Origin of the sequence: Pseudomonas sp. VE 267-6A, assembly GCF_024126555.1 — a bacterium.
Classification (GTDB): Bacteria; Pseudomonadota; Gammaproteobacteria; order Pseudomonadales; family Pseudomonadaceae; genus Aquipseudomonas; species Aquipseudomonas palmensis.
This window is the reverse complement of sequence record NZ_JAMYBY010000007.1, coordinates 110,985-165,995: the sequence shown is the minus strand read 5'-3', so window position 1 is coordinate 165,995 and position 55,011 is coordinate 110,985. Positions and strand designations below refer to the sequence as shown.

The following is a 55,011-nucleotide window of genomic DNA, read 5'->3' as shown; positions in this document are numbered from 1 at the left end:
CCGTGGGGCGGTGCGACAGGTCGGTGTAGCCCACCAGGCGCTGAGCCACGCGCTTGCTGTCGATGTCGGCCAGTTGCGCCAGGGCGCGGGTGACCAGCAGCTTCGACACGCCGACGCGAAAGCTGCCGGTGACCAGCTTCAGGCACACCAGCAGGCTCTGCCGGTCAAGCTGTGCCCACAGGGGCGGCAGGCGCTGCGCCAGGGTTTCGGGCGGCAGTCCGCGCAGCGGCAGCAGGCAATCCTCGACCCAGTAGGCCAGGCCCGCGTCGCTGCTGTGGGCGGCTTCGGGCAGCAGCAGCGAAAAGGTCTCGGCCAGGTCGCCCACGGCCTGGTAGCTCTCCTCGAACAACCAGTCGGGCAAACCCGACAGGCTGATTGCCAGTTCGCGCAGCAGCCGTGTGGGCACCAGCTGGCGCGGCCGCCCGCCGGCCAGGAAGTACACCGCCCAGGCGGCGTCTGCGGGGCTGGCGCTGGCGAAGTAGCGCACCAGTGCATCGCGCTTGGCGTTGCTCGAGGTGGTGGCGTCGAGCTGGCCGTAGAGTTCGGCGAAGGCCTTCATGCGCTGGCCTCGGTCGGGGCGCCTTCATCCTCGTCACCGTATTCGGTGACGAACGCCTGGGCATCCAGCCCGCGCTCGCACAGGTAGCGCACCAGCACGGCCACCGAGCCGTGGGTCACCATCACCCGCTGCGCCCCGGTCTGTTCGATGGCCCACAGCAGGCCGGGCCAGTCGGCGTGGTCGGAGAGCACGAAGCCGCGGTCCACCCCGCGCCGGCGCCGGGTGCCGCGCAGGCGCATCCAGCCGCTGGCGAAGGCGTCGCTGTAGTCGCCGAAGCGGCGCATCCAGCTGCTGCCGGCCGCCGAGGGCGGGGCCAGGATCAGCGCCTGGCGCATGCGTGGGTCGTGCTTGTCCATCTCGCTGGCATGCAGCGTGGCGGGCAGGGCGACACCCGCTTCGCGGTATACCCGGTTCAGCGGCTCGACCGCGCCATGCACCAGGATCGGCCCCAGGCTCGGGTCCAGGCCATGCAGGATGCGCTGCGCCTTGCCGAACGAATAGCAGAACAGCACGCTGGCCTTGCCCAGTGTGATGTTCTCGCGCCACCACGCATTGATCTGGTCGAAGATCTGCTGCTGGGGCTCCCAGCGGTAGATCGGCAGGCCGAAGGTCGACTCGGTGATGAAGGTGTGGCAGCGCACCGGTTCGAACGGTGCGCAGGTGCCATCGGGTTCGACCTTGTAGTCGCCGGACGCCACCCACACCTCGCCGCGATACTCCAGGCGCACCTGGGCCGAGCCCAGCACATGGCCGGCCGGGTGCAAGCTCAGGGCCACCCCGCCGTGGTCCAGGCGCTGGCCGTAGTCGAGGGTCTGCAGGTTGATGTCGGCGCCCAGGCGGCTGCGCAGGATGCCCGCGCCGGGGCTGGCGGTGAGGTAGTGGCGGTTGCCGTTGCGGGCGTGGTCGCCATGGCCGTGGGTGATCACCGCACGTTCAACGGGGCGCCACGGGTCGATGTAGAAATCCCCGGGTGGGCAATACAATCCTTCGGGTCGTGCAATCACCAGGTCCATGCCAAGGCCGCTGCGCTGGGGGTTTAACCTAGGAGCGCGGCCGGGCCGGTGAAGTTCGATCCGAAAGCGTCGCCGGCGTGCTGCCGGCTACGCTGCAGGGGGGCTGCTTCAGTAGCGCGCGTCTACCGGGCGCCCGCCGTTGGGCCAGTCCTTGACCTTGTCGGGGAAGTCCGGGCGTGGCTGGCTGGAGAACCAGGCCGCCACGTCCACCGCGTCCTGGTCGGACAGGCCGCCCTGGCCGAGCGGGAACTTCTCGTGCATGCCGATCGGCATGTTGCGTTTGACGAAGGCGGCCGCAGTGTAGGTGCGCGCCATGCCGGCACCGATGTTGAACGACTGCTCGCCCCACAGCGGCGGGAAGATCCAGGTGCCGTCGGCACGGGTCAGGCCTTCGCCGTCGTTGCCATGGCACACCGCGCACTGCTGGGCATACACCTGCTTGCCGTTGTCCAGGTCGGGCTTGATCGACGGGTCGACCTTGCCTACACCGCGCCCTGGCACCTTGTCCTCGGGCTTGGTGTTGTTCTTCATCCACTCGAAGTACGCCACCATCGCCTGCATGTCGGCCCCTTGCGGTGGCAGCGGCGAGCCGCTCATCGAGCGGCGGAAGCAGCCGTTGATCCGCTCCTCCAGGGTGATCACCTTGCCCGCCCGTGGCGCATAGCCGGGGAAGAAGGCCGATACCCCGACGAACGGCGAACCGTCGGCCACGGTGCCGGCGTTCAGGTGGCAACTGGTGCAGTTGAGCGCGTTGCCGACGTTGTCGGGCAGCAGGTCACGGGTCTGCAGGTGCAGGCGCATGCCGCGCACCACCTCATCGGCATTGCTGGCCGCCAGCAGGTCGGCCAGGCGCGGGGTCTCGAAGGTCGAGGCGTCGCGATCCTGGGGCTTGAGCTGCTGGCGCAACTTGGCCACCTGCGCTGCGCTGATCGCCGAGCCGTCGTTGCCCCAGCTGCTGCGCACGAACGTGAGGATCTCGGCGATCTCGGTGTCGGTCAGGCGCGAGAACCCGGGCATGGTGTACACCCGCGGGTGGGCGACGGTTTCGGCGGTCTGCCAGCCGGTCAGCGTGATGTGCAGCAGCGAGGTCGGGTTGGCCGAGGCCACGCTGGGGTTGTGCGCCAGTGGCGGGAACATGCCCGCCACGCCGGCGCCGTCCGGGCGGTGGCAGTCGCTGCAGAACTGCGTGTAGCCCAGCCCGCCGCGGGTGGTGAACAGGTTGTCCGGCGCTGGGGCAGGGGTTCGTTCCACCATCGGCATCGGCAGGTCGTCCTTGCCCGGCGGCAACGACTTGAGGTAGCGCGCGATGGCGGTGAGGTCGGCGTCGGTGAAGTGCTGGGTACTGTGGGAGATCACCTCGGCCATGTTGCCCGACACCGTGGCAAAGCGGTTCTGCCCGGTCTTGAGCAACTGCACGGTGTCGTCCACCGTCCACAGGTTGCGCAGGCTCAGGGCGCGCCAGTGCTCCACGGTCTCGCCTGCCAGGAAGTGCTGGCCGGCGCTGCCGGCGTCGTCCATGGCCTTTTCCTGGAAGGCCACGCCGCGCGGGGTATGGCAGGCGCCGCAGTGGCCCAGGCCCTGTACCAGGTAGGCGCCGCGGTTGAGCTCGTCGCTGCGGGCCGGGTCGGCCACGAAGGGCTGCTTGTCGAGAAACACCAGGTTCCACAGCGACAGGCCCCAGCGCTGGCTGAACGGAAACTTCATGTCCGCTTCCAGGTTGGGCTGGTTGACCGGCTTCACGTCCTCCATCAGGTAGGCGTACAGGTCGCGCATGTCGCCTTCGGTCATTTTCGCGTAGGAGGGGTAGGGCATGGCCGGGTACAGGTTGGTGCCGGCCGCGTTCACCCCTTCGCGCATGGCGCGGTCGAACTGCTCGAAGGTGTAGCGGCCGATGCCGGTGACCTTGTCGGGGGTGATGTTGCTGGAGTAGATGGTGCCCATCGGCGTGGTCAGTTCGAGGCCGCCGGCCATCAACTCGCCGCCCTTGGCGGTGTGGCAGGCCACGCAGTCGCCCAGGCGGGCAATGTAGGCGCCGCGTTCGACTGCCGTTGCCGGGGGCGGCTCACTGGCAGAGGCGGGGTACGCAAACAGCAGCGTCGAGCCAAGCATGGCCAGACGCGATACAAGAGAAGCCATCGCAATCGTCCTTTGGATGCGGCCGCAGGTGGTCCTGTAGGCACGTATCCGCAATCGTTTTTATAGGGTCATCAGACAAACCCGGTTATAGCCGATGGACGAGGGTGGCACTTTGATATGGATCAGCGCGGGGCGAGAAGGGGGCTCGCCGCCAGGGCGACGGCGAGCCGAAGGGGTTACTTGCCGGGCACCAGGGTCAGGCGCTTGCTGCCGTAGGCGCGTTCGAAGTTCTGCGGCTGCATCGGGAAGGTCACGTAGCTGCCCTTGAACCAGGCATCCAGGCCGTCGGCGAAATGCGCGCTGGCCGGGTTGCCCGACTGCCCGCTGCTGCTCACCCCCTGCAGCGGCTCGGCCAGGCCGAAGTCGACCACCATGCGCATCGACGGCATCAGGCGGGCGTTGAAGTCCTGGCCCCAGGCATAGGCCGAGGCGTTGAGTGTGGTGTGGTCGCCGCCGGTGGCCAGCGGGCCGCGCTTGAGCGTGTCGCCCAGGCCATAGGGTGCGCTGACGGGCCAGTGGTACTGGTGCAGCTTGCCCCATTGCCAGGCCCGGCGGTCGGTGCCCATCTGCGCTTCGCCGGCGCTGATGGCCGCGGCCAGGCTGCGGGCCAGGATCGTCGGCTTGTCCTGCTTGCCCGGGCTGTTGCGGTCGTCCCAGAACGGGCTGTCGTCGCGGCCCAGCAGGTGATCGGCCTGGGCCGAGTACGACAGCCGCGCATTGGCGACGAAGGCTTGCCAGCTCGGGCTGGTTTCAGGCCCCAGTTCATCGAGGAAGATCTGCCGGGCGCTTTGCTGCAGGAACAGCTCGTACACCGCGGCATCCGCCGATTGCGGGCTCAGGCGCCCGTCGAACGCCATCAGCCGGGTGTAGGCCTCGCGGGCGCGGGCCTTCTGCTCGGCGGGCAGGGCGTCGATGGCCTGCTTGAGCGGCTGGGCCATGCCGGGTGCTTCGAACATGGCCTTGAGCTTGGCGGCGAACAGGGTGGTCTGGTCGTACTGCATGGCGATCAGGCTGCGGCTGTCGTGCTTGCCGTTGCCGGCCAGCTGCGCCAGGCGTTCGGCACGCTCGGGGTAGTACCAGCTGTTGGACAGTTGCAGGCCATAGCCCTTGGGAATGCTGCGCTGGTTGGCATTGCCCAGCCAGCCTTGCGGCGGGTCCTGGTCGTAGGGGTGGAGCATGGCGTCGGCGTAGCCATCCCAGTCATAGCGCCCGTCGGCACCTGGGGAGGGCAGCAGGCCCTGGCCTTCGCGGCGGTTGGGGTAGCGGCCGGTAACCTGCCAGCCCACGTTGGCGGCGTCGGCGAACACCAGGTTCAGCGCGGCGGCGCCGATTTCGCGGCTGGCGTCGAAGGCACGTTCGACGCTCTGTGCCCGCGACAGGTCGAAGAACGCATCAAGGCTCTTGTCGCCCTTGAGTTCGGGCATCTTCAGGGCCAGGCCGAGGCTGCCCTGGGTGCCGGTCAGCAGGGCGCCGTGGCGGGTTTCGTACAGGGTTTCGCGTTGCGGGCGCTGGCCCTTGACGAAGTAGGTCTCGTTGCGCGCCTGCACCGGCTGCCAGCGGCCGTCGACTTCATAGAGCACGCGGTTGCCTTCGCGCTTGAGTTTTTCCAGGTACAGGTCCTGGTTGTCGCCCATTGCCGCGCTGCTGCTCCAGGCCAGCTTGCCGTTGAAGCCGGACAGCACGAACGGCAGGCCGGCCAGGCTGAAGCCGGCGGCCTGGTATTTGGTGGTACGTACCTGCACCGGGCTCAAGGCCCAGGCGCCCTGGCTGTCGCTGGCCAGCAGGCTGCGGCCGCTGCGGCTGCGCTGCGGGGCGATGGCCCAGTTGCTCGACGCCGGGGTGCCCAGCAGGTTGAGCGCGGCCAGTTGCTCGCTGACCTTGTTCAGTGTGGCCAGGCCCGGCAGCTGGCTGCCCGGGTTCAAACCCTTGAGCTTGTCGGCTTCGGCCATGGCCAGCGGTTCGTCCGGGTAGCTGGGCAGCAGCCACGGCAGTGTGTCGGCACCGACTTTCTGCGCCAGGGTCAGTGCGGCGATTTCTTCCTGCAGGTTCACCGACTGGCTGAAGCTGTACAGGCTGAAGATCAGCGCCGAATCTTCAGGCTTCCAGTACTCGGGGCGGTAGCCGCTCTGGGCCAGCGGGGCCGGCAGGCGGTCGCGGTAGCGGAACAGGTAGGCGTTGACCCCGCGTGCGTACACCTCGAAGAAGCGCTTGAGGCGCGGCGAGGCGTCGGCGTAGAGGTCGCTGGCGTTCTTTTTCAGGTTGACCGCGCGCATGAAGCGGTCGACCTCCAGCGCATCCGGGCCGGCCATCTCGGCCAGGCGCCCCTGGGCCAGCAGACGCATGCCGACCATCTGCCCGATGCGATCGCCCGCGTGCACATAGCCCAGGGTGAACAGCGCATCGTGGAAGCTGCTGCTCTCGATCAGCGGCATGCCCAGGGCGTTGCGCCGCACCGAGACGTTCTGTGCCAGCCCCTTGAGCGGTTGCACGCCGCTGGTGGGGATGACGCTGTCCTGATGGTTGCCCAGTTGGCAACCGCCCAGGCTGAGCAGCCCGAGCAGGGTCGCGGCGACGCCGAACCGGGGTAGAACGGGGGAAAGGGCTGGCGAGGCCATGGGCAAGGCTCCTGCAGGGGATGGCGCTAAAAGGCGCTACGTTAGTGAGCGCGATCACGCCATGCAAGCGGGGGCGCGGGCTTTATTTTCAAAGTACCGCGCGGCCTTGTCGTGGTTCAGGCTGGCGGCGGGTTGATCTGCTCGACCAGGGCGTAGGCGCGCTGTGTGGCGGGGCGTGCCTGGATGCGCTGGAACCAGCCTTTGAGGGCCGGGAAGTCGTCCAGGTTCTGCTGCTGCCAGGTGTGCGAAACGATCCACGGGTAGATCGCCATGTCGGCGATGCTGTAGTCGTTGCCGGCGACGAATGGTCGGTCGGCCAGGCGCTTGTTCAGTACCCCGTACAGGCGCGCGGTTTCGTCCACGTAGCGCTTGATGGCGTAGGGGATCTTCTCGGGGGCGAAGCGGTTGAAGTGGTGGTTCTGCCCGGCCATCGGGCCCAGGCCGCCCATTTGCCAGAACAGCCATTGCAGGGCCTCCTGGCGGCCGCGCAGGTCCTTGGGAATGAACTGCCCGGTTTTTTCGGCGAGGTAGAGCAGGATGGCCCCGGACTCGAACAGCGACAGCGGCTGGCCGTCGGCGGTGTCGTGGTCGACGATGGCCGGGATGCGGTTGTTGGGGGCGATTTTCAGAAAGTCTTCGGCAAATTGCTCGCCCTTGCCGATGTTGATCGGGTGAAGGGTGTAGGGCAGGCCGGTCTCTTCGAGAAACAGGGTGATCTTGTGGCCGTTGGGGGTGGTCCAGTAATACAGGTCGATCATGGTCACGCTCCGTTTGATGGTCGTCTGCTGGAACTGTGCTTGATGTCGAGGCGCAACGTGTGTGGGAGCGGGTCAGGCCCGCTCCCACAGGGGAGGCATCAGGCCCCGTGGCACTTCTTGAACTTCTTGCCGTTGCCGCATGGGCAAGGGTCGTTGCGGCCAACGTCCTTCAGGGCATTGCGCGCAGGTTCCTGAGGGGCATGGTTGCAGTGCGGGCCATGCACATGGCCGTGGTCATGATCATGCGCGTGATGGTCATGATCGTGATTGCAGTCGGGGCCATGAACGTGGGGTTGCTGGGTCATCGAGGGTTACTCCGGAATGAGATCGGCGGGAATTATCTCACCCTTGCGCAACAAGTGCAGGTCGTGGGCAAAGAATAATCCGGTGCTCAGCTCACCCTCCAGGCGATAGGGGATGGCCTGATCGGGACGCTTGAGCAGCTTGGCGATGGGCTTGAGCTGGCGCCACAGGTTGGTACGCACCGGTACCTGGATGGTGCGCCGACTGTGCGCGTCCACCCGAAACCACTGGCCGTGGTCGCCTTCGACCAGCAACAGGTCGGCCAGGTACACCGCGTAATGCAGGTTGCGCACCTGCAGGGTGCTGTCGTTGGGATTGTCGATGCGAAAGTGCAGGATGAACTCCTGCTGCATCAGCCGCGCCTTTACTGTCTCGACCCGCACCAGGTGCACGCCGGGGTCCTGGTAGCTGCCGCCCCACCAGCTGGCGCAGCCCGCCAGATTCATCAGCAGCAGGCCGATGAGCAGCCGACGGGCGCAGGTGGTCATGACTAATGGCTCATGTAGCTGGCGCAGCACTTCTTGAACTTCTGCCCGCTGGCGCATGGGCAGGCGTCGTTGCGCCCGGCCTTGAGGCCCACCGTGGGGTCGATGAAGTACCAGTGCCCGCCGTTGTGCACGAAGGCCGAGCGCTCGCGGTGGCTGTGCTCGCCGTCGTTGTCGTGCCAGCGCGCCGTGAAGGTGACGAACGCGTGATCGGGCTGGCCGCCGAACACCTCGGCGCTCTCGACCTCCAGGCCCAGCCAGGTGCTTTGCGCGCTCCAGGCGGCAATGCCGGCGCGATCCAGCCCGGCCTGCTGCACCGGCAGGGTGGTCTTGATCAGGTAATCCACCAGCCCCAGCACATAGGCGCTGTAGCGCGAGCGCATCAGCGTCTGTGCATCGGGCGCCGGGTGGCCGGCATGATAATGCCCGCAGCAGGCATCGAGCAGGTTACCGCTGCCGCACGGGCAAACCGAGACACTCATTGCATCACCACCAGTACTTTCCAAAATTTTGCGGGTTGGCCCAGAACTTGGCGTTGAGCCAGTCGGGTACCTGTTTGTAGTCACGTAGATCATAGGTGAACAGGTTCAATACCTGCTCGTCACGTTGAAAACGCTCGCTGTCCTGCAGCGCCAGTGCGTAGAAGTCGGTGTTGCGCCAGCCGCTGGCCGCAAGGTCGACCAGCACCGCCACGCGGCTGGCGTTGAGGTTGCGAATGCCGCCGAGCAGTTGCAGGCCCTGCTGGTTGCTCAGGTGTTCCAGGCAGTCCACCAGCACCGCCAGGTCGAAACGCTGCGCGGCAAGCTCGGCCGGCAGCGCGCCGGGGCGGGCCACGGCGATCTGCGCCTGCGGGTGCGCGGCGGCGAAGGCCTCCAGTGCCGGAAACGACGTGCCCACCAGCAACAGGCGTTGCGGGGCATGGTGCTCCAGCAGGGCGGCGAGGGCCTGCTGGGGCGTGCGCGAAGAAAAACGGTCAGTCATCGAAGCTCCTCGTTAATGCGTCAAGACTAGCCGGCCCGCGACGCAAGGCATAGAGGCACGCGCAAAGCGCCATGGCTTATTGCTGGCGCAGATGGAATCACCGGTCTTTACTCCCAGAGCATCGGTTTTGCACCGATTCCCCCTAGGAGACGCGACAAAATGAGCATAGTTCGCACAGCATTGCCTCTGGTTCTGCTAACCAGCGTATTGACTGGTTGTGCAGGTTTGCAAAAAACCGACTGGCCGAAGTGTGCCGCCGTCGGGGGCGTTGGCGGTGCCGCCCTGGGCGCCATCGAAAGCTCCAGCTGGGCCGGCTGGGGCGCGCTGCTCGGCGGCGGTCTGGCGGCCGGTTACTGCTGGGCCCATGGCGACGGCGACGAAGACGGTGATGGCGTACCGGACAGCCGCGACAAGTGCCCGGGCACCCCGCGTGGCGTTCAGGTCGATGCCAACGGCTGCCCGCCGGAGCCGGTCGCGGTGGTCGAGGAAGTCGTGGTGGTCAAGGAAGAGGTCATCGTTATCCGCGATGTGCTGTTCGAGTTCGACTCGGCCAGGCTCACCACGGCTGACAAACTGCGCCTGGACAAGATCGCCACGCGCCTCAAGGCCGAAGCCCCGAGCGCACGCCTGAGCGTCACCGGGCACACCGACAGCCGCGGTAGCGATGCCTACAACCAGAAACTCTCGGAGCGCCGCGCCCATTCGGTGACCGACTACCTGGTCGAGAGCGGCATTGCGCGCAGCAGTTTCGTTTCGGTGCAGGGCGCCGGTGAAACCCAGCCGGTGGCAGACAACAACACCGCCGACGGACGCGCGATGAACCGCCGCGTGGAAATTCGCATCGATCGCTGAAGCCCTTGCGCCCCGCGGCTTGTGAAGTGTCGCGGGCGCGTCTTTACTCCTGTGTGACCGGTACTGGCCGGTGACACAGGAGCATTCCCCATGAATGTAATCACCAAGGCTGCGCTGCCCGTGCTCGTGGTCGCCAGCCTGCTGTCCGGTTGCGCCACCCACAGCGATGGCAGCGCCCCGTTGAACCAAAGAACCTGGCCTCTATGCAGCCTGCTGGGCGGCGCCGTGGGTGGCGGCCTGGGCGCCATCGAAAGCTCTGCCTGGGCCGGTGGCGGCGCGGCGCTGGGTGCCATCGCCGGTGGCCTGATCTGCTTTGCCCAGGACGGTGACGAAGACGGCGATGGCGTGTTCGACCGCCGCGACCGGTGCCCCGATACCCCGCCCAACACCCCGGTGAGCCACAACGGTTGCCCGTTGCCCCAATACCCGCCGAGCGAGAAGGCCCCGGCGCCGGAGCCCGAGGTGATCACCCTCAACGACCAGGGCAGCGTGATGTTCGCCTACGACTCGGCCGAACTCACCCCGGCCGCCCAGCAGCAGTTGCGTACCCTGACCGGCAAGCTCAATGACCCGAGCGTGGCCAGCATCAAGGTGATCGGACACACCGACAGCCGTGGCAGCGATGCCTACAACCAGGCGTTGTCCGAGCGGCGCGCCAGCAGCGTGGCCGAGTACCTGATCAGCCAGGGCCTGGCACCGCAGAAAATCACCAGCCAGGGGCGTGGCGAGCGCGAGCCGATTGCCGACAACGAAACCGATGCGGGCCGCGCGCAGAATCGCCGGGTCGAATTGCACCTCAATTGATCGACAGCTGGGCTGGCATCCGGAGGGTGCCAGCCGGTAATGTGGCGTGCAGTGCCTGTTTCGCGTAAGCGGGCCGCCAAACAAGAAAACGCAACAACAAGGGGCGCGGGTATGAAGGCGTTGTGGGGGCTGGGCAAGGCCCTGACGGTAGTGTTCTGGTGGGTGGTACTGGTGAATCTGCTGATGCCGGCAGACAAGCCGTTCCACCAGCTGATCAACCTCGCGGGGGCCGTGCTGCTGGTGCTGCACGTGCTCGAGGTGCTGATGTTCAACGGACGGTTGCGTGAGCGCAGCCATCGCTGGTTCGACCGTTTGCAGATTCTGCTGGTCGGCATCTTTCATATCCAATCGATACCGGCCCCGCGCCAGGAGGCTGGTCATGCGTAAGGTCGTGTTGTTGGCAGCACTGTTCAGCCCGTTGGCCCTGGCCGATGCGATCAGCGTGGCGGCGCACTCGGTGCTGCGCCTGCCGAACAAGGCCAGCGTGGTGCACCTGCAGCGCCTGGAGGTGGCGGATTCGGCCACCCTGGTGCTGCCGGCGAGCCTGGTGGAATTGAAGGTGGATGAGCTGCACCTGGGCAACCAGGCGCGCATTGCCATCGTGCCGGCCGAGCATGCGCTGAGCATGGAAGTGGCCCAGGCGCAGTTGGGCCAGGGCAGTGAGATTGCTGCTCACGGTGCGCCGGGTACCTATGAGCGGGTCGCCAGGCCCGGACGTGACCTGAGCTTGCGCATTCAGGCGCTGGAGGCTTCAGAACTGGCCATCGACGCCCGTGGCGGCGCGGGGGCACCGGGGTATGTGGGGCTCGATGGTGGCAACGGCAAGGCGGGTGGTTGCACCTGGGGCCAGGCCAGCCGTGGCGCCAATGGCGACAACGGTGGCGATGGCCATGACGGGGCGCCCGGAGGCCGGGTGCGCCTGGCACTGCCGGCCAGCTTCCCGGCCGAGCAGATCAAGGTCAGGCTCGACGGCGGTGCGCCGGGGCTGGCAGGTGCGCCGGGCAAGCCGGGCGCAGGCGGGGCCAGCAAGGGTTGCCTGGTGTACCGCACCGATGCAGGGGCGACGGGAAGACCCGGGCAGCCCGGGCAACCGGGGGCGGCCGGGGCTGACGGGGAGCTGATTCTTCAGCGCCTCTGATCTTCAGGGCCGCTTCGCCGGCCAGGTCGGCTCCTGCAGGCAAACGTGGCCTTTGCAGGAGCCCGCCTTGCTGGCGAAGCGGTCACCTCACACCAGCAGCCGGCTCGATGCCACCAGCACCACCGCAATACCCAGCAGCAGATTGATCCCCACCAGGCGCCGAATGCGCCCGAGCACTGCGGCCCCGGCGGGCCAGTCCTGCGCCTTCACCGCCTTGCGCAACTCTGGCAGCAGCAGCGCCTGGATTCTCAGAAACAGCGCAAACATCGCAATCCCTGCGCCAATCATCACCTGCACATAACGTGGCGCAGTCTCGAACCCCGAGAAGCGCATGTGCATCATGCCAACGCCGGTGATCGCCAGCACCGCGACCGCCACCCAGACCCACACGAAAAAACGTTGAAACACTTCTACCCACAGCGTCAGCCGTGAAGGGCCGTCAAGCGCGGCCACCATGGCCGGGCGCAGGATCAGCCAGGCGAAGAACATGCCGCCCACCCAGATCAGGGCGGCCAGCAAATGCAGGCTGTAGGGGATGGCAAAGGCGGTCATCGGGAACTCCATTCGGCGCAAGGGGCAATAGCGGGGTATGATAGCGACCCATTCGAAACACTGAAAATTTATCCAGCCCTCCGGGCGCCCCGACACCATGATCAGCAACGAACTCAAATCCCAGATTCAGGGCGCCTATTCGCGTTTTCTCGAAGCCAAGAGCCTCAAGCCCCGCTACGGCCAGCGTCTGATGATCGCCGAAGTGGCCAAGGTGCTGGGCGACATCGCCGTGGACGACGAAGGCCGCCGCAGCGGCGAGCCCGCCGTGGTCGCGGTCGAGGCCGGCACCGGTACCGGCAAGACGGTGGCCTACAGCCTGGCCTCGATTCCCGCGGCCAAGGCTGCTGGCAAGCGCCTGGTGATCGCCACCGCCACCGTGGCCCTGCAGGAACAGATCGTGTTCAAGGACCTGCCGGACCTGATGCGCAACAGCGGCCTGAACTTCAGCTTCGCCCTGGCCAAGGGGCGTGGTCGCTACCTGTGCCTGTCCAAGCTCGACCTGCTGCTGCAGGAAGGCCACGCCCAGACCGCCACCGCGCAGCTGTTCGAGGAGGAGGGCTTTCGCATCGAGGTGGACGAGGCCAGTCAGAAGCTGTTCACCAGCATGATCGAGAAGCTGGCCGGCAACAAATGGGACGGCGACCGCGACAGCTGGCCACAGGCCCTGGAAGACCAGGACTGGTCGCGCCTGACCACCGACCACAGCCAGTGCACCGGCCGCCACTGCCCCAACTTCGGGCAGTGCACCTTCTACAAGGCCCGGGAGGGCATGGGCAAGGTCGACGTGATCGTCACCAACCACGACATGGTGCTGGCCGACCTGGCCCTGGGCGGTGGCGCCGTGCTGCCCGACCCGCGCGACACCATCTACGTGTTCGACGAAGGCCATCACCTGCCCGACAAGGCCATCGGCCATTTTGCCCATTACACCCGCCTGCGCTCGACCGCCGACTGGCTCGAGCAGACCGCCAAGAACCTGGCCAAGCTGCTGGCGCAGAACCCGCTGCCGGGCGACCTGGGCAAGTACATCGAGCAGGTGCCGGAACTGGCCCGCGAGATCAAGGCCCAGCAGCAGTTCATGTTCAGCGCCTGCGAGCAGGTGGCGGAGTTTCGCCCGGGCGAAGACATGGAAGGCCGCGAACGCCCGCGCTATCGCTTCGTCGGCGGCGTGGTGCCCGAGCACATGCGCGAGATGGGCATCGAACTGAAAAAGGGCTTTTCGCGCCTGACCGACCTGTTCACCCGACTCACCGACCTGCTCAAGGAAGGCATGGACGCCGAAGTCAGCATCGGCATCCCCAGCCACCAGGCCGAGGAGTGGTACCCGTTGTTCGGCAGCCTGCAGACCCGTGCCCAGGGCAACTGGGAGCTGTGGACCGCCTTTACCGCCGAAGACCCGGAAGACAGCCCGCCGATGGCGCGCTGGCTGACCCTGGCCGAAAGCGGTGCGCTGTTCGATATCGAGGTCAACGCCAGCCCGATCCTGGCGGCCGAGATGCTGCGCCGCAACCTGTGGAACGTCGCCCATGGCGCCCTGGTGACCTCGGCCACCCTGACCGCGCTGGGCAAGTTCGATCGCTTTCGCATGCGCGCCGGGCTGCCCAAGCTGGCCGTCACGGCGGTGGTGCCCAGCCCGTTCCACCACGTGGATGCGGGCGTGCTGCGCGTGCCGGACCTGCGCGCCGACCCGCGCGATGCTCCGGCGCATACCGCCGCGATCATCCGCGACCTGCCCGAGCTGGTGGAAGGCTCGCGTGGCTCGCTGGTGCTGTTCTCGTCGCGCAAGCAGATGCAGGACGTGTTCGACGGCCTGGACCGCGACTGGCGCAAGCAGGTGTTCATCCAGGGCAACCTGTCCAAGCAGGAAACCCTCAACAAGCACAAGGCGCGCGTCGACGGCGGTGACTCCAGCGTGCTGTTCGGCCTGGCCAGCTTTGCCGAAGGGGTCGACCTGCCGGGTGCGTATTGCGAGCACGTGGTCATCGCCAAGATTCCCTTCGCGGTGCCGGACGACCCGGTCGAGGCGGCCCTGGCCGAGTGGATCGAGGCCCGTGGCGGCAACCCGTTCATGGAGATCGCCGTGCCGGATGCCTCGCTGCGCCTGATCCAGGCCTGCGGGCGCCTGCTGCGTACCGAACAGGACCGCGGCACCATCACCCTGCTTGACCGGCGCGTGGTCACCCAGCGCTACGGCAAGGCTATCCTCAATGCGCTGCCGCCGTTTCGCCGGGAAATTTCCTGAGCGGCACAGCGCTTTGCAGTGCCCCGTTGTCTATTGCACAGATCAAGGCCCGCAAGGGCCATCAAGGAGAACTCCAGCCCTATGTTGCGCCGTACCCTGCCTGCCGTGATTGCACTGTTGTTCAGCTCGCCGCTGCTGGCCGGGCAACAGACGCTGTTCAACTTCGTTCGCCCGGCCGCGGTGGTCAATGTGGTGACCGAAGATGCCAGCCTGCCGCAGTACAACGCGGAGCAGACAGCCGAGGGCGAGGTACTGCGGCGCGTGGTGTTCAACCCCGTGGAGCGCCCGAGCCTGCGCCTTAGCCCGCAGACCGGGGTGTGGGACTGGACGGGCGCTACCGCGCTGACCTTGCGCATGCAGAGCGCCATGGACTGGGCGCTGAGCGTCGACGTGACGGTGCTCAGCAGCGACGGCAGCACCCTCACCAGCCGCATCGACCTGCCGGCCGGCCCGGCACAGACCGTGATGGTACCGCTGACCGCCAGCTCGCCGCTCACCCAGGGCATGCGCGTCGGCCCGCCGATGCCGTTCCGTCATCAGGGCCAGCGGGTGCTGCTGACCAGCAGCGAGGGCAAGGCCGACCTCAAGCAGGTGGTATCGGTCACGCTGTCGATGCCCAGGCCCAAGGTGGCGCAGAGCCTGCTGATCGAGCGCTTTGGCGTGCAGGACGACGACGTGCTGCAAAAGGCCGCCTATGCCGGCCTCATCGACGGTTATGGGCAGTCCACCCGTGGTCGCTGGCCCGAAAAGATCAGCAGTGACGACCAGCTCAAGGCGGCTGCCCAGCGCGAGCAGCAGCAGCTCAAGGGCTGGCTGGACGAGCGCAGCAAGCTCAAGCTGGACACGTTCGGCGGCCTGCTTGGCGCTGAGGCATTCGAGGCCAAGGGGTTCTTTCGCACCGAAAAGCGTGAGGGTCGCTGGTTTCTGGTCACGCCGCTGGGGCATCCGTTCTACTCGCTGGGGGTCAATGCCGTGGCGGCCGATGGCGGGCGCACCTACGTGGAAGGGCGCGAGTCGATGTTCACCGCCTTGCCCGAGGCGCAGACCCCGCTGGCGCAGTACTACGGCCAGGGCGACAACCTGGACGGCAACGGTTCTTCCCAGGGGCGCGGTTTCGGCAAGGGGCGCTGGTTCGACTTCTACGCCGCCAACCTGGGCCGTGGTCACGCCACGCCGACGTTCGACCAGGCGCGCTGGCAGGGCCAGAGCCTGGATCGCCTGCAGGCCTGGGGTTTCAACACCCTGGGCAACTGGAGCGACAACGGCCTGCAGAGCGAACGCCTGCCCTACACCCTGCCGTTGTCCATCGGCGGCGACTACACCAGCATCAGCACGGGGGTGGACTGGTGGGGTGCGATGCCCGACCCGTTCGACCCGCGCTTTGCCATGGCCACCGAACGTGCTGTGGCGATTGCCGCGCGCGACCATCGCGACGATCCGTGGCTGATTGGCTATTTCGCCGACAACGAGCTGGCCTGGGCGGTGCCGGGTAATGAACCGAAGCAGCGTTATGCGCTGGCCTACGGCACCTTGCGCCTGACCACCGACTCGCCGGCCAAGCGTGCCTTTCTCAAGCAGCTGCGCGACAAGTACCGCAACCAGGAAGGCCTGTCCAAGGCGTGGGGCATCGAACTGACGGCGTGGGAACTGATGGAGGACCCGGGTTTCGAGCCGCCGCTGCCCGACCCCGCGCACCCGGAAATCGAGGCCGACTTCAAGTATTTCCAGCGGGTGTTTGCCGAGACCTACTTCAAGACCATCTCCGACTCGCTGAAATGGCATGCGCCCAATCACCTGCTGCTGGGTGGGCGGTTTGCGGTCAGTACGCCTGAAGCGGTGGCGGCGTGTGCCAAGTACTGTGATGTGGTGAGCTTCAATGTGTATGCACCCACGCCGCAGGATGGCTACGACTTTGCCCAGCTCAATGCGCTGGACAAGCCGGTGCTGGTGTCGGAGTTCCAGTTTGGCTCGCGTGATCGTGGGCCGTTCGGGCCGGGGCCGATGGAAGTGGCGCGTGAGGAGGACCGTGGGCCGGCCTATGCGAACTTCGTCAAGGCGGCCTTGAAGGAGCCTTCGATTGTGGGAGTGCACTGGTTCCAGTACCTGGATCAGCCGGCCAGCGGGCGTTTGCTCGATGGCGAGAATGGGCATTTCGGCTTGGTGGGGATTACCGACGTGCCGTTTCAGGGGTTTGTGGAGAGTGTGCGCAAGAGCAATCTTGGGGTGGTGGAGCAACTGAACAAGCCGCTGGTGATGCCGGCACGGTAGGCGCCTGAGAGCGCAAGGGGACCGCCTGGCTTTGCGGTGTTCCCAAAAACCTCCAGTGCTGGAACAATGCCAGCCATTTTGTGGTGCAGTACGGCGGGGTAATTACGGGTGCAGATTCAAGGTCATTACGAACTCCAGTTCGAGGCGGTACGCGAAGCCTTCGCAGCACTTTTCGATGATCCCCAGGAACGCGGCGCCGCACTGTGCATCCAGGTCGGTGGCGAAACGGTCCTCGACCTGTGGGCCGGCACCGCCGACAAGGACGGCCAGCAAGCCTGGCACAGCGATACCATCGCCAACCTGTTCTCCTGCACGAAAACCTTCACCGCCGTCACCGCCCTGCAACTGGTGGCCGAAGGCAAGCTGGCGCTGGATGCACCGGTCGCTCGCTACTGGCCAGAATTTGCCCAGGCCGGCAAGAGCTCGGTAACCCTGCGCCAACTGCTGTGCCACCAGGCCGGCCTGCCGGCGATCCGCCAGTTGCTGCCCGCCGAAGCCCTGTACGACTGGCAGACCATGGTCGACACCCTGGCCGCCGAAGCCCCCTGGTGGACCCCCGGCACCGCCCACGGCTACGCCGCGATCACCTACGGCTGGCTGCTGGGCGAGCTGATTCGCCGCGCCGACGGCCGCGGCCCGGGCGAGTCGATCGTGGCGCGCACCGCCAGGCCCCTGGGGCTGGATTTCCATGTGGGACTGGACGATGAAGAGTTCTACCGTGTCGCGCACATCGCCCGGGGCAAAGGCAACCCGGGTGACGAGGCAGCCAAGCGGCTGCTGCAGGTGACGATGCGTGAGCCCGAGGCGTTGTCCACCCGCGCCTTCACCAACCCGCCAGCCATCCTGACCAGTACCAACAAGCCTGAGTGGCGACGCATGCAGCAACCGGCGGCCAACGGCCACGGCAACGCACGCAGCCTGGCCGGGTTCTATGCCGGGCTGCTGGACGGCAGCCTGCTGGAATCGGAACTGCTCGACGAACTGACCCGCGAACACAGCCTGGGCCAGGACATGACCCTGCTGACCCAGACCCGCTTCGGCCTGGGCTGCATGCTTGATCAGCCACAGGTGCCCAACGCCACTTTCGGGCTGGGCGCCAAGGCTTTCGGACACCCGGGGGCCGGCGGCTCGGTCGGTTTTGCCGATCCGGAACACGACGTGGCCTTTGGCTTTGTCACCAATACCCTGGGCCCGTATGTCCTGATGGACCCGCGGGCACAGAAACTGGTTCGGGTGCTGGCCGGCTGCCTTTGATCGGGTAAGTCCCTGCAACCGGAACCCATTGTCTATTCTGGATTCCAACAGCCTGCGCTGTCGGGTCAAATTTCTTTCATTTTCATGGTGTATCGCTGATGTCTTCACATAAAACCTTAGCTCTCGCCCTGTGCCTGGCCGTGACCGGTTGCGCACAGCACCCTCAGAACGGCTCGGCCGATGGCGGCCATGGCTGGTGGCCCTTCGGCTCCGACAAGGTGGCCGAAAAGGACGTGAAGGATGTGGTCACCGAGAAGGTCGCCCAGGCTGACGCCAAGTCCGAAAGCAGCAGCCGCTGGTGGTGGCCGTTCGGAAACAGCGACAAGGCCCAGAGCCAGGCCCAGGCGGTACCCAAGATCGACGTCAAGGCCACCCAGGCCTGGCTCGACGACTACGAGCCCAAGCTGCGCGAAGCGATCAAGGACAGCAAGTTCGAGCTCGAGCGCCGCGAAGACGTGCTGGTGGTGACCGTACCGGTCGACTCTTCGTACAACCCTGACCGCCCCGCCATGCTGTTGCCGGCCACCCTCGGCCCGATCACGCGCGTGGCCAAGGTGATCGAGACCGACTCCAAGACCGCCGTGCTGGTACTCGGCCATGCCGACAGCAGCGGCGCAGCTGCTGCCAACCAGAAGCTGAGCCAGGAGCGCGCCCAGTCGGTATCGGCGATTTTCCGCCTCAGCGGCCTGCAGCGTGATCGCCTGATGCTGCGTGGCATGGGGTCGGTGGCGCCGCGCGCCGCCAACGACAGTGTGCAGGGCCGCGCCCTGAACCGCCGCGTCGAGCTGCTGTTGACGCCACAGAACACCATGCTGGCGCTGGTGGCCAAGTACCAGCAGCCGACCCCTAGCCCGGCCGAACTGGTTGCCGTGCAGGACGTCAAGGCACCGGTCAAGGCCGCTGCCAAGCCCGCCACCAAACCAGCGGCGAAAGCCACTGCGAAAAAAGCCCCGGCCGCCAAGCCGGTGGTCAAGAAGAAGCCGGCTGCAGCCGCTGCCAAGCCGGCCGCCAAGAAAGCTGCCCCGGCCGCGAAGAAAGTCGTTGCCAGCAGCACCAGCCCTGCGAAGACCAACTGATCGTCAAGGAAACGCAGCATGACCCAGACCCTGGCCGATATGCGCCGCGACTACACTCGCGACGGCCTGACCGAAACCCAGGCGCCGGCAGAGCCGTTCGCGTTGTTTCACCAATGGTTCGAGGATGCCGTCAAGACCGAGCAGCCGCCCGTCGAAGCCAACGCCATGACGTTGGCAACGGTGGACGGCGAGGGGCGTCCGCATTGCCGTATCCTGCTGCTCAAGGGGCTGGATGAGCAGGGCTTCACCTTCTTCACCAACTACGAAAGTGCCAAGGGCCATCACCTGCGCGCCAACCCGTTCGCCGCCATGACCTTCTTCTGGCCCACCCTGGAACGCCAGGTGCGCATCGAAGGCAAGGTGGTGAAGGTCACGGCGCAGGAATCCGATGCGTATTACCAGGTACGCCCGCTGGGTAGCCGCCTGGGCGCCTGGGCATCGCCGCAGAGCCGGGTGATCGCCAACCGTGAAGAGTTGCAGGATCTGGTCAAGGCCACCGAGCAGCGCTTCAGCGATACCCAGCCGCACTGCCCCGAGCACTGGGGTGGCTACCGCCTGCTGCCGGAACGCATCGAGTTCTGGCAGGGCCGCCCGAGCCGCCTGCATGATCGTCTCAACTACCGGCTCAAACAGGGCCTGTGGCTGCGCGAGCGCCTGGCCCCTTAACCGGCGCGGTATTCGGCGGCCGCGCGTTCCAGCCAGGCCGCCAATTCCTTGCGTTTGACCTTTTGCGCCCTGGCGCTGTCCAGACGTTGTAGCATGAAGACGCGTTTGTGCTCGTCGTCCCCGGCCAGCGACAGGGCCAGGTCGCGGTCCATCCAGCGCTTGATGCGTACATACAGCCACCCGTGAAAATACAGACCCGCCAGGGTGGTTACGGCGATGATGAAGTAATCCATGTCTATCCTTGCCTGTTGAGTGTTGGGGTCATGGCGGGGATCAAGTGCCTGTACCGACGCTGAATGGAAGCAATTTTATACACCGTGTGTCGTGACAGTGGTCAACGCGCGGAGTCTAATGACTACCTGTCTTCTGGAGATGATCCTATGCGTAAATCAGTTTTGTTGGTGGCGTCGTTCACCACGATGTCGCTGCTGCTTGGCGGCTGTACCTCCAACCTGACCGGCGATTCCTATTCCCGCGATGAAGCCCGTCGCGTGCAGCAAGTGCGCATGGGTACCATCGAGTCGCTGCGTCCGGTCAAGATCGAAGGCACCAAGACCCCGATCGGCGGCGGCGCCGGTGCCATCGTGGGTGGCGTGGCCGGCAGCGCGGTAGGCGGCGGTCGTGGCAGTATCGTCGCGGCAGTCATCGGTGCGGTAGCCGGCGGCCTGGCAGGTTCTGCAGCCGAGGAAGGCCTGACCCGCACCCAGGGTGTGGAAATCACCGTGCGTGAAGACGATGGCAGCATGCGCGCCTATGTCCAGCAGGTTCAGCAGAACGAAATCTTCCGGGTGGGCGAGCGCGTTCGCATCATGACCGTGGATGGCACCAGCCGGGTTTCTCACTGAACCTTGTCCTGCAGCCCTCTGGCTATGCGGGCGTGCAAACAAAACCCCGACTCGGCACCGCCGGTCGGGGTTTTTCATTGCCGGTTCGGCATCAACTGCCGACGGCCTTGCGGCTGGCCATGGCGGTTACCGCGTAGCCGATCACCGCTGCCAGGATGGAACCGGTGAGAATGCCCATGCGGTCCATGCCGGCGTACTCGCTGCTGCCCGGCACGAAGGCCAGCGAGCCGACGAACAGGCTCATGGTGAAGCCGATGCCGCACAGGATCGCCACCCCCAGCACCTGGCCCCAGTTGGCGCCACTGGGCAGGGCGGCCAGGCCCAGCTTGATCGCCAGCCACGTCAGACCGAACACCCCGACGGTCTTGCCCAGCAGCAGGCCGACCGCGATGCCCATCGGCACATGGTGGGTAAAGCTCTCGGCGGTGACGCCGGCCAGCGACACGCCGGCATTGGCGAAGGCGAACAGAGGCAGGATACCGAACGCCACCCAGGGGTGAAGGGCGTGCTCCAGCGCCAGCAGGGGCGACGGCTCGGCGTTGCGAGTGCGCAGCGGGATGGTCAGCGCCAGGGTGACACCGGCCAGCGTGGCATGCACGCCGCTCTTGAGTACGCACACCCACAGGATCAACCCGATCACCATGTACGGCCCCAGCTTGACCACCCCCATCCGGTTCATCGCCACCAGCGCTACCAGGCAGGCGGCGGCCAGCATCAGCGACAGGCTGGACAGGGCGCCGGAGTAGAACAGGGCGATGACGATGATCGCGCCCAGGTCGTCGATGATCGCCAGGGTCATCAGGAACAGCTTGAGCGACACCGGTACACGCTTGCCGAGCAGGGCCAGCACGCCGAGGGCGAAGGCGATGTCGGTGGCGGTGGGGATCGCCCAGCCGGCCACGGCGGCGGGGTTGTCCTTGTTGAGGAAGTAGTAGATCAGTGCCGGAACCACCATGCCGCCGATGGCGGCTGCGCCGGGCAGCACGATCTGCGAGGGCCTGGACAGGTGGCCGTCGATGATCTCGCGCTTGACCTCCAGGCCGATGAGCAGAAAGAACAGTGCCATCAGGCCGTCGTTGATCCACAGCAGCAGGGGCTTGGCGATTTGCAGCGCCCCCACCTGGGCCACCACGGGCACGTCGAGCAGGCCGTTGTAGAGGTAGGAGAGGGGGGAGTTGTTGATGATCAGCGCAAGGGCAGCCGCGGCAATCAGCAGCAGGCCGCTGGCTGATTCGAGCTGGAAGAAACGCGTGAATGTGCTGCGTAGAGGCAAGGGTGCTCCTCCATCCTGAAATTCGAAGAGGAACACCCTACCCTGTGGGGATATGCTTTAGAACAAAAACTATATTCTTTTTTGTTATATGCTATTGCGGCTTTTCCGCCAGCAAGGCCAACCCCTGCAGGGGCCGATCTTGCCGGCGAAACGGCCCGCAAGCCCTACCTCACGCTTCCAGGTCCAGCCCCAGCATGCTGCGCGCCACCGCTTCGGCCACGCGAATTCCGTCCACGCCCGCCGACAGAATCCCGCCTGCATACCCAGCCCCCTCACCGGCGGGGAACAACCCCTTCAGGTTCAGGCTCTGCAGGCTGGCATCACGGGTGATGCGCAGCGGCGAGGAGGTACGCGTCTCGATGCCGGTCAACACCGCATCGGGCAGGTTGTAACCCTTGATCTGGCGGTCGAACGCCGGCAGTGCCTCACGGATCGCCTCGATGGCGAAGGCCGGCAGGCTCAGCGCCAGGTCGCCCAGGCTCACGCCCGGCTTGTACGAGGGTTCCACGCTGCCCAGGGCGGTGGATGGCTTGCCGGCGACAAAGTCGCCCACCAGTTGCGCCGGTGCCTGGTAGTTGCTGCCACCCAGCTCATAGGCCAGGCTCTCCAGACGTTCCTGCAGTTCGATGCCGGCCAGCGGGCCGCCCGGGTAGTCCTGCTCGGGGGTGATGCCGACCACGATGCCAGAGTTGGCATTGCGCTCGTTGCGCGAGTACTGGCTCATGCCGTTGGTCACCACGCGGCCCGGTTCGCTGGTGGCAGCTACCACCGTGCCGCCCGGGCACATGCAGAAGCTGTATACCGAACGTCCGTTCTTGGCGTGGTACACCAGCTTGTAGTCGGCCGCGCCGAGTTTCGGGTGTCCGGCATACTTGCCCAGGCGGGCCTTGTCGATCAGGGTCTGCGGGTGCTCGATGCGAAAGCCGATGGAGAACGGCTTGGCTTCCATGAACACGCCCCGCGCATGCAGCATGCGGAAAGTGTCGCGGGCGCTGTGCCCCAGGGCCAGGATCACGTGGCGCGAATGCAGCTGTTCGCCACTTTCGAGTACCACGCCGGTCAGTTGCTCGCCCTCGCTGATCAGGTCGGTGACCTTCTGCTCGAAACGCACCTCGCCGCCCATGGCTTCGATCTGCTGGCGCATGTTCTCGACCATGCCGGTCAGGCGGAAGGTACCGATGTGCGGCTTGTTGACGTACAGGATCTCGTCCGGCGCACCGGCCTTGACGAACTCGTGCAGCACCTTGCGGCCGTGATGCTTCGGGTCCTTGATCTGGCTGTACAGCTTGCCGTCGGAGAAGGTGCCGGCACCGCCTTCGCCAAACTGCACGTTGGACTCGGGGTTGAGCACGCTCTTGCGCCACAGGCCCCAGGTGTCCTTGGTGCGTTGGCGCACCTCCTTGCCGCGTTCGAGGATGATCGGCTTGAAGCCCATCTGTGCCAGCAGCAGGCCGGCGAAGATCCCGCACGGGCCGAAGCCGACCACTATCGGGCGTTCGGCAAGCTCGGCCGGTGCCTGGCCAACCGGCTTGTAGCTGACGTCCGGGGCCGGGGTGATGTTGTGATCGTCGGCGAACTTCTGCAGCAGCTCAGCTTCGTTGCTGGCTGTCAGGTCGATGGTGTAGATGAACAGCAGTTCGGTGTTCTTCTTGCGCGCATCGTAGCTGCGCTTGAACAGCGTGAAGTCCAGCAGCTGGTCGTCGCTGATCCCCAGGCGCTGCACGATGGCTTCGCGCAGGGCTTCGTCCGGGTGATCCAGCGGCAACTTCAGTTCAGTGATTCGTAGCATGACAGGGTCCAGTATCCCGGCCATCAAAGGGCCGGCGGCTTTGCACAAACCGCCAAGTATAAGCTGTTCGCAGGCGCTTAAGGCAGCTTAAACGCGTGCGGCCGGTCAGTCGTTGCGCGAGCCGCCGTAGTAGCCGCAGCCACGCAGGGTCTGGCCGTCGATGCGCAGCTCGGCGCTCAGGTGGCTGACCGCGCCGGTGGCGATGTCCACGCAGCGCTGCGGGGCGACCCACAGGTCGATGCGCTGGCCATTGGCTTCGGTGCTCAGTGACAGGCGCCCGTCGGGCATCTGTTCTTCCAGGTACGGCACCGCCAACGAGGGCTGGCCAGGGCGGTCGAGCACCATGCCCTGGCCGCTGGCCTTGATGTTCCAGTCCGGCTCATGGCCGCTGGCGCGCAGGATCAGGCGCTTGAAGTTCGGGTCGCTGCAGGCGCTGGAGGAGTGCTCGACGCGGTACAGCTGCTGCACGTCGAGCTGGCCATCGTTGCCGGCCTGCTGGCTGCCGGCCAGCTTGCCGCGCACGTCGGCGAACAGGGTGCCGGGGGTTGCCGCCAGTGCCGAAGCTTCCTGCAGCAGGCCGGTGTTGCCGGTGTCGCGGACCACGAAGCGGCGGCTCTCCTCGCACGGCTTGAACAGCAACTGGCCGCCAGCGGCGGACAGCTCGCCCTGCAGGCGAGTCATGCCGACGGTGGACACCGTCTCGGGTTTGTCTGCCAGCATCTGGCAACCGGCGAACAGGGGCAGCAGGGCGGCTAACAGTAGCGAAGGGGCGGCACGCATCGGGGGGCTCCAGCATCGGGTCCAGAAAAGTGCCGTCACGTTACGCAGCCTGGGGCGCAATCACAAGGCCCTAGCCCACGTGATAGGTCTGCCCGGTCTGCAGCCCCTCCACGCTCTTGGCGTAGGCCAGCGCCACGTCGGCCGCCGGTACCGGCTTGAAGCCGCGAAAGTAGGGGGCATAGTCGGGCATGGCCTCGAGCAGCACGGTCGGACTGATGGCGTTGACCCGCAGCCCGCGTGGCAGCTCGATGGCGGCGGCGCGCACGAAGGCGTCGATGGCACCGTTGACCAGGCTGGCCGAGGTGCCGGTACGGATCGGGTCGTGGCTGGTGACGCCGGTGGTGAAGGTGAACGAGCCGCCGTCATTGATGAACTCGCGACCGATCAGCAGCAGGTTGACCTGGCCCATCAGCTTGTCGTTCAGGCCCAGGGCAAACCCCTGTTCGTCCAGTTCGTCCAGGGGCGCGAACACCACGTTGCCGGCGGCGCACACCAGGGCATCGAAGCGCCCGGTCTGCTCGAACAGGCGGCGAATCGAGGCACTGTCGCTGATATCGGCCTGCAGGTCGCCGCTGTTGCGACCGACCCGGATCACCTCGTGGCGCTGTTCCAGTTCACGGGCCACGGCCGAACCGATGGTACCGCCGGCGCCGATCAGAATGATTTTCATGGGGCTGTTCCTCGTGTGTGGGGTGAGGTTTCAGTCTAGGGTGGATTTTTGCGTGAATAAGCCTGCTAATAGGCAACCTTTGGTTTTCATGCGGAAACAATCCATGAGCGAGCTGGACGATCTGGCGGCCTTTGCGGTGTTGATGGATGCGGGCAGTTTTACCCTGGCCGCGGAGCAGCTGGGCTGGAGCAAGGGGCAGTTGTCCAAGCGCATCAGCCAGCTGGAGAGCAGCCATTCGGTCAAGCTGCTGCACCGCACCACGCGGCGCCTGAGCCTGACCGCCGCGGGCGCAGCGCTGCTGCCCCAGGCCCAGGCGCTGGTGCGCCAGGTGACCCAGGCGCGCCAGGCGCTGTCGCGGCTCAAGGATGACCTGTCGGGCCCGGTGCGGGTGACGGTGCCGGTGTCGCTGGGTGAAACCTTCTTCGAAGGCCTGCTGCTGGAGCTGGGCAACCAGTACCCGCAGTTGCAGATCGAACTGGAACTGGACAATGCCTACCGCGACCTTCTGCGCGACGGCTTCGACCTGGCCATCCGACAGATCCCGGGCAATGACGAGCGCCTGGTGGCGCGGCCGCTGCTGGCCATGCAGGAGCTGACCTGCGCCAGCCCGGCGTACCTGGAGCGCCACGGCACGCCGACCACGCCGCAGGCGCTGGCCGAGCATCGCTGCCTGCTCAACAGTCATTACAGCGGACGCGAGGAATGGCTGTACCACCAGCAGCATGAATTGCTGCGGGTGCAGGTGGCGGGGAATTTTGCCAGCAATCACTACAGCCTGTTGAAGAAGGCGGTGCTGGTGGGGGCGGGGGTGGCGCGGCTGCCGTCCTACATGTTGCATGCCGAGCTGGCGGACGGGCGCTTGTGCTGGTTGCTGCGCGATTACCAGACACGCAGTACGCCGTTGTTCCTGGTGCACCCGTATCAGGGCGGGATGCCCAAACGCGTGCAGGTGGTGGCCGATTACCTGGTGCGCTGGTTCAAGCGTGGCAGCCAGGCGCTGGGTGCGTTGCCGGTACCGGCCCCTTCACCGACAACGCCGGCTCCTGCACTGTAGGAGCCGGCGTTGCCGGCGAAGGGGCCGTCTGGTTCAGCCCCCCAGGTACGCGTCGCGTACTTTCGGGTCGGTCAGCAGCGCTTCACCGGTGCCCTGCATCACCACCTGGCCGTTCTCCAGCACATAGGCACGGTCGGCGATCTTCAGGGCCTGGTTGGCGTTCTGCTCCACCAGGAACACCGTTACACCATCCTTGCGCAGCTGTTCGATGATGTCGAAGATCTGCTGGATGATGATCGGCGCCAGCCCCAGTGAGGGTTCGTCGAGCAGCAACAGCTTGGGCTTGCTCATCAGCGCACGGCCGATGGCGAGCATCTGCTGCTCGCCCCCGGACATGGTGCCGCCACGCTGGCTGAAGCGCTCCTTGAGCCGCGGGAACAGGTGCAGCACCTTGTCCATCTGCTCTTGGTAGTCGCCCTTGTCGGTGAAGAACCCGCCCATGGCCAGGTTCTCCTCCACGGTCAGGCGTGCGAACACGCGCCGACCCTCGGGCACCACGGCAATGCTCTTGCGCATGATCTGCGCCGAACTTTGCCCCACCAGCTCCTCGCCCATGTAGCGGATGCTGCCGCTGTGGGCCTGGGGCGACCCGCACAGGGTCATCAGCAGGGTCGACTTGCCCGCGCCGTTGGCGCCGATCAGGGTGACGATCTCGCCCTGGCGAATCTCCACGTTGACGCTGTGCAGCGCCTGGATCTTGCCGTAGAAGGTGGAAACGTTTTCGAACTGCAGCATTTACGCTTCCCCCAGGTAGGCTTTGATCACTTCAGGGTTGTCCCGGATCTGTTGCGGGGTGCCATCGGCCAGCGGCGTGCCCTGGTTGATCACCACGATATGGTCGGAAATGCTCATGACCAGCTTCATGTCGTGCTCGATCAGCAGCACGGTCACCCCGTGTTCCTCACGCAAGGTGCCGATCAGCGCCTTGAGGTCTTCGGTCTCTTTCGGGTTCAGGCCTGCCGCCGGCTCGTCGAGCATGAGGATCCGCGGGCGGGTCATCATGCAGCGGGCGATTTCCAGCCGGCGTTGCTGACCATAGGCCAGGGTGCCGGCGTTACGGTTGGCGAACTCGACCAGGTCGACCTTTTCCAGCCAGTACTGCGCGTACTCCATCGCCTCGTGCTCGCTGCGACGAAAGCCCGGGGTCTTGAACAGGCCGGCGAAGAAGTTGGTGTTCAGGTGACGGTGCTGGGCGATCAGCAGGTTTTCCAGCGCGGTCATTTCCTTGAACAGTCGCACGTTCTGGAAGGTACGCACCACGCCCTTGCGGGCGATCTCGTGGCCGGCCAGGCCCTGGATGGGCTGGCCGTCGAGCAGGATGCTGCCACCACTGGGCTTGTAGAAGCCGGTCAGGCAGTTGAACACGGTGGTCTTGCCGGCGCCGTTGGGGCCGATCAGTGCCACCACTTGTTTTTCCTTGACGGACAGGGCCACGCCGTTGACCGCCAACAGGCCGCCGAAGCGCATGCTCAGGCCGCTCACTTGCAGAATTTCGCGGCTCATCGACGCAGCTCCATGTGTGGACGTTGCATAGGCAGCAGGCCCTGCGGACGCCAGATCATCATCAATACCATCAGGGCACCGAACATCAGCATCCGGTATTCACTGAAGTCGCGCATCAGTTCGGGCAGCAGGATCATCACGATGGCCGCGAGGATCACGCCCAGCTGAGAGCCCATGCCGCCGAGCACGACAATGGCGAGGATGATCGCCGACTCGATGAAGGTGAACGACTCCGGCGTCACCAGGCCCTGGCGCGCGGCGAAGAAGCTGCCGGCAAAACCGGCGAAGCAGGCACCGAGGGTGAAGGCCGAGAGCTTGATGATAGTCGGGTTCAGGCCCAGCGCACGGCAGGCGATCTCGTCTTCGCGCAGCGCTTCCCAGGCGCGCCCGATCGGCATGCGCAGCAGGCGGTTGATCACGAACAGCGCCAGCAGGGCCAGCAGCAGTGCCACCAGGTACAGGAAGATCACCTTGTTGATCGAGTTGTATTCCACCCCGAAGAACTCGTGGAAGGTCTGCATGCCTTCAGCCGCCCTGCGCTCGAAGCTCAGGCCGAAGAACGACGGCTTGGGAATGTTGCTGATGCCGTTCGGGCCGCCGGTGAGGTCGGTCAGGTTACGCAGGAACAGCCGGATGATCTCGCCGAAACCCAGGGTCACGATGGCCAGGTAGTCACCGCGCAGGCGCAGCACCGGGAAGCCCAGCAGGAAGCCGAACGTGGCCGCCATCATCCCCGCGATGGGCAGGCACACCCAGAAGCTCAGGCCGAAGTAGTGCGACAGCAGCGCATAGCTGTAGGCGCCCACGGCGTAGAAGCCCACGTAGCCCAGGTCGAGCAGGCCCGCCAGGCCGACCACGATGTTCAGGCCAAGGCCCAGCATCACGTAGATCAGGATGAGCGTGGCGATGTCGACCGCACCGCGCGAACCGAAGAACGGCCACACCAGGGCAACCGCGATCAGGCCCAGGATGATGTAGCGCTGGGTGCGCGGCAGGGTCAGGAAGTTGCTGACCTTGGGCGATATCAGTGCACCCCGGGGGGCGGACCGCATCATCGCGCTCCATTGCTTGTCGAACAGCACGCGCAGGAACATCAGCACCGAGCACACCACAATCACGCTAAGGGCCAGGGGCCCCTGGCCATGCACCTGCAGGCTGATACCGACGATGCTGAGTTTCAGGCCCAGTACCGGGAATGCCACGGCCCAGACCAGCAAGGCGCTGAAAAACGCCGATTTGAGATTTCTGCTCATACTTTCTCGACCTCCGGACGGCCCAGGATGCCGGTCGGACGGAACAACAACACCAGAACCAGAAGACCGAATGCCACCACGTCCTTGTACTGGTCACCGAAGATATCGGCGCCAAAGGCCTCGGCCACGCCCAGCACCAGCCCGCCGAGCATGGCGCCCGGAATGCTGCCGATGCCACCCAGTACCGCCGCGGTAAAGGCCTTCAGGCCCACCAGGAAGCCGGCGTTGGGGTTGATCACGCCGTACTGCATGCTCAGCAGTACCGCTGCCACGGCCGCCAGGGCCGCACCGATCACGAAGGTCAGGGCGATGATGTTGTTGGTGTTGATACCCAGCAGGTTGGCCATCTTGATGTCTTCGGCACAGGCGCGACAGGCGCGGCCCAGGCGTGAACGCGAGATGAACAGGGTCAGCCCGGTCATGGCCACCAGGGTGACGACGAAAACCAGGATCTGCATGTAGGAAATCAGGACTTCCTCGGCGCCGCCCGGCCCGAAGGAGATGCTCCCCGGAATCAGGTTGGGGATCGACTTGTCCTTGGAATCCTGGGCAAGCAAGACAGTGTTCTGCAGGAAAATCGACATGCCGATGGCAGAGATCAGCGGGATCAGCCGGTTGCTGTTGCGCAAGGGGCGGTAGGCGACCCGTTCGATGCTGTAGCCATAGGCGCTGGTGACCACGATGGTCGCGATGAACGCGGCGGTCATCAGTATCGGCAGTGAGTCGATGCCCATCATGGCCAGCCCGGCAAGGGCGATGAAGGCCACGTAGGAACCGATCATGTACACCTCGCCGTGGGCGAAGTTGATCATTCCAATGATGCCGTAAACCATTGTGTAGCCAATGGCTATCAAGGCATAGGTGCTGCCAATGGTCAGGCCATTAACCAGCTGTTGGAAGAAGTGATAGATCTCAGGCATTACAGCGCTCCTAAAAACCCGATACGCATTTCACTGGTGGGCTTGCGCCCGTCCCGGCTTGTGGTCTGAGGCCACTTCGCACGGGCACTGCCAGCGAACCGCTGGTGACGGTTTTAAGATTTTCAGGTGAACCTGCTCCCGGATCGCGGGAATCAGGCCCATGAACCTCGTAAAACAAAGCCCACTGCTCGCACAGTGGGCTTGTAGTCATGGAGTGACGGGATTACTGAGGGGAAACTTCGGTTTTAGGTTTGCCGAAATGCCATTCGTAGACGACGAACTTGAAGTCCTTCAGGTCGCCGTTCTTGTCATAGGACAAGTCGCCGGTAGGGGTCTTGAAGGTGCCGGTGTGCAGGGCCTGTGCGACCTTGTCGGTGTCTTCGCTCTTGGCCGCCTTGATGCCTTCGGCGATCAGCTCCACCGCCGAGTAGGCCGGGAACACGAACGGACCGCTCGGGTCCTTGCCGTCAGCCTTGATGGCGTCGACGATGGCCTTGTTCGCAGGGTCGGCGTCGAACGACTTGGGCAGGGTTACCAGCAGGCCTTCGGAAGCGCCCTGGGCGATCTGCGAGATCGAGTCGTTGCCCACGCCCTCTGGGCCCATGAACTTGGCCTTCAGGCCTTTTTCCTGAGCCTGGCGCAGGATCAGGCCCAGCTCTGGGTGGTAGCCGCCGTAGTACACGAAGTCGACGTTGGCTTGCTTGAGCTTCTGGATGATCGAGGAGAAGTCCTTGTCGCCGGCGTTCAGGCCTTCGAACACGGCAACCTTGGTGCCTTTGCCTTCCAGGGTCTGCTTGACCGCGGTGGCGATGCCTTCACCGTACTGCTGCTTGTCGTGCAGTACCGCAACCACCTTGGGCTTGACGTGGTCGGCGATGTAGTTGCCGGCGGCCGGGCCCTGGGCGCTGTCCAGGCCGATGGTACGGAAGATCAGCTTGTAGCCGCGGGAGGTGATTTCCGGGCTGGTGGCAGCCGGGGTGATCATGATCACGCCTTCATCTTCATAGATGTCGGACGCTGGTTGAGTGGAGCTGGAGCACAGGTGGCCGACCACGAACTTGACGCCATCGTTGACCACTTTGTTGGCGACTGCCACGGCCTGTTTAGGGTCGCAGGCGTCGTCGTATTCCTTGGCTTCGAGCATCTTGCCGTCAACGCCGCCCTTGGCGTTGATGTCCTTGATGGCCTGTTTTGCACCGATGAACTGCATGTCACCGTATTGAGTAACCGGACCGGTCTTCGGGCCGGCGATGCCGATCTTGATGGTATCGGCGGCAACTGCATGGCTGGCAACCCCGGCCAGAACCATTGCGGCGAACAGCTTGGAAATCTGCTTACTCATAGTGCTCCACTCATTCTGTTGTAATTTTTATAGTCCTGGTGCCCAGGGCTACGGACCGGGATACCGTGACGGCCACGCCGTCCCGCCTTTCCCGTGTTCCCCCGCAAAATGCCCTGGCAACTGTACCGGTACAGTGTAGAGCGCCGCTTGATCGATTGAAAAGCGGGCTTTTCGGGGCAAAATCCGGGGGTGTCGCCTAATCGACAGAAAGTTACATAAAGGCGCCGCCAATTTGCCAGCATGCTGCGGCGGGGCGTGATCTTCATGGCCTTGTCGATCAATTACTTATTTGAAACTGGGTTTTTCTGCAAAAATAGCGACCTTTCAGTGGTCGAATTATTTCTGGTAGGAACCCATGACAGATCAACCAAGCACCCTCTATGCCAAATTGCTCGGCGAGACTGCAATCATCGAGTGGAAAGCGCTGGAGCGTTTTTGGGCCAAGGGTGACCTGATTTGGGTCGACCCGTCGCTGGACCTGATCGAGGTGGCGTCGGCAATGGCCGAAAACCGCAGTGAAACCGTGGAAAAATGGCGAAATGATGGCACGGTCGTGCCGGTGACTGCCGAGCAGGCGCTAGACCTTTCGCACACGATTGCGCCGATCTGGGCAGTGGTGGTTTCGCCGTTTATCGTGATTCAGAAAAGGTCCGCGCCCTGATCTGGTGCGCAAAAACGAACAGCCGGAAGATTTTGGTGCGCGAGGGCGTTCAGGCGGGGTGGTTGTTGGTAACAGTGGGGCAGGGGTTCAAAAAACGCGGTAACAGTTCTTGCCTCATCGCGGGTCAAGCCCGCTCCCACAGGTTGGTGGAGACCTTGGTGGGAGCGGGCTTGACCCGCGATGGCCGCAAAGCCGCCGCGCAGATTACTCGTAGTCTGTCTTGCCCGTATGGCTGTTGAGCGAAATCACCCGCGTCTTGCCGATGCGGTGACGGTAGATCTCGCGCAGGTACTTCACCGCCTTCTTCACGCACTCGCGTGACAGGCGGATATCGTTGATCGACACGAACTTGCTCTTGTCGTTGATCAGCTCGCGGTACTTCTTCTCGTACATCGGCTTGATCGCGTACCAGTTGGTATCGAGGATCTTGGCCGGGTTCTCGAACTCGTTGAGCAGGTCGTCGATACGGTCCTCGTCGAATTCCTCACGGGTGATGAAGTCGAGGATGGCGTTGTCCAGCGTGTCGTCGAAACGGTACGGGGTGCGCGCGAAACAGCGCTTGATGAACGCCACGATCAGGGTCAGGAAGTCGTCCGACAGGCACGGGCTCTTGGCGATCAGGGTGGTCAGCGACAGGTTGGCCGAGGCGCCGATCACCAGCGCGTAGCGCTTGAGCGTGGTGTTGGGGAACAGGCTGTTGAGGTGGGTCTTGAGCCGGTTCAGGTCCATGTACGAGAGCTTGTAGTCCTTGGGCAGGGACACGATCGACACCACCGACGAGCAGTTCTTGAAGAAGTGCAGGTCATGCAGCGCCGCGGCGTCGTAGCCGGAGGTCTTGTACTGCTCCAGGGCCGCGCGATAGCGCTTGGACTCGATCGGCAGCAGGCTGATGCCCTCGATCGCCTGGGTCACCTTGTTGAAGTGCGGCAGGTCGATGGAGCGGAAGAACAGGTCGTCGATGTTGAGCTGCGGCTTCTCTTTCTCGAACACCTTGAACTTGTCGTTGCCTGGCGCCGGCTGCTCGGGCACTACCGATTCGGCGTAGGCGATGGCCACCGGGCCGGCCAGGCTCATGAACAGGTCGTTGGCATCCAGGCGGATGGTCTCGCCGATGTCGATGCCGGCGCGCCGGAAGTAGTTCTGGTCGTAGTCGGTGGTCACCGCCTGGGCGGTGAGGATGTTGAAGATCTGCTGCGAGATGTACTGGTTGGCGTGCTTCTCCATGGCATTGACGTCAATGTCCTGGATGTTGCCGTCATCGTTCTCCTCGGCATAGCGCATGATGTCGTTGGAGATCAGCATCATCGCGTTCCACGGACGGATACGCCCCATCACGCTGGCTTCGCTGCTGTCCTCGTTGTCGAAGTTGTACGAGAAGTCCCATTCCTCCGACAGGTACTTGCACAGCAGGCGGCCGGCGTTGATGTGCAGTGCCTCGGACATCTCGCTGCGGTGGTCGGAGATGTTCGGCAGCACGCAGATGCCGCTGGTGAAGATCGGCTCGAAGACGAAGGAGTGCCCGCTCTTGGTGTCGTTCTCGTCGGCCGGCTTGGTGTCGAACGTCTTGTTCATGTACGAGAACTGCTGGGCCAGGCCGAACTCCGAAGCCATGCCCGAGCCGGTACCGCCACCGGCGCTGAAGATGTAGAAGTACAGGCGCGACTGGTTGGCCTTGATGCCGCACGAGTCGATCAGGTACGAGTGGATCAGCTTCCAGTCGGCACTGGAGAAGCGCTGGGTTTCCTTGTTGAGGATGATCTTGGCCAGGTACTGGCCCAGGATCGGCGCGTTGCCGGCGCCGCCCGCATGCACCTCGGACAGGTCCATGATCTTCATCTTGCTGTAGTCGCGCAGAAAGCCGCTCTTCTCGCCCTTGCGCGAAAAACGGATGCGCCCGGCGATGTCCTTGTCCAGGTCGCCCAGCATCACCAGCGGTTCCACCAGGAACACCGGCTTGGCGCCCTTGTTCTGCACCAGGCGCAGGTTGTTGCGGATCCAGCGGCCCGGGCTGTAGGGCTGCTCGCCGGCGTGGCGGTCTTCGTTGTTGAATTCGTTGAGGTAGAAGGTGCGGGCGTTGTACACCAGCTCCGCCACATCCAGGGCAATGTTCGAACCGCAACGACCCAGGCCGATCAGGCACACCGAAGGGAACTGTTGGTCCAGGCGCAACTGGGTGTCATCTTCGACATGCACACTGGGCGGGAACACCAGGTCGCGCAGGCCGTCGAGGTTGTCCAGGATGCGCTGGATGTCGGTCTCGGTGTAATACAGGTACTGCTGCGGCGTAGCCGCGCGCGGGCTGTAGTATTCTCGAGGCGCCGGGGCGGTGAGCGCGGTGGAGGATGACATCAGCTCGGAAACCGCGGTGGCAGAAGTATTCTTTGAGGTCATTTTGCGCCATTTGCCTGGGTGGACGGCTGGTAAAAGTCGATATCATCGAGCCATCACGGGATAAGTTTCGCGACTGTATCAGTGCGCCTTTGGCGTGAGCGATAGGGTCCTGCCCTATAACCCTCTAAGGGTTTTCCTGTCACGTCTGAGAACTGAATCGTCCGCATCGCCAACTTCTTTAATTTGCCAGGAGCTGTCATGAGCATTGCACTACCTTCGCTGGGGTTCGCCGGTATCGGTCTGATGGGATTGCCCATGTGTCGGCGCCTGCTGGCGGCCGGTTTTCCGTTGACCGTGTGGAACCGTTCATCGGACAAGTGCGCGCCACTGGTGGCCGCCGGGGCGAGCCAGGCGAACAGCCCGGCAGAGCTCTGCGCGGCGGCGGACGTGGTGATGCTGTGCCTGGCCGACACCCAGGTGGTGCACGAGGTGGTGTTCGGTGACGACGGTATCGCCGCAGGCGGCGCGGCCGGGCAGCTGCTGGTGGATTTTTCCAGCCTGGAGCCCGGCGCCACGCGGCAAATGGCCGCACAGCTGAGGCAGGCCTGCGGCATGCACTGGCTGGATGCACCGGTGTCGGGCGGCACCCCGGGCGCCGAGGCCGGTAGCCTGGCGATCATGGTCGGCGGCGAGGCGGCCGATCTTGAGCGGGTGCGCCCGGTGCTCCAGGTGCTGGGGCAGCGGGTCACGCACATGGGCGCGGTGGGGGCAGGGCAGGTGACCAAGGCCTGCAACCAGATGATCGTGGCCTGCAACGCACTGGTGATTGCCGAGGTGGTGGCCCTGGCCGAACAGTCAGGGGTGGATGCCAGCCTGATCGCCGAAGCCCTGGCGGGCGGTTTCGCCGATTCCAGGCCGCTGCAGATCCTGGCCCCGCAAATGGCCGAGCAGCGTTACGAGCCGGTGAAGTGGCACGTGCGCACCTTGCTCAAGGACCTGGATACGGCGGTCAAGTTTTCCCGCGAGCAGGGCTCGGCCACCCCGATCAGCGGCCTGGCGGCGCAGCTGATGCGCTTGCACGGCAGCCAGGGTTACCTGGAAAAGGATCCCGCAACCCTGGTCGAGCTGTTTCGCCGCAAGCCATAGGCAGGTCGCTGCACTGGTTGAGGCTGCCGAGCACCGCGTGCAGCTCGCCCATCGGTACCGGGCGGCTGAACAGGTAGCCCTGCAGAAAGTCGCAGCCCTGCTGGCGCAGGAACTGGTACTGCTCGACGGTTTCCACTCCCTCGGTCACCACCTTCAGGTGCAGAGTGTGGGCCATGATGATGATGGCCTGCACGATGTCCATGTCCTGCTCGGAGTGGGGGATGTCCTGGATGAACGAGCGGTCGATCTTCAGCGTGTCCAGCGGCAGGCGCTTGAGGTAGGCCAGCGATGAGTAGCCGGTGCCGAAGTCGTCGATCGAGAGTGAAACGCCCTTGGCCCGGATACGCTTGAGCAGGGCGATGGTGTTGTGGATGTTGCCCATCAGCGCGTTTTCGGTCACCTCCATTTCCAGGCGCCAGGCCGGCAGCCCCGCGCTGAACAGCGCATCTTCCACTTCGCTGACGAGTTCTTCGCGGCCCAGGGTCAGCGCCGAGCAGTTGACGGTGACCTTGAGTTGGTCGAAGCCATGGCGGCTCAACTGCGCCAGGTCCTGGCAGGCGCGGCGCAACACCCACAGGTCGAGCTCGCCGATCAGGCCGTTGGCTTCGGCAATGCCGATGAAGCGGTCGGGGCTGAGCAGGCCGTGCTGCGGGTGCTGCCAGCGGATCAGCGCTTCGAGCTTGGCCACCTGGCCGCTGGCCAGGTCGAAGATCGGCTGGTAGTGGATGCGCAGCCCGCGTTCTTCTAGCAGGGCCACGCGCAGCTCCTCCTCCAGTTGCAGCTCCAGGGTGGCGCGGGTTTTCAGGTTGCTGCTGAAGAAGTTCAGGTTGTTGCGCCCGCAGCCCTTGGACTGATACAGGGCCAGGTCCGCGTGCTTGAGCAGCTCGTCGCAGCTTTCGCCATCGTCGGGAAACACGCTGATGCCGATGCTGGTGGTCATCACCATGCGCCGGCCGCTCAGGTCGATCGGTTCCTTGACCTTGTGCATGATGCGCTGCGCCAGGTGGCGGGCCTCGTCGCGGTTGTGCAGGCCGATCAGAATGCAGAACTCGTCGCCGCCGAAGCGGGCCACCACGTCGTGGCTGCGGGTGGCGCTCTTGATCTGCGCGGCGATCACCTGCAGCAGCTGATCCCCCGCGTCATGGCCCAGGCTGTCGTTGATGCGCTTGAAGTGGTCGATGTCCAGGAACATCACCGCCAGCATGCCGCCGCTGGCCGCCTGTTCGGCCAGGCGCTCGGCGAACAGCTGGTTGAAACCGCGACGGTTGACCAGGTTGGTCAGTGCATCGTAGTGCGCCGCCTGTTGCAGCGAGACCCGTGCCTGGTCCAGCTGGCTGAGCAGCATGTTGACCCGGCGCAGGTCGTGCTCCTTGCTCTGCAGCTTCTTGTCCGACAGGGCGGCGCTGATGCAACTGGCGCTGATCAGCAGGGCGACGAAGGCGATGGCCAGGCTCAGGTGCAGGCTGTTGTCGGTGATCGGCAACTGCAGCGGCGCGTCCACGGGCAGCACCAGGGTCAGGGCCCACATGCCGGTGAAATGGGTGGCGATGATGCCGGTGGCCATCACCAGGCTGGCGACGTACCTGGGCCAGTTGCTCTGGGCCGGGCGGTAGCGGGTCAGCAGCAACGCCAGCAGGCTGACGCCGAAGGCGACCACCACCGAACTTGCCAGCAGGTCGGCGCGGTAGAACTGCGAGGCGTTGGAGCGCATGGCTGCCATGCCGGTGTAATGCATGGCGCCGATGCCCAGGCCGATGGCGATGGCCGCCAGCACATGCTGGTGCAGGCGCGGCTGGGGTGTGCCGAGCAGGTTCATCGCACTCCAGGCGGCGAGCAGCATCAGCAGCAGCGATACGGCCGTCAGGGCCAGGTCGTAGTGCACCTCGAGGGGGGCCTGGAAGGCGAGCATGCCGATGAAGTGCATGCCCCACACGCTGCAGGCCAGGCAGAAGGTGCCGAGCAGGCGCCATTGACGTTGGGCGGCGCTGTGCTCGGCATTGCCCACGCGTTCGATGATGTCGAAGGTGGCGAAACTGCCCGCGCAGGCGACCAGGTAGGCAAGTGCCACCAGGTAAGGGTTGTGCCGGCAATCGAGAAGCAATTGTCCGGTTGCGGGAAGTTCGGCGAGTACATGCAGCCCCTGCCACTCCATAGCATGCCTCTTGGTCCGGTGTGCACGCGGCCTCCAGCGGAGTGGAGACGGTTTTGGCTGAGTATAGGAAGAGAGCATTAACCCATCGGGATTAATGGCAGATTGACTTGTATGGATTGGAGATTGGGGCGATAGCGTTTGGTTCTAAAACCGAGTCGCGCCCTTGGCCGGCAAGGCCGGCTCCTGCATCGATCATGCAGGAGCCAGCCAGTGGGTCAGCCGGCGACCAGTACCCGAATTGCCTCAAGGCGCAGTGCGGCCTTCTCCAGCATGGCCAGGCCCTGCTCGCGTTGCGCACGCAAGGCCTGGATTTCGGTGTCGCGCACGGTCGGGTTGACCGCCTGCAATGCGGTCAGGCGCGCCAGTTCTTCATCGGTTTCGGCTGCCAGGCGGCGCTGCGCCTCGGCCACACGCTCGGCGTGGCGCGGCATGATCTTGGCCTCGCCGGCATTGATGCGCGGGGTCAGGACATCGCGCTGGGCCTGGATGAACTTGTTGGCGCTGGCCTTGGGCACGCTTTCGAGCTGGTCGTTGAGGGTCTCGAACGACACCCGCGCCGCCAGGTCGTTGCCGTTGGTGTCGAGCAGGCAGCGCAGCGCTGCCGGCGGCAGGTAGCGGCCCAGTTGCAGGGCGCGCGGGGCGACCACTTCGCTGACGTACAGCAGTTCGAGCAGCACGGTGCCCGGCTTGAGCGCCTTGTTCTTGATCAGCGCCACCGCGGTATTGCCCATCGAGCCGCTGAGCACCAGGTCCATGCCGCCCTGCACCATGGGGTGTTCCCAAGTGATGAACTGCATGTCCTCGCGCGACAGCGCCTGGTTGCGGTCGTAGGTGATGGTCACGCCTTCGTCGTCGCCCAGCGGGAAGCTGGCGTCGAGCATCTTCTCGCTCGGCTTGAGGATCAGGGCGTTTTCCGAGTGGTCCTCGCTGTCGATACCGAAGGCGTCGAACAGGGTTTCCATGTAGATCGGCAGCGCGAACTGGTCGTCCTGCTCGAGGATCGCCTCCACCAGCGCCTGGCCTTCGCCGGCACCACCGGAGTTGAGCTCCAGCAGGCGGTCGCGGCCGCTGTGCAGCTCCGACTCCAGGCGCTGGCGCTCGGCGCAGGCTTCGTTGACCAGCGCTTCCCACTCGCCGTCGTCGCCGCTTTCCAGCAGCGGCAGCAGGCGCGGGCCGAACTGGTGCTGCAGGGCGTTGCCGGTAGGGCAGGTATTGAGGAAGGCATTGAGTGCCTGGTGGTACCACTGGAACAGGCGCTCCTGCGGGCTGTTCTGCAGGTGCGGTACATGCAGCTCGATGGTGTGCTTCTGGCCGATACGGTCCAGGCGGCCGATGCGCTGTTCCAGCAGGTCGGGGTGGGCCGGCAGGTCGAACAGCACCAGGTGGTGGGCGAACTGGAAGTTGCGGCCTTCGCTGCCGATTTCCGAGCAGATCAGCACCTGCGCGCCGAACTCTTCGTCGGCAAAGTAGGCGGCGGCGCGGTCGCGCTCCAGGATGCTCATGCCCTCATGGAACACCGTGGCCGGAATGCCCGAGCGCACGCGCAGGGCGTCTTCCAGGTCCATCGCGGTTTCGGCGTGGGCGCAGATCACCAGCACCTTGACCCGCTTGAGCATCTTGAGGGTGTCGATCAGCCATTCGACCCGTGGGTCGAAGCGCCACCAGCGGCTCTCTTCGTCGCTGTCGCCCTGGGCCTGGAAGCTGACTTCCGGGTACAGGTCGGCATGCTCGCCCACCGGCAGTTCCATGTACTCGTCGGGGCACGGCAGCGGGTAGGCGTGCAGCTGGCGCTGCGGGAAGCCCTGCACCGCGGCACGGGTGTTGCGAAACAGCACGCGGCCGGTGCCGTGGCGGTCCAGCAGCTCGCGGATCAGGCGTGCGCTGGCCTGGGTGTCGCCATCGTTGACTGCGGCCAGCAGCGCCTCGCCTTCGGCACCCAGGAAGCCCTGGATGGTGGCGTGGGCCTTGGGCGACAGGCGGCCTTCATCGAGCAGCTCCTGCACCGCCTCGGCCACCGGGCGATAGTTGTCGCTCTCGGCGCGGAATGCGGCCAGGTCATGGAAACGGTTGGGGTCGAGCAGGCGCAGGCGTGCGAAGTGGCTGTCCTGGCCCAGTTGCTCGGGGGTGGCGGTCAGCAGCAGTACGCCGGGGATGACCTCGGCCAGTTGCTCGACCAGCGCGTACTCCGGGCTGACCTGGTCTTCGTGCCACACCAGGTGGTGCGCCTCGTCGACCACCAGCAGGTCCCAGCCGGCGGCGAACAGCGCGTCCTGGGCCTTTTCATCCTCGGTCAGCCACTCCAGCGCCACCAGCGCCAGTTGCGCATCCTCGAACGGGTTGCTGGCATCGCTTTCGATGAAGCGCTCGGCGTCGAACAGAGCCACCTGCAGGTTGAAACGGCGGCGCATTTCCACCAGCCACTGGTGCTGCAGGTTCTCCGGCACCAGGATCAGCACGCGGCTGGCGCGACCCGTGAGCAGCTGGCGATGGATCACCAGGCCGGCTTCGATGGTCTTGCCCAGGCCCACTTCGTCGGCCAGCAGTACGCGCGGGGCGATACGGTCGGCCACTTCGCGGGCAATGTGCAACTGGTGGGCGATCGGCTGGGCACGGGTGCCGCCCAGGCCCCACAGCGACGACTGCAACTGGCGGCTGGTGTGTTCCAGGGTGTTGTAGCGCAGCGAGAACCACGCCAGCGGGTCGATCTGCCCGGCGAACAGGCGGTCGCTGGCCAGGCGGAACTGGATGAAGTTCGACAGCTGGGTTTCAGGCAGGGTGCAGGCCTGGTTCTGGGCATCGAGGCCGTGGTAGACCATCAGGCCGTCGATGACCTCGACTTCGCGCACGGTCAGCTTCCAGCCTTCGAAGTGGGTGATCTGGTCGCCCGGCGAGAAACGCACGCGGGTCAGGGGCGCATTGCGCAGGGAGTACTGGCGGGTGTCGCCAGTGGCCGGGTAGAGCACGGTCAACAAGCGGCCGTCCTGTGCCAGAACGGTCCCTAGACCCAGCTCGGCTTCGCTGTCGCTGATCCAGCGTTGCCCCGGTTGATACTGCTGCGCCATACTGCCTGACTCCCGCCATTCAAAAGGCGACTATCTTAACGGATAGGGCTGCACAGACCAAAGCGTCTGGCGATTTCATCGACGAAAGCCGTCTTTGCCACCACAGGCCTCGACCCATGCTCCGACACCCTCTGCTGTCCCTCCCGTTACGCCACTGCATCGTACTGGCCAGCCTGGCCTCGCTCGGCGCCTGCGACCAGCAGGGTTTCGAACTGCTGCCACCACTGGAGCCCCCGGCGCTGGCGGCGCTGGGCGTGCAGGTGCCGGTGCAGAACGTGCACTTTCGCGACCGCGACGGCGAGGCGGTGCTGGTACTCAGCCGCCTGGACGACCAGGTCAGCGACGAGGAAACCCAGCAGGAGGTCGACCGGGTGGTGCTCACCGCCACCCTGTATGGCCGCAGCCACGACGCCCAAACCTACAAGGCGCGCTGGACCATCGAGAATGAAACCACCTGCCCGGGGCTGGACCTGGACGTGGGCTTCTATACCGACGTCAGCGGCGCCAGCGACCTGAACAACGATGGTGTGGCCGAACTGACCGTTGCCAGTCATTCCTTTTGCGGTGGCGGTGTCGACCCGCAGGACCTGCATGTGGAACTGCGCGAAGGGGCCGCCAGCTACGTGATCAACGGCCAGTCGCTGATCGCCCCGGAAGGCGAGGATGCCTTTGGCGGTGAACGCGAAGACGGCCCCACCCTCAAGGACGCACCGCCGGTGCTGCGCGAACACCTGGAGAAGGTCTGGAACAGCGTGCTCAAGCGCCCGTGGAGCGAAGCGGCGCCCGAACCGGACGATGACGACCCCGATCAGTAGCGCACGTCAGTAGGTGGCGACGGGGACTTCCACCGTATAGCGGTGCTGCGGGTTGCGTGTGTCGGTCAGGGTGTAGCGGCTCATCGAGCCGTTGTCGTTGGCCATCGGCTGGGTATCGATGTCGACGATGAACATCTGGCCACCGGTGTGCAGCGTGCCCTGGGGCGTGATTCGCGCATCGGCCGGGACGAGCAGGCCCCCCAGGTGGCCGTAGCCATTTTCATCGAAGTGATAGTCGACCAGGGCGTCGCGTCGTTGCAGGGCGAATACCTCGGGCAGGTAGGGCCGGTGGTCGATGTTCCAGTCATTGCGCAGGTCGCTCACCCAGACGCCCGGCAGGTCGAAACGGTGGCGCAGCAGGCTGTCTTCAAGCGGCACGCTGACCACCTCCAGGCAACACACGGTCTGCTTGCGCTGCTCGTCCAGCACGGCCATGCGCGTGCCGCGGGCAACCACTGCCGGCAGCATGGCGAATGCCATGTTCTCTTCGACATACCCGGCATCGGCCGCCGTGGCGAGGTTGCGCCAGCCACCGAACAGCGCCGGAGCCGGGTCGGCCATGGCCGCAAGGCCGGCCGTGGCCAGGCCGATACTCGCCAGGAGGCGATAGGGGATGCGCATCGTAGGCTCCTGCCTTATAGGGCAAAAAACGGGAAGCGCAGCGTACTATACTCAGGCACACCCCTGGCTGTGACGGGTGCCACACTTTTGCCATCGGCGCTCAAGGCTGCCGTTTGGCAGCCGACACATTGGCGACAGGAGAACAACAACCATGCTGCCGCCCATCATTCCCCTCAGTGCCGCCCCGGTCACCACGCAACACGACCCGGTCAAGCAGCCGCCGACCATCGCCCCCGTGGTGCCGGCCCAGCCCAGCGCCACCGACAGCAATATCGATTTCAAGAAGCGCGACCCGCAGGAGTCGGGGGTACTGCTGCGTGACGAGCAGCGCCGCCGCCAGGGCAAACGCCGCAAGGCCCCGGACGAAGAGCTGTACCAGGCCCTGCCGGGCGACGAGGTCAACGCCGACAACACCGTGCCGGTGGCGCCGTTGATGGGCGAACAGCCGCGCCAGGGCCTGCTGGTGGACATCGAAGTCTGAGCGGGGCTGTTCAGTGCGGGCGCGAGCCCTCATCATGGCGACTTCCGCAGTCCGTTCCACGAGCCTGAACATGAGCCAAGACGACAACCTGATCGATTTCGGCGCCGAGCGCGCCCGTCGCGTGCACGACCTCAAGGAAAAGCGCCTGAACGAAGTGCGTCAGGCGTTCGAGCAGGCAATGCCCCTGGGCAAGGGCAAGAAAAAGCCCAAGGGCAAGCCGAAGAAGCGCTGATTCTTGATGCAGGTCAACCCTGCACCCGCCTCGCGCGTCCGTTGATGGGCGCCATTGACCTCGGTCAATTTCCTCTCCCGCCCCATTCGCTACTGTTACCCCATCAGACAGGTGCAGGCGAATGGAGGCCGATATGTTCTTCGATAATGTGGTTATCGCTGGCGTTGTGACAGTCGGCCTGATGCTGCTGTTTTTCGCAGGCCTGGGTATTTTCATCTGGAAGGACTCGAACAAGCGCAAGCAGGGCTGATCCTTTCCGATACACGAGCACGCAAGGCATTTAGGGCAACTTCGGTTGCCCATTTTTTTTGCCTGGAATTTGGGGTGGCAGTACCGGGGCCTGCCGGGATGAGCCCTTTAGGCACCGGCCTTGCCGGCGCGGGAAGGCAGAAAAATTCTGGACTATAAGTAGTTAGCTAGCTAATAATTCGCATCTGACCTTTCCCGCGTATCTGTGTCTATCTTTACTTCATCGCTTCCCAAGGTTCGATCCGTGCCCATCACTCTGCAGGCCCTGCTGGCGCCCAACCGACTCGCTGTGCAATTTGCCGTGAAAACCCTGCTTGGCGGCGGGTTGGCGCTGTGGCTGGCGTTGCGTTGGGGGCTGGAGCAACCGGCCTGGGCGTTGATGACGGCTTTCATCGTGGCCCAGCCGCTGTCGGGCATGGTGCTGCAGAAGGGCCTGGCACGGCTGTTCGGCACGCTGGTCGGGACGATCATGTCAGTGGTGTTCATGGGCCTGTTCGCCCAGACGCCGTGGCTGTTTCTGCTGGCGCTGGCCCTGTGGCTGGCGCTGTGCACGGCCTGCTCGACCCTGCTGCGCAGCGCCTGGGCGTATTCCTTCGTGCTGGCCGGCTACACCGTGGCGATCATCGCCTTGCCGGCCATCAATCACCCGCTGCTGGTGTTCGACCAGGCGGTGGCACGCTGCACCGAGATCAGCCTGGGCATCATCTGCGCCACCTTGGTCAGCGCCTTGCTCTGGCCGATGCGGGTCGAGCAGCAGCTCAGCGGGCAGGCTCGCCAGGCCTGGCAAAGCGGCCTGCAGGCGGCCAGTGCGACCCTGACCGGCGAGGAGCAGGGGCGCAAGGGCCTTCTGGAGATTCTGGGGCGCATCGTCGCGGTGGATGCCCAGCGCGAACACGCCTGGTTCGAAGGCAGCCTGGGTCGCCAGCGTGCCCGGGCGATTCGCGGGCTCAGCCAGAAGCTGCTGATCCTGTTGCGCATCGCCCGTTCTGTACGCCGTCAGTGGCGCCAGCTCGACGACGAACAGGCGCAGCACATGGCCCCGTGGTTGAGCGAGGTGCAGGCCGCCCTGGCCGAGCCCGATCAGGCTGCACTGCTGGTGCTGCGCCAGCGCGTTTGGGATGCCGCCCATGACGAGCACAACAGCCCCGCGCAGCATTACTGCCTGGCGCGTCTGACCCTGCTGCTGGATAACGCCATGGCGGCGACCCTGGCCCTGCGCGCGGTGGAGGAGGGCAAGGCACCGGTCGACCTGCCCGACAGCCTGGCGGTGCACCGCGACGTGCCGCTGGCACTGCTGTTCGGCTCGCGCAGTGCGCTGGCGTTCCTGGCCATGGCCAGCTTCTGGCTGGCCACCGCCTGGTCGGCGGCGCCCGGCGGCCTGGTGCTCACCTGCGTGGTGTGCAGCCTGTTCGCCAGTCGCGAGAACGGCGCGCAGATCGGCATGAGTTTTTTGCGCGGCATCCTGCTGGCGGTGCCCGTGGCGTTCTTCGTCGGGCAGATCCTGCTGCCGCAGTGGAGCGGTTTCGCCTTGCTGTGCATGGGCATGGGGGTGCCGCTGTTCCTGGGCGCGCTGGGCATGGCCAACCCGAAAATCGGCGCCACAGCCACTTCGTACTGCCTGCACTTCATCGTGCTGGTGGCACCGCTCAATACCATGACGTTCGATGTGGCCAACTTTCTCAACAGTGCCCAGGCCATGCTGCTGGGGGTGGGCGCAGCGGTGCTGGCGTTCAAGCTGCTGGTGTTGCGCAACCCGGCATGGCACGGCCGGCGCCTGCGCGCCGCCACCCAGAACGACCTGGTACGCCTGACCCGGCGCGACCTGCGCGGCGCCGAAACCTGGTTTGGCGGGCGCATGGCCGACCGCCTGCTGCAGCTGGCGCGCCATTACACCGCGCTGCCCGAGCAGGAGCGCGGCCACTGGGACGATGGCCTGCACGGGCTGGACATCGGCGACGAACTGCTGCACTTGCGCATGTGCCTGGCGGTGGCCCAGGTGCCACCGGACGCGGCGCAGCGCGCGTATTTCCAGCAGTTGGAAAACGTGCTGGCACAGGGCCCGGGTGCCGGGCGCGGGCAGCGCCTGGATGCTGCCAGCGAAGCCTTCATCGCGGCGTTGCAGCAACGCCCCGACAGCGACCCGCTGCGTCTTGCCGTGGGCGCGGTACTGCAACTTCGACACAGCTGGGCCAAATGGTGCCGGCGACAGGAGGAACTCCATGGGGTTGCGTGAGTGGGCAATGGGCGGGGTATTGCTCAGCCCGTTTCTGATCTATGCGGTGCTGGCGCTGCTGCTGACCTTCGCGGTGCGGCTGCTGCTGCGTCTGACCCCGCTGGGGCGCTGGGTGTGGCATGAAGCCCTGTTCGACACTGCACTGTTCGTTTGTATTCTGGCCCTGGTCACCCGCGTACTGGGGCCCCTGTAAGGAGTTTGACCATGCGTACCTATGTGCGTGTTGCCGTAACCCTGTGCCTGGTGGTGGTGGCGGTGTTCGCCGGCCTCGAACTGTGGCGCTACTACATGCTCACCCCCTGGACCCGCGACGCGAAGATCCGCGCCGACGTGGTGATCGTCGCCCCGGATGTGTCGGGCTGGGTGCGCGAGCTCAAGGTGCACGACAACCAGGAGGTCAAGGCGGGGGACTTGCTGATGTCCATCGACAAGGACCGCTTCGAGGCCGCGCTGGAAAAAGCCAATGCCGTGGCCGAGACCCGCCAGCAGCAACTGCGACTGCGCGAACACGAGGCCTCGCGCCGCGCTGCGCTGGGCCCGCAGGCGATCAGCGCCGAGCTGCGCGAAAACGCCCAGATCAACGCCGCCGTGGCCCGTGGCGAGCTGCGCCAGGCCCTGGCCGAGGTCAAGGTGGCCGCGCTCAACCTGGCGCGCAGCCAGGTCAAGGCACCGCGGGACGGGCACATCACCAACCTGCGCCTGGCCGAGGGCAATTATGTGAATGCCGGGCAGCCGGTGATGGCGCTGGTGGACGACTCGACCTTCTATGTTCAGGCCTATTTCGAAGAAACCAAGCTGCCGCGCATCAAGGTCGGTGCGCCGGTCAAGGTGTGGCTGATGAGCGCCGGCGAGCCGATGCAGGGCCATGTGCAGAGCATCAGTCGCGGCATCACCGATCGCAACGCCACCCCCGACAGCCAGTTGCTGGCCGAAGTGGAGCCGACCTTCAACTGGGTGCGCCTGGCCCAGCGCATTCCGGTGCGCATCCGGCTCGACGAGGTGCCGGCGGGGGTCAACCTCAGTGCAGGCATGACCGCCAGCGTGCAGGTGCGCGAGGACTGAGGCAGCGCCTATAATCGCGCCCATCGATTTGGCACGTGGGCGAGGGAAGTACATGAGCATCACCAACAGCCCCACCTGGGCGCAACTCGAAGCGCGCTGGGATCATGGTTTCGACACCTTGCTGGCGCAGGAGCAGGAAGCCATCGCGCTGTGGTGGCTGGAGGCCGAAACCATGAACGGGCGGCTGGACCAGTATTTCTGGAACAGTGCCGGCGACCAGGCCCTGATCGCCTTGCGCGGCCTGCATGCCCTGCACATGCCGGTCACTGCCAAGGCGTTCGGTGATGCCCTGGCGCTGTTCGGCCCGCACTATCCCGAGCGTCGTGACGCGCGCATGGAGGTGCTCGAGGCGCTTGAGGCAGCGCACGGCGAGGACCTGTTCGAGGCCCCGTCGCGATTGATCCAGGACCTGCCCGAGGACTTCGTGCAGGCCGCGCTGGACCGCCTCACCGAGCTGTACAGGCACCTCTGAGGTTTCACAGGAACATCCCGCCCGACACCTCCACCCGCTGGCCGTTGATCCAGCTGCCACCGTCGCCGAGCAGCACAGCCACCGCTGCGCCGATATCATCCGGCAGGCCCACGCGGCCCAGGGCAGTGTTGCTGGCGATAAAGCCGTTCACCTGGTCATTGTCGCGCACCACACCGCCACCAAAGTCGGTCTCGATGGCACCGGGGGCCAGGATGTTCACGCGAATGCCACGCGCACCGAGCTCCTTGGCCTGGTAGCGGGTCAGCACCTCCATCGCCCCCTTCATCGCCGCGTAGGCGGCAAAGCCGGGCAGGGCGAAGCGGGTCAGCCCGGTGGAGATGTTGACGATGCGGCCCTGGTCGGCAAGCAGCGGCAGCAGCCGCTGGGTGAGAAAGAAAGGGCCCTTGAGCTGGATGTTGAGCAGGGTATCGAACTGCGCTTCGGTGGTTTCGCTGAAGCTTGCGTTGATGCCGATGCCGGCGTTGTTCACCAGAAAGTCGAACTGCCGACGGCCGAAGGTACGCTGCAAGGTGTCATCGAGGGTGGCGGCGAACGCCTCGAAGCTGGCGCTGTTGCTCACGTCCAGTTGCAACATGGTGGCGCGCACGCCTTTTTGCTCAAGCTCGGCCACCAGCGCGTGGGCCTCGTCGGCCTTGCTGTGGTAGGTGCCGATGATGTCGATGCCCTGGGCTGCCAGGTGCAACGCGGTGTTCCTGCCCAGGCCACGGCTGGCGCCGGTAATCAGTGCGATCTTGCGGGTCATGGTCGGTTCCTCGGGGTGGCTGAAGTCGAGCACATTCTATTGGTCGCTCCGGTACTGATAAATCCGCTGGATTCGGAAATACTGTTCGGCAGGGTCGAACAATGGAGGGGGCTGGATGAACACGCTGGAGCTGTTGCGCACCTTTGTGCGGGTTGCCGAACTGTCGAGCTTCACCCTGGCCGGTGAGAGCCTGGGGCTGCCGCGTTCTACCGTCTCGGAACAGGTGCGCCTGCTTGAGAGGCACCTGGGCACGCGCCTGCTCAACCGCACCACGCGGCGTGTACAGGCCACCCAGGATGGCCTGCAACTGTACGAGCGTAGCAAAGACCTGCTGTCGCGAATGGACGAGCTCGAAGGGCTGTTTCGGCCAGACCCGGCCCAGTTGCACGGTCGCCTGCGCATCGACCTGCCGACGCTGATGGCACGGCGCATCATCCTGCCGGCCTTGCCGGCGTTCATGCAGCAGCACCCGGGGCTGGCGCTGGAGATCAGTTGCACCGATCGCCAGGTCGACTTGGTGCGCGAGGGCTTCGACTGCGTGCTGCGCATTGGTGCGCTCAGCGACCTTGCGCTGGTTGCCCGGCCCCTGGGCAGCCTGCGCATGGTCAACTGCGCCAGCCCTGCCTACCTGCAGCGCATGGGGGTGCCGACACGGCTGGAGGCCCTGCGCGACCACCAGTTGATCCACTACGTACAGAACCTGGGGGGGCGCTGCCCGGGGTTCGAGTACCGACAGGGCGCCACGACGCGGTATCAGCCCATGGGCGGTGCGGTCACGGTGAACAATACCGATGCCTACGAAAGCGCCTGCCTGGCCGGGTTGGGCATCATCCAGGCGCCCTTTGCCGGTGTGCGCGAGTACCTGGAGAGCGGGCAACTGGTCAGCGTGCTGGACCAGCAGGTGCCCGAGCCGATGCCGGTGTCATTGCTGTTCGCTCGGCAGGTACACCTGCCATTGCGGGTGGCGGCGTTCATGGGGTGGCTGGAGCAGGTTCTGGCGGGGCAACTCGATCCAGTGGCAGACGCAGGCTGAACAGCGTGCCGGCCTCGCGGCTGGACACCACTTCCATGCGCCCGCCATGGGCCAGGGCAATCTGGTTGGCGATGTACAGGCCCAGCCCCAGGCCGCTTTGCGGGGTGCCGTCGAGCGGGCGCGAAAACGGCTGGAACAGTTGCGCCATCACCGCCGGGGCAATCGGCGCGCCCTGGTTGTGCACGCCCAGGGTGAACACCTGCTGCTCGATACGCGCTGATACATCTACCGGGCTATTGGCGTCGCCATGGTTCAGGGCGTTGGCCAGCAGGTTGGAGAGCAGCTGGGTGATCCGCTCGCGGTCGCAGCACATGCCGCTGAGGTCATCGATATGCAGGCGTATCACCCGCTGCGGGTAGACCCGTTGCAGCTCGGAGGCCACCTGACGCAAGGCGGTGTCCAGGTCGGGGCAGGGCTGGATGTTCACCATGATGCCGTTGCCCAGGCGCCCGCGGGCGAAGTCCAGCACATCGCGCACCAGTTCGGTGGCACGGCGTCCGGAGGCGAGGATGTGCTCGGCGATGGTTCGCGAGCGTGCATCGCCCAGGCGCTTGACCAGCAGCTCGGCGCCGGCGGTGATGGCGAACAGCGGGTTGCGCAGGTCGTGGCCGAGCACCGCGATGAACTGTTCGCGCAGCTCGGCGATGGCCAGCTCCTTCTTCAGCGCCGCCTCGGTCTGCTGGGCGGCTTCCTCGCTCTCGATCTGGATCGTCAACAGCCGCGCGAAGGACTCCATCATCGGCTGGATGGCACTGCCGGTGAGGGCGGCCGGGGCCGGATCGAGCGCGCAGATGGTGCCGAAAAAGCTGCCGTTGGTACGGAACACCGGCACCGAGATATAGCTTTCGAAGCGGTACAGGCGCGGGGTGGGGTGGTGGCAGTAGCGGGCGTCCTCGCTGGCCTTGTCGATCACGATGGTCTGGTGGCTGCCGCGAATCTCGTGGCATAGCGTGGTGGCCACGTCCAGCTCGCCGCCCACTCCCAGGCCAAAGCCCAGGTTGTCGAGCACGGCGCAGGCGGTCCAGTTGTTCTCGGTGACACGGGCCACGGCCGCAAAGCGCATGCCGGTGGTTTCGCAGATCACCTGGAGGATGGCCGGCACGGCGTTGATCCGCGCAATCGTGGCAAGGTCGGCGGTGATGGCAGTACTCATGGAACGTCCACGTGGCTGGCGGCAAGGTGAGGATGTCTGGCAGTTTAGCGAAAAAAAGGGTGTCAGGCGCAGGCGGGTTTTTAGTAACCTCTGCCTGTCGAGCTTCTCCGTCAGAGAGGGCCGCAGACGACCCGCCCCGCGTGCCAATTCCATTCACCCCGCATCTTCGACGATGCTTCAGTGAGGTTTGACATGCACATCACTTCCCAGGATATCTGCGCCGCGGCCGACCAGCTCAAGGGCTTCGTAGGCTTCAACCACAAGCTGGGCCGGCATATCGTGCGCTTCAGCGAAGACTCGTTCGGCATGGACGTGGCCGACGACAGCATCATCCCCAGCCATGAATTCGTGTGGCAGGCGAGCGGCGGCGAGGTGATGACCTTGCGCCGCGAACTGATCGAGGTGCTGCTGGCGCAGAATGTCGACGAGCGGTTGAACATCACCGAGCCGTTGCGGGTGTACCTGCGTCGCAACGACCTGCCGGAGATCGCGGCCCAGCGCCGCTTGCGGGCGTGACACAGGGCCGCAAGCCCTCGCTGCAGGAGCCGGCCATGCCGGCGAAGGCGCCGGAACGTGGTGCCTGCATTTCAGTCCGGGTAGGCCAGGCGTAGCGGCACCACCTCGCCGCGGGCCACATTGACCTTGTTGCGGCCACTCTGCTTGGCCGCATACAGCGCCTTGTCCGCCTCGTTCAGCCACACCATGGAGTCTGCGAAGCCTGGCTGGAAGCTGGCCAGGCCGATGCTCAGGCTGATGCGCAATTGCGGGAGCTGCTCGTTGCGGTACTCGTTGACCCGCTGGCGCAGGCGCTCCATGACCTGGCTGGCATGCTCCAGGCTGCACCCGGGCAGGATCACGCCGAATTCATCCCCGCCGTAGCGCCCCGGCACGTCGTCCTCGCGCAGGTTGCGCTTGAGCTCGACGCTCAGCTGGCGCAGCACGCAGTCACCCACCACATGGCCATACACATCGTTGATGGTCTTGAAGTGGTCGATGTCGATGATCGCGATCACGGCCTGGGCCGGGGCCTGCTGGCACAGCTGAAAGCGCAGTTGCAGCAGGTCTTTCCATGAGCCGTGGTTGAACAGGCCGGTGAGGCTGTCGGTGCGGCTCAGCGCACTGAGGCTGCGCTTGTGCTCGGCCAGCTTGATCGCCAGGCGGTAGCACACCCAGCCCAGCGCCAGCGGATAGAGGGTCAGCATCGGCAGGCAGGCGTACACTTGCACGGTGCTGACGTCCAGTTGCAGGCTCGGCCCGAACAGCGCCACCGCCGCCACCATGCCCAGCCCCATGGCCAGCAGCCCTTGCACAAACAGGCGCTGACCACCGGCGGCGACGTTGTTCATGCCCATCATGGCCAGGATGGTGACGCTGATCAGCGGGTTGAACTGCACGGTGCCGGCCCAGAAGCCGCCCATCAGCGAGTCGACCATCAGGTTGCGCTGTTCGGCGCGATAGGGGGCTTGCGAGCGCAGGCCGAGCTGGTAGGCCAGGTGCGGCCAGCCCAGCCCGTTGAACACCAGCAGCGCTACGACCCAGTACGGCAGCTGCAGGGGCAGCACGCCGGAGAGCACGCTGAACAGGCCGATACCCGAGCCGATGATACGCGGCAGGTAAATTCTTCTGACAAATGATAATCCCTTGCCGTTGCTGATTTGAGTCATGATTTGCCGATCTGCCTGACGCCGTTCATCGCATAATTTGCGTGAATATTGTTGAACAAAGCCGGGCTGTTCAAGAATGGCCTTGCAGGCCATTTCACAGTTGGTACGGGCAATGGGCATGCACCTGAAACGGTTAGTCGGAGTATTTGCATTCATGGCTTCCCTTGCAGCACAAGCCACCGAAACCCCCGTGCAGCCTTCGCTGCAGCAGGACGGGCGGTACCGCAACCAGGCCCAGTTGCCCCGCGACGGGGTGCTGAAAAAACTGCGCATCGGTTTCAAGTTCCTGTTTCTGAGCAAGCCTGCCGACACCCGGCCAACCCTGCCGATACCGGTGCACCCCCTGAGCCAGGCCCAGGTGCTGGCCGCGCCGGACCGCAGCCTGTGGCGCCTGGGCCATTCCACGGTGCTGCTCAAGCTGCGCGATCGTTTCTTCATCACCGACCCGGTGTTCGCCGAGCGCGCCTCACCGGTGCAGTGGGCCGGCCCGCAGCGCTTTCACCAGCCGCCGCTGGCGCTGGAGCAACTGCCGCCGATCACGGCGGTGATACTGTCCCACGACCATTACGACCATCTGGATGAACGGGCGGTGCTGGCCCTTGCCGAGCGCACCGAGGTGTTCCTTGCCCCGCTTGGGGTGGGCGACACCCTGGTCGGGTGGGGCGTGCCTGCGGCCAAGGTGCGCCAGCTCGACTGGTGGCAGGCCACGGAGGTTGCGGGCATCCAGTTCGTCGCCACCCCGGCGCAGCACTTCTCCGGGCGCGGGCTGTTCGACAGCAACCGCACCCTGTGGGCGTCATGGGTGGTGCTCGATGAGGACCTGCGTCTGTTCTTCAGCGGCGATACCGGCTACTTCGAGGGCTTCAGGCAGATCGGCGAACGCTACGGGCCATTCGACGTGACACTGATGGAAACCGGCGCCTACAACGTCAACTGGCCCAATGTGCACATGCAGCCCGAGCAGAGCCTGCAGGCGCACCTGGACCTGCGCGGGCGCTGGTTGCTGCCGATCCACAACGGCACCTTCGACCTGTCCACCCACGCCTGGCATGAACCCTTCGACCGCATCATGGCCCTGGCGGCCAACGCACGGGTACCGCTGAGCACCCCGCAGATGGGGGAGCGGGTCAGCCTGGTGCAACCGCAGCGGGGTACCGCGTGGTGGCTTCCACTGGAGCAACAGCAGGCCCAGGCGGCCGTGTTGGCCACCGGGCAGCGTTAAGGTGCGTCGCTAGGGTCGCGCCGGCCGGGCAAGGGGCGCTCGCGGCCTTTGCTCAGGGTTTCATCGGGCAGGCCGGCGTCGCTGCGAATCTGCGCATGGCTGATCAGCGCGAAGATGAAGCTGCCGCCCACGATGTTGCCCGCCAGGGTCGGCGCGGCAAAGTGCAGCCAGAACTGCTGCCAGCTCACTTCCCCGGCCCACACCAGGTACGACACCTCGACCGAGCCAACCACGATATGGGTGAAGTCACCCAGCGCCATGAGATAGGTGATCAGCAGGATGATCCAGATCTTGGCGTTCTCCATCGACGGGATCATCCACACCATGGTCGCGATCATCCAGCCCGAGATGATGCCCTTGGCAAACATCTGGCCCACCTCGTTTTCCATGACCTTGCGCCCCACTTCAAGAAAGGCGAGATCGGTCTTGGTGTCGAAGATCGGCAGGTGCAGCATCACGTATGACACCAGCACGGTGCCCACCAGGTTGCCGAACAGCACCACGCCCCACAGGCGCAACAGGCGCCCCACATTGTTGAACGTGGGTTTGGTCATCACCGGCAGCACGGCGGTCAGGGTATTTTCGGTAAACAGTTGCTGGCGCGCGAGAATCACCGCCAGAAAGCCCGCCGAATAGCCCAGGCTGGCGATCACCTGGCTGCTGTCGCCCTCGGGCAGGCGGGAATAGAACAGCCCCATCGCCATCAGCGACAGGCCCATGCTCAAGCCGGCCGCCAGTGCCGACCACCACAGCGCCGCGATGGTGCGCTGCAGTTCCTTGTCGCCCTGGGCGCGGATGATCTCGTGGAGCACAGCGGCACGTGGCGGCTGGTTGTGGCTGACCTCCTGCTCTTCGTCCGCTGACAGGCCCGGGGTCTTGCCGCTTTTCTGCTCGTTCATGGGGGAGGCTTCCGTGGTGGGCTCTGAGTAAAGATCCGCCGCCGTTCAATTAGTTGCCTAGTGCCGCAGGCTTTGTCGGCATAATTCACCCCTCTTGAATAGCGGACGTTTTTCCCATGAAACATGGATGTTGCGTCGCACTGCTGGCCGCGCAGGCCTTGACCGCAGCCATGCCCGCCCAGGCGGGCTTGGGCAGCGACGTGTTCACCGGTACCCTGGGTACCCAGTCGATCGTGCTGGAGCTCGACCGCGCCGTGGCCGAGGATGTCAGCGGGCGTTACTTCTACGTGAAGCATCACCACGACCTGCAGCTCACCGGCAGCATCCAGGGCACGCGGATTCAACTGGTGGAGGGGCATGAGCCGGCTCCGGAGGCAGGCATCGACTCGCTGCCAACACTCGCGCTGTGGCCGGCTGCCCAGGGCGGCCTGCAAGGTGAGTGGCAAAGCGCCCAGGGCAAACGCCTGCCGATCACGCTGCTGCCGGCACGACTGCCGCAGGTACCGTCGGGTGCCGATCCGTTCCTGGCCCGCCAGTACACCGACTCACCCTATGAATACCTGAGGCTGATGCAACTGCCGTTGAAGCCGGGCGAGCTTGAACACTTTCAAGGCTACCCGCTGCGCTGGCTGAGCGAGCCGTCCTCGGGGATAAGCCTGTTCGTGATCGAGGACGGTTACCCTGCGCAGCAGCTCACACGCCTCAACCAGTTGCTGCGCGCGCGCCTGTCCAGTGATGTGGTGGCCTACCACCAGTGCATGCTGCTGGGGCGCCCTGGCGGGTACTACCGGCAGACGGTGACGCCGCGGTTCATGAGCAATGCGCTGCTCAGTGTCAGCATCGTGCAGGACTACAGCTGCGACGGCACGCCGATGCTGCCCACCGATGCGCCGCTCAACCTGGCGGTGGAGTCGGGCAAGGAGCTGACCCTGGACGATGTGCTGTGGGTGGGCGAGGGCAAGCCGTTTCACTACGAGTACCAGCCTGGCCCCAACCCCGAGCAGTTCGCCACCGTGAGTTTCGGTGCCTATGTGGACTACCGCTCGCGCACCTTTGCGCCGTGGTTGCTGGAGCAGCTCAAGCAGCTTTATCCGCAGCACATGTTGGGCGAGGTGGGCGAGGACGGCTGCGATTACGCACAGGCGCAGGTGTGGCAGATGCCCACATGGCGCTTTACCCCCGAAGGCATCCAGTTCGACCCGGTGTTCGACAGCGTGCAGCGCCATTGTCGTGGGGTGGGCTGGGCGGTGCTGCCGTATCGGATCGTGAGGCAGCATGCAGGTGGGGTGGCGCTCGAACTGCCGGAGTGAGGGCGTTCAACTATGTAGCACCGCTGCAGCCGGCAGCGACTTCAAGCTCTCTGCTCCGCCACTTCAAGCAGAGAGCAGCCCATGACTATCGGTTCCACCTACAACCATCCCGCTGATGTTGCGACCCCCTTGGCGGGTAATGCCGAAGGCTGGTCGGCGCGGTTCCCCAACCCGCCCGATCTGTGTTTCGACTACCGCAGGTTGCTCGAGCAGGTCGGTGGTATCGCCCAAGCCCGTCGCGCCGAGCACCGCATTTGCATCATCGGTGCCGGCGTTACCGGTTTGACTGCCGCCCGCGAGCTGCTGCGTTGCGGCTTCC

Annotated in this window: 54 protein-coding genes (2 of these 54 running past the window's edge); 26 read left to right on the top strand and 28 right to left on the bottom strand. The window is 65.2% G+C overall.

Going from position 1 to position 55,011, the window contains the following annotated elements:
- The 9 genes from NJH59_RS10190 to NJH59_RS10150 form a co-directional block, all read right to left on the bottom strand.
- Window positions 1-559, bottom strand: partial view of an ATP-dependent DNA ligase gene (locus NJH59_RS10190; protein WP_253086739.1) — the beginning only. The gene continues 1,079 nt to the left of window position 1, outside the view; only the first 559 of its 1,638 coding nucleotides appear in the window; it begins with the start codon at window positions 557-559; its stop codon lies beyond the left edge, outside the window.
- Window positions 556-1,572: a ligase-associated DNA damage response exonuclease gene (locus NJH59_RS10185; protein WP_078480563.1), complete on the bottom strand. Its 1,017-nt coding sequence runs from the start codon at window positions 1,570-1,572 to the stop codon at window positions 556-558. Before NJH59_RS10185 ends, NJH59_RS10190 begins: the two co-directional genes overlap by 4 nt.
- Window positions 1,573-1,680: 108 nt before the next feature.
- Window positions 1,681-3,708: a c-type cytochrome gene (locus tag NJH59_RS10180; protein WP_253086738.1), complete on the bottom strand. Its 2,028-nt coding sequence runs from the start codon at window positions 3,706-3,708 to the stop codon at window positions 1,681-1,683.
- Between the two features lie 176 nt (window positions 3,709-3,884).
- The gene (locus tag NJH59_RS10175) at window positions 3,885-6,323 is read right to left on the bottom strand and encodes a penicillin acylase family protein (RefSeq protein ID WP_253086737.1); all 2,439 of its coding nucleotides are present in this window, start codon (window positions 6,321-6,323) and stop codon (window positions 3,885-3,887) included.
- Window positions 6,324-6,439: 116 nt separating this feature from the next.
- Complete coding sequence (locus tag NJH59_RS10170) at window positions 6,440-7,081, bottom strand: glutathione binding-like protein (RefSeq protein ID WP_043862633.1); 642 nt, start codon at window positions 7,079-7,081, stop codon at window positions 6,440-6,442.
- Between the two features lie 98 nt (window positions 7,082-7,179).
- Window positions 7,180-7,386 carry an SEC-C metal-binding domain-containing protein gene (locus NJH59_RS10165; protein WP_078480560.1) on the bottom strand — a complete coding sequence of 69 codons (207 nt, stop codon included), beginning with the start codon at window positions 7,384-7,386 and terminating at the stop codon, window positions 7,180-7,182.
- Between the two features lie 6 nt (window positions 7,387-7,392).
- Complete coding sequence (locus NJH59_RS10160) at window positions 7,393-7,872, bottom strand: LEA type 2 family protein (protein WP_043862632.1); 480 nt, start codon at window positions 7,870-7,872, stop codon at window positions 7,393-7,395.
- 2 nt (window positions 7,873-7,874) lie between these two features.
- Window positions 7,875-8,351 carry a YchJ family protein gene (locus tag NJH59_RS10155; RefSeq protein ID WP_043862631.1) on the bottom strand — a complete coding sequence of 159 codons (477 nt, stop codon included), beginning with the start codon at window positions 8,349-8,351 and terminating at the stop codon, window positions 7,875-7,877.
- Window positions 8,352-8,355: 4 nt separating this feature from the next.
- Window positions 8,356-8,850, bottom strand: coding sequence for a DUF6231 family protein (locus NJH59_RS10150; RefSeq protein ID WP_253086736.1), 495 nt, complete (start codon window positions 8,848-8,850; stop codon window positions 8,356-8,358).
- A 159-nt stretch (window positions 8,851-9,009) separates the two neighbouring features.
- Between NJH59_RS10150 and NJH59_RS10145 the strand changes: the two genes are divergently transcribed.
- From NJH59_RS10145 to NJH59_RS10130, 4 genes are all read left to right on the top strand, one after another.
- Window positions 9,010-9,702 (top strand): OmpA family protein, encoded by a 693-nt coding sequence (locus NJH59_RS10145; protein WP_043862629.1) that lies wholly within the window; start codon window positions 9,010-9,012, stop codon window positions 9,700-9,702.
- A 90-nt stretch (window positions 9,703-9,792) separates the two neighbouring features.
- Window positions 9,793-10,506 carry an OmpA family protein gene (locus NJH59_RS10140; protein WP_054914734.1) on the top strand — a complete coding sequence of 238 codons (714 nt, stop codon included), beginning with the start codon at window positions 9,793-9,795 and terminating at the stop codon, window positions 10,504-10,506.
- A 111-nt stretch (window positions 10,507-10,617) separates the two neighbouring features.
- A complete protein-coding gene (locus NJH59_RS10135; protein ID WP_116052156.1) occupies window positions 10,618-10,893 on the top strand; it encodes a DUF1145 domain-containing protein in 276 nt (91 codons plus the stop codon).
- On the top strand, window positions 10,886-11,644 hold the full coding sequence (locus NJH59_RS10130; RefSeq protein ID WP_043862626.1) for a hypothetical protein: 759 nt from the start codon (window positions 10,886-10,888) through the stop codon (window positions 11,642-11,644). Before NJH59_RS10135 ends, NJH59_RS10130 begins: the two co-directional genes overlap by 8 nt.
- Window positions 11,645-11,731: 87 nt before the next feature.
- On the opposite strand, the gene NJH59_RS10125 is transcribed toward NJH59_RS10130, so the two are convergent.
- Window positions 11,732-12,196 carry a CopD family protein gene (locus NJH59_RS10125; RefSeq protein WP_043862625.1) on the bottom strand — a complete coding sequence of 155 codons (465 nt, stop codon included), beginning with the start codon at window positions 12,194-12,196 and terminating at the stop codon, window positions 11,732-11,734.
- A gap of 97 nt (window positions 12,197-12,293) precedes the next feature.
- Here NJH59_RS10125 and dinG point away from each other — a divergent pair, with 97 nt between their 5' ends.
- The 5 genes from dinG to pdxH all read left to right on the top strand — a co-directional run bounded on the left by dinG (window position 12,294) and on the right by pdxH (window position 19,702).
- On the top strand, window positions 12,294-14,438 hold the full coding sequence (gene dinG, locus NJH59_RS10120; RefSeq protein WP_043862624.1) for an ATP-dependent DNA helicase DinG: 2,145 nt from the start codon (window positions 12,294-12,296) through the stop codon (window positions 14,436-14,438).
- 81 nt (window positions 14,439-14,519) lie between these two features.
- A complete protein-coding gene (locus tag NJH59_RS10115) occupies window positions 14,520-16,706 on the top strand; it encodes a beta-galactosidase (protein WP_213606164.1) in 2,187 nt (728 codons plus the stop codon).
- A 108-nt stretch (window positions 16,707-16,814) separates the two neighbouring features.
- Window positions 16,815-17,960, top strand: a complete 1,146-nt coding sequence (locus NJH59_RS10110) for a serine hydrolase domain-containing protein (protein WP_054914730.1) — start codon at window positions 16,815-16,817, stop codon at window positions 17,958-17,960.
- A gap of 98 nt (window positions 17,961-18,058) precedes the next feature.
- A complete protein-coding gene (locus NJH59_RS10105; protein WP_253086735.1) occupies window positions 18,059-19,036 on the top strand; it encodes an OmpA family protein in 978 nt (325 codons plus the stop codon).
- A gap of 18 nt (window positions 19,037-19,054) precedes the next feature.
- Entirely contained in the window at window positions 19,055-19,702 is a 648-nt protein-coding gene (pdxH, locus tag NJH59_RS10100) for a pyridoxamine 5'-phosphate oxidase (protein WP_043862620.1), read from the top strand.
- On the opposite strand, the gene NJH59_RS10095 is transcribed toward pdxH, so the two are convergent.
- Window positions 19,699-19,935: a hypothetical protein gene (locus NJH59_RS10095; protein WP_043862619.1), complete on the bottom strand. Its 237-nt coding sequence runs from the start codon at window positions 19,933-19,935 to the stop codon at window positions 19,699-19,701. The genes pdxH and NJH59_RS10095 overlap by 4 nt on opposite strands.
- Before the next feature lie 147 nt (window positions 19,936-20,082).
- Between NJH59_RS10095 and NJH59_RS10090 the strand changes: the two genes are divergently transcribed.
- Window positions 20,083-20,547 carry a glycine zipper 2TM domain-containing protein gene (locus tag NJH59_RS10090; protein WP_043862618.1) on the top strand — a complete coding sequence of 155 codons (465 nt, stop codon included), beginning with the start codon at window positions 20,083-20,085 and terminating at the stop codon, window positions 20,545-20,547.
- Between the two features lie 91 nt (window positions 20,548-20,638).
- On the opposite strand, the gene nhaA is transcribed toward NJH59_RS10090, so the two are convergent.
- From nhaA to NJH59_RS10070, 4 genes are all read right to left on the bottom strand, one after another.
- Window positions 20,639-21,820, bottom strand: a complete 1,182-nt coding sequence (gene nhaA / locus NJH59_RS10085) for a Na+/H+ antiporter NhaA (protein ID WP_078480555.1) — start codon at window positions 21,818-21,820, stop codon at window positions 20,639-20,641.
- Between the two features lie 169 nt (window positions 21,821-21,989).
- Window positions 21,990-23,609: an NAD(P)/FAD-dependent oxidoreductase gene (locus NJH59_RS10080; RefSeq protein WP_043862616.1), complete on the bottom strand. Its 1,620-nt coding sequence runs from the start codon at window positions 23,607-23,609 to the stop codon at window positions 21,990-21,992.
- A gap of 105 nt (window positions 23,610-23,714) precedes the next feature.
- Window positions 23,715-24,389, bottom strand: coding sequence for a COG3650 family protein (locus tag NJH59_RS10075; protein WP_043862615.1), 675 nt, complete (start codon window positions 24,387-24,389; stop codon window positions 23,715-23,717).
- 70 nt (window positions 24,390-24,459) lie between these two features.
- Window positions 24,460-25,059, bottom strand: a complete 600-nt coding sequence (locus NJH59_RS10070; RefSeq protein WP_043862614.1) for a short chain dehydrogenase — start codon at window positions 25,057-25,059, stop codon at window positions 24,460-24,462.
- A gap of 103 nt (window positions 25,060-25,162) precedes the next feature.
- Between NJH59_RS10070 and NJH59_RS10065 the strand changes: the two genes are divergently transcribed.
- Window positions 25,163-26,113, top strand: coding sequence for a LysR family transcriptional regulator (locus NJH59_RS10065; RefSeq protein ID WP_043862613.1), 951 nt, complete (start codon window positions 25,163-25,165; stop codon window positions 26,111-26,113).
- A gap of 33 nt (window positions 26,114-26,146) precedes the next feature.
- On the opposite strand, the gene NJH59_RS10060 is transcribed toward NJH59_RS10065, so the two are convergent.
- From NJH59_RS10060 to NJH59_RS10040, 5 genes are all read right to left on the bottom strand, one after another.
- Complete coding sequence (locus NJH59_RS10060) at window positions 26,147-26,848, bottom strand: ABC transporter ATP-binding protein (RefSeq protein ID WP_253086734.1); 702 nt, start codon at window positions 26,846-26,848, stop codon at window positions 26,147-26,149.
- A complete protein-coding gene (gene livG, locus NJH59_RS10055; RefSeq protein ID WP_054914726.1) occupies window positions 26,849-27,616 on the bottom strand; it encodes a high-affinity branched-chain amino acid ABC transporter ATP-binding protein LivG in 768 nt (255 codons plus the stop codon).
- Window positions 27,613-28,869, bottom strand: coding sequence for a high-affinity branched-chain amino acid ABC transporter permease LivM (locus NJH59_RS10050; protein ID WP_043862610.1), 1,257 nt, complete (start codon window positions 28,867-28,869; stop codon window positions 27,613-27,615). Before NJH59_RS10050 ends, livG begins: the two co-directional genes overlap by 4 nt.
- Window positions 28,866-29,789, bottom strand: a complete 924-nt coding sequence (livH, locus tag NJH59_RS10045) for a high-affinity branched-chain amino acid ABC transporter permease LivH (RefSeq protein ID WP_043862609.1) — start codon at window positions 29,787-29,789, stop codon at window positions 28,866-28,868. The genes NJH59_RS10050 and livH overlap by 4 nt, the downstream gene beginning before the upstream one ends.
- A gap of 223 nt (window positions 29,790-30,012) precedes the next feature.
- Window positions 30,013-31,131, bottom strand: a complete 1,119-nt coding sequence (locus NJH59_RS10040; RefSeq protein ID WP_043862608.1) for a branched-chain amino acid ABC transporter substrate-binding protein — start codon at window positions 31,129-31,131, stop codon at window positions 30,013-30,015.
- A gap of 355 nt (window positions 31,132-31,486) precedes the next feature.
- Here NJH59_RS10040 and NJH59_RS10035 point away from each other — a divergent pair, with 355 nt between their 5' ends.
- The gene (locus NJH59_RS10035) at window positions 31,487-31,792 is read left to right on the top strand and encodes a DUF2288 domain-containing protein (RefSeq protein ID WP_100633619.1); all 306 of its coding nucleotides are present in this window, start codon (window positions 31,487-31,489) and stop codon (window positions 31,790-31,792) included.
- Window positions 31,793-31,996: 204 nt separating this feature from the next.
- On the opposite strand, the gene NJH59_RS10030 is transcribed toward NJH59_RS10035, so the two are convergent.
- Window positions 31,997-34,183: a hypothetical protein gene (locus NJH59_RS10030; protein ID WP_116052150.1), complete on the bottom strand. Its 2,187-nt coding sequence runs from the start codon at window positions 34,181-34,183 to the stop codon at window positions 31,997-31,999.
- Between the two features lie 198 nt (window positions 34,184-34,381).
- Here NJH59_RS10030 and NJH59_RS10025 point away from each other — a divergent pair, with 198 nt between their 5' ends.
- A complete protein-coding gene (locus NJH59_RS10025) occupies window positions 34,382-35,269 on the top strand; it encodes an NAD(P)-dependent oxidoreductase (RefSeq protein ID WP_043862605.1) in 888 nt (295 codons plus the stop codon).
- Here the strand turns inward: NJH59_RS10025 and NJH59_RS10020 are convergent.
- On the bottom strand, window positions 35,169-37,421 hold the full coding sequence (locus tag NJH59_RS10020) for an EAL domain-containing protein (protein ID WP_116052149.1): 2,253 nt from the start codon (window positions 37,419-37,421) through the stop codon (window positions 35,169-35,171). The genes NJH59_RS10025 and NJH59_RS10020 overlap by 101 nt on opposite strands.
- Window positions 37,422-37,636: 215 nt before the next feature.
- A complete protein-coding gene (gene rapA / locus NJH59_RS10015; RefSeq protein WP_054914722.1) occupies window positions 37,637-40,483 on the bottom strand; it encodes an RNA polymerase-associated protein RapA in 2,847 nt (948 codons plus the stop codon).
- 116 nt (window positions 40,484-40,599) lie between these two features.
- On the opposite strand from rapA, the gene NJH59_RS10010 reads away from it, so the two are divergent.
- A complete protein-coding gene (locus NJH59_RS10010; RefSeq protein ID WP_058540983.1) occupies window positions 40,600-41,298 on the top strand; it encodes a M949_RS01915 family surface polysaccharide biosynthesis protein in 699 nt (232 codons plus the stop codon).
- Window positions 41,299-41,304: 6 nt separating this feature from the next.
- Here NJH59_RS10010 and NJH59_RS10005 read toward each other — a convergent pair whose 3' ends face one another.
- Window positions 41,305-41,919, bottom strand: coding sequence for a hypothetical protein (locus NJH59_RS10005; RefSeq protein WP_253086733.1), 615 nt, complete (start codon window positions 41,917-41,919; stop codon window positions 41,305-41,307).
- A 151-nt stretch (window positions 41,920-42,070) separates the two neighbouring features.
- Between NJH59_RS10005 and NJH59_RS10000 the strand changes: the two genes are divergently transcribed.
- From NJH59_RS10000 to NJH59_RS09975, 7 genes are all read left to right on the top strand, one after another.
- The gene (locus tag NJH59_RS10000) at window positions 42,071-42,400 is read left to right on the top strand and encodes a hypothetical protein (RefSeq protein ID WP_043862600.1); all 330 of its coding nucleotides are present in this window, start codon (window positions 42,071-42,073) and stop codon (window positions 42,398-42,400) included.
- A gap of 70 nt (window positions 42,401-42,470) precedes the next feature.
- Window positions 42,471-42,632 carry a hypothetical protein gene (locus NJH59_RS09995; RefSeq protein WP_088513942.1) on the top strand — a complete coding sequence of 54 codons (162 nt, stop codon included), beginning with the start codon at window positions 42,471-42,473 and terminating at the stop codon, window positions 42,630-42,632.
- A 133-nt stretch (window positions 42,633-42,765) separates the two neighbouring features.
- On the top strand, window positions 42,766-42,882 hold the full coding sequence (ccoM, locus tag NJH59_RS25500) for a cytochrome c oxidase subunit CcoM (protein WP_043862641.1): 117 nt from the start codon (window positions 42,766-42,768) through the stop codon (window positions 42,880-42,882).
- Between the two features lie 243 nt (window positions 42,883-43,125).
- On the top strand, window positions 43,126-45,114 hold the full coding sequence (locus NJH59_RS09990; protein ID WP_253086732.1) for an FUSC family protein: 1,989 nt from the start codon (window positions 43,126-43,128) through the stop codon (window positions 45,112-45,114).
- Window positions 45,101-45,307, top strand: coding sequence for a DUF1656 domain-containing protein (locus tag NJH59_RS09985; protein ID WP_043862598.1), 207 nt, complete (start codon window positions 45,101-45,103; stop codon window positions 45,305-45,307). Before NJH59_RS09990 ends, NJH59_RS09985 begins: the two co-directional genes overlap by 14 nt.
- Before the next feature lie 11 nt (window positions 45,308-45,318).
- Window positions 45,319-46,176, top strand: a complete 858-nt coding sequence (locus NJH59_RS09980; protein WP_043862597.1) for an HlyD family secretion protein — start codon at window positions 45,319-45,321, stop codon at window positions 46,174-46,176.
- Window positions 46,177-46,228: 52 nt separating this feature from the next.
- Window positions 46,229-46,648 (top strand): DUF4375 domain-containing protein, encoded by a 420-nt coding sequence (locus NJH59_RS09975; protein WP_043862596.1) that lies wholly within the window; start codon window positions 46,229-46,231, stop codon window positions 46,646-46,648.
- A 4-nt stretch (window positions 46,649-46,652) separates the two neighbouring features.
- Here the strand turns inward: NJH59_RS09975 and NJH59_RS09970 are convergent, their stop codons facing one another.
- A complete protein-coding gene (locus NJH59_RS09970) occupies window positions 46,653-47,411 on the bottom strand; it encodes an SDR family oxidoreductase (protein WP_078480543.1) in 759 nt (252 codons plus the stop codon).
- A 115-nt stretch (window positions 47,412-47,526) separates the two neighbouring features.
- On the opposite strand from NJH59_RS09970, the gene NJH59_RS09965 reads away from it, so the two are divergent.
- A complete protein-coding gene (locus NJH59_RS09965) occupies window positions 47,527-48,444 on the top strand; it encodes a LysR family transcriptional regulator (protein WP_236176567.1) in 918 nt (305 codons plus the stop codon).
- Here the strand turns inward: NJH59_RS09965 and NJH59_RS09960 are convergent.
- Entirely contained in the window at window positions 48,383-49,597 is a 1,215-nt protein-coding gene (locus NJH59_RS09960) for an ATP-binding protein (protein ID WP_043862593.1), read from the bottom strand. The genes NJH59_RS09965 and NJH59_RS09960 overlap by 62 nt on opposite strands.
- A 192-nt stretch (window positions 49,598-49,789) precedes the next feature.
- On the opposite strand from NJH59_RS09960, the gene NJH59_RS09955 reads away from it, so the two are divergent.
- Window positions 49,790-50,113: a DUF2025 family protein gene (locus NJH59_RS09955; RefSeq protein WP_043862592.1), complete on the top strand. Its 324-nt coding sequence runs from the start codon at window positions 49,790-49,792 to the stop codon at window positions 50,111-50,113.
- Window positions 50,114-50,184: 71 nt separating this feature from the next.
- Here the strand turns inward: NJH59_RS09955 and NJH59_RS09950 are convergent, their stop codons facing one another.
- Window positions 50,185-51,261: a diguanylate cyclase gene (locus NJH59_RS09950; RefSeq protein WP_043862591.1), complete on the bottom strand. Its 1,077-nt coding sequence runs from the start codon at window positions 51,259-51,261 to the stop codon at window positions 50,185-50,187.
- 154 nt (window positions 51,262-51,415) lie between these two features.
- Here NJH59_RS09950 and NJH59_RS09945 point away from each other — a divergent pair, with 154 nt between their 5' ends.
- On the top strand, window positions 51,416-52,483 hold the full coding sequence (locus NJH59_RS09945; RefSeq protein ID WP_253086731.1) for an MBL fold metallo-hydrolase: 1,068 nt from the start codon (window positions 51,416-51,418) through the stop codon (window positions 52,481-52,483).
- Here the strand turns inward: NJH59_RS09945 and NJH59_RS09940 are convergent.
- The gene (locus NJH59_RS09940; RefSeq protein ID WP_043862589.1) at window positions 52,480-53,382 is read right to left on the bottom strand and encodes a formate/nitrite transporter family protein; all 903 of its coding nucleotides are present in this window, start codon (window positions 53,380-53,382) and stop codon (window positions 52,480-52,482) included. The genes NJH59_RS09945 and NJH59_RS09940 overlap by 4 nt on opposite strands.
- A 116-nt stretch (window positions 53,383-53,498) precedes the next feature.
- Between NJH59_RS09940 and NJH59_RS09935 the strand changes: the two genes are divergently transcribed.
- Both NJH59_RS09935 and NJH59_RS09930 read left to right on the top strand, forming a co-directional pair.
- Window positions 53,499-54,692 carry a hypothetical protein gene (locus tag NJH59_RS09935; protein WP_253086730.1) on the top strand — a complete coding sequence of 398 codons (1,194 nt, stop codon included), beginning with the start codon at window positions 53,499-53,501 and terminating at the stop codon, window positions 54,690-54,692.
- Window positions 54,693-54,773: 81 nt separating this feature from the next.
- On the top strand, window positions 54,774-55,011 hold the 5' end (the start) of the coding sequence (locus NJH59_RS09930) for an FAD-dependent oxidoreductase (protein ID WP_253086729.1). It continues 1,712 nt past the right edge of the window; only the first 238 of its 1,950 coding nucleotides appear in the window; the start codon lies at window positions 54,774-54,776; its stop codon lies beyond the right edge, outside the window.

What these genes read in the sequence shown, in the direction of transcription:
- NJH59_RS10185 (WP_078480563.1), bottom strand. Translation starts at nt 1,572, where the DNA reads ATGGACCTGGTGATTGCACGACCCGAAGGATTGTATTGCCCACCCGGG.
- NJH59_RS10180 (WP_253086738.1), bottom strand. Translation starts at nt 3,708, where the DNA reads ATGGCTTCTCTTGTATCGCGTCTGGCCATGCTTGGCTCGACGCTGCTG.
- NJH59_RS10175 (WP_253086737.1), bottom strand. Translation starts at nt 6,323, where the DNA reads ATGGCCTCGCCAGCCCTTTCCCCCGTTCTACCCCGGTTCGGCGTCGCC.
- NJH59_RS10170 (WP_043862633.1), bottom strand. Translation starts at nt 7,081, where the DNA reads ATGATCGACCTGTATTACTGGACCACCCCCAACGGCCACAAGATCACC.
- NJH59_RS10165 (WP_078480560.1), bottom strand. Translation starts at nt 7,386, where the DNA reads ATGACCCAGCAACCCCACGTTCATGGCCCCGACTGCAATCACGATCAT.
- NJH59_RS10160 (WP_043862632.1), bottom strand. Translation starts at nt 7,872, where the DNA reads ATGACCACCTGCGCCCGTCGGCTGCTCATCGGCCTGCTGCTGATGAAT.
- NJH59_RS10155 (WP_043862631.1), bottom strand. Translation starts at nt 8,351, where the DNA reads ATGAGTGTCTCGGTTTGCCCGTGCGGCAGCGGTAACCTGCTCGATGCC.
- NJH59_RS10150 (WP_253086736.1), bottom strand. Translation starts at nt 8,850, where the DNA reads ATGACTGACCGTTTTTCTTCGCGCACGCCCCAGCAGGCCCTCGCCGCC.
- NJH59_RS10145 (WP_043862629.1), top strand. Translation starts at nt 9,010, where the DNA reads ATGAGCATAGTTCGCACAGCATTGCCTCTGGTTCTGCTAACCAGCGTA.
- NJH59_RS10140 (WP_054914734.1), top strand. Translation starts at nt 9,793, where the DNA reads ATGAATGTAATCACCAAGGCTGCGCTGCCCGTGCTCGTGGTCGCCAGC.
- NJH59_RS10135 (WP_116052156.1), top strand. Translation starts at nt 10,618, where the DNA reads ATGAAGGCGTTGTGGGGGCTGGGCAAGGCCCTGACGGTAGTGTTCTGG.
- NJH59_RS10130 (WP_043862626.1), top strand. Translation starts at nt 10,886, where the DNA reads ATGCGTAAGGTCGTGTTGTTGGCAGCACTGTTCAGCCCGTTGGCCCTG.
- NJH59_RS10125 (WP_043862625.1), bottom strand. Translation starts at nt 12,196, where the DNA reads ATGACCGCCTTTGCCATCCCCTACAGCCTGCATTTGCTGGCCGCCCTG.
- dinG (WP_043862624.1), top strand. Translation starts at nt 12,294, where the DNA reads ATGATCAGCAACGAACTCAAATCCCAGATTCAGGGCGCCTATTCGCGT.
- NJH59_RS10115 (WP_213606164.1), top strand. Translation starts at nt 14,520, where the DNA reads ATGTTGCGCCGTACCCTGCCTGCCGTGATTGCACTGTTGTTCAGCTCG.
- NJH59_RS10105 (WP_253086735.1), top strand. Translation starts at nt 18,059, where the DNA reads ATGTCTTCACATAAAACCTTAGCTCTCGCCCTGTGCCTGGCCGTGACC.
- pdxH (WP_043862620.1), top strand. Translation starts at nt 19,055, where the DNA reads ATGACCCAGACCCTGGCCGATATGCGCCGCGACTACACTCGCGACGGC.
- NJH59_RS10095 (WP_043862619.1), bottom strand. Translation starts at nt 19,935, where the DNA reads ATGGATTACTTCATCATCGCCGTAACCACCCTGGCGGGTCTGTATTTT.
- NJH59_RS10090 (WP_043862618.1), top strand. Translation starts at nt 20,083, where the DNA reads ATGCGTAAATCAGTTTTGTTGGTGGCGTCGTTCACCACGATGTCGCTG.
- NJH59_RS10080 (WP_043862616.1), bottom strand. Translation starts at nt 23,609, where the DNA reads ATGCTACGAATCACTGAACTGAAGTTGCCGCTGGATCACCCGGACGAA.
- NJH59_RS10075 (WP_043862615.1), bottom strand. Translation starts at nt 24,389, where the DNA reads ATGCGTGCCGCCCCTTCGCTACTGTTAGCCGCCCTGCTGCCCCTGTTC.
- NJH59_RS10070 (WP_043862614.1), bottom strand. Translation starts at nt 25,059, where the DNA reads ATGAAAATCATTCTGATCGGCGCCGGCGGTACCATCGGTTCGGCCGTG.
- NJH59_RS10065 (WP_043862613.1), top strand. Translation starts at nt 25,163, where the DNA reads ATGAGCGAGCTGGACGATCTGGCGGCCTTTGCGGTGTTGATGGATGCG.
- NJH59_RS10060 (WP_253086734.1), bottom strand. Translation starts at nt 26,848, where the DNA reads ATGCTGCAGTTCGAAAACGTTTCCACCTTCTACGGCAAGATCCAGGCG.
- livG (WP_054914726.1), bottom strand. Translation starts at nt 27,616, where the DNA reads ATGAGCCGCGAAATTCTGCAAGTGAGCGGCCTGAGCATGCGCTTCGGC.
- NJH59_RS10050 (WP_043862610.1), bottom strand. Translation starts at nt 28,869, where the DNA reads ATGAGCAGAAATCTCAAATCGGCGTTTTTCAGCGCCTTGCTGGTCTGG.
- livH (WP_043862609.1), bottom strand. Translation starts at nt 29,789, where the DNA reads ATGCCTGAGATCTATCACTTCTTCCAACAGCTGGTTAATGGCCTGACC.
- NJH59_RS10040 (WP_043862608.1), bottom strand. Translation starts at nt 31,131, where the DNA reads ATGAGTAAGCAGATTTCCAAGCTGTTCGCCGCAATGGTTCTGGCCGGG.
- NJH59_RS10035 (WP_100633619.1), top strand. Translation starts at nt 31,487, where the DNA reads ATGACAGATCAACCAAGCACCCTCTATGCCAAATTGCTCGGCGAGACT.
- NJH59_RS10030 (WP_116052150.1), bottom strand. Translation starts at nt 34,183, where the DNA reads ATGACCTCAAAGAATACTTCTGCCACCGCGGTTTCCGAGCTGATGTCA.
- NJH59_RS10025 (WP_043862605.1), top strand. Translation starts at nt 34,382, where the DNA reads ATGAGCATTGCACTACCTTCGCTGGGGTTCGCCGGTATCGGTCTGATG.
- NJH59_RS10020 (WP_116052149.1), bottom strand. Translation starts at nt 37,421, where the DNA reads ATGGAGTGGCAGGGGCTGCATGTACTCGCCGAACTTCCCGCAACCGGA.
- rapA (WP_054914722.1), bottom strand. Translation starts at nt 40,483, where the DNA reads ATGGCGCAGCAGTATCAACCGGGGCAACGCTGGATCAGCGACAGCGAA.
- NJH59_RS10010 (WP_058540983.1), top strand. Translation starts at nt 40,600, where the DNA reads ATGCTCCGACACCCTCTGCTGTCCCTCCCGTTACGCCACTGCATCGTA.
- NJH59_RS10005 (WP_253086733.1), bottom strand. Translation starts at nt 41,919, where the DNA reads ATGCGCATCCCCTATCGCCTCCTGGCGAGTATCGGCCTGGCCACGGCC.
- NJH59_RS10000 (WP_043862600.1), top strand. Translation starts at nt 42,071, where the DNA reads ATGCTGCCGCCCATCATTCCCCTCAGTGCCGCCCCGGTCACCACGCAA.
- NJH59_RS09995 (WP_088513942.1), top strand. Translation starts at nt 42,471, where the DNA reads ATGAGCCAAGACGACAACCTGATCGATTTCGGCGCCGAGCGCGCCCGT.
- ccoM (WP_043862641.1), top strand. Translation starts at nt 42,766, where the DNA reads ATGTTCTTCGATAATGTGGTTATCGCTGGCGTTGTGACAGTCGGCCTG.
- NJH59_RS09985 (WP_043862598.1), top strand. Translation starts at nt 45,101, where the DNA reads ATGGGGTTGCGTGAGTGGGCAATGGGCGGGGTATTGCTCAGCCCGTTT.
- NJH59_RS09980 (WP_043862597.1), top strand. Translation starts at nt 45,319, where the DNA reads ATGCGTACCTATGTGCGTGTTGCCGTAACCCTGTGCCTGGTGGTGGTG.
- NJH59_RS09975 (WP_043862596.1), top strand. Translation starts at nt 46,229, where the DNA reads ATGAGCATCACCAACAGCCCCACCTGGGCGCAACTCGAAGCGCGCTGG.
- NJH59_RS09970 (WP_078480543.1), bottom strand. Translation starts at nt 47,411, where the DNA reads ATGACCCGCAAGATCGCACTGATTACCGGCGCCAGCCGTGGCCTGGGC.
- NJH59_RS09965 (WP_236176567.1), top strand. Translation starts at nt 47,527, where the DNA reads ATGAACACGCTGGAGCTGTTGCGCACCTTTGTGCGGGTTGCCGAACTG.
- NJH59_RS09960 (WP_043862593.1), bottom strand. Translation starts at nt 49,597, where the DNA reads ATGAGTACTGCCATCACCGCCGACCTTGCCACGATTGCGCGGATCAAC.
- NJH59_RS09955 (WP_043862592.1), top strand. Translation starts at nt 49,790, where the DNA reads ATGCACATCACTTCCCAGGATATCTGCGCCGCGGCCGACCAGCTCAAG.
- NJH59_RS09950 (WP_043862591.1), bottom strand. Translation starts at nt 51,261, where the DNA reads ATGACTCAAATCAGCAACGGCAAGGGATTATCATTTGTCAGAAGAATT.
- NJH59_RS09945 (WP_253086731.1), top strand. Translation starts at nt 51,416, where the DNA reads ATGGCTTCCCTTGCAGCACAAGCCACCGAAACCCCCGTGCAGCCTTCG.
- NJH59_RS09940 (WP_043862589.1), bottom strand. Translation starts at nt 53,382, where the DNA reads ATGAACGAGCAGAAAAGCGGCAAGACCCCGGGCCTGTCAGCGGACGAA.
- NJH59_RS09935 (WP_253086730.1), top strand. Translation starts at nt 53,499, where the DNA reads ATGAAACATGGATGTTGCGTCGCACTGCTGGCCGCGCAGGCCTTGACC.